Here is a 55529-nt window from a genome sequence, read left to right on the forward strand (position 1 = left end):
CACAGTGCGCAAGGTGAAGGAGTCCGGACCGTTGAGCGTCGTGGTCAAGATGGCATCGATCGCCTCAGAACTCTGCGGGCCGGGACCCTTGTCCCATTCGATCGTCACGGCGTCCGCCGCCTTGAAGGCGCGCCAGGTATTGTCGGCAATAACGCCGATGCCGTGGCCATAGGGGCTGTCGATCGCCACCACGGTGCGGATGCCCGGCATGGCCAGCGCTGCCGTGGCGTCGAAGCTCTTCATGCGCGCGCCGGGGCTGGGGTTCATGCGGACGGTGCCGTAGAGCATATCGGGCAGGTCGACGTCGACGCCGAAGATCGGCGCGCCTGTCACTTTGGCCAGCATGTCCTTGCGCGGCTGCGGCTTGCCCAGGATCTTCCATTTGGATGTGTCGCGAAGGACAATGGTGTCGGGCGGCGCCAGCTTCGCAGCTTCAAGGGCCAGTGCCCCATAGGTCAGACTTCTGCCGGATGCCGGATCGGTGACCGTGCCGGCTTCCGTCTTCAGCGACGAGGCCGGTACGCCGAACTGCCTTGCCGCTGCTGCCTTCAGGGTTTCGCGGGCGGCGGCACCCGCATGGCGCATCTTCTCGTAGCCATCGGCCATCGAACTGGAACCGCCGGTGAACTGCAGGGCGACGAATTTCGCAACCACGCCCATGGTGCCGCGAACGCTTTCCGCCAGAAGCCCGTCATCGAATTGCGGAAAGGGCGCCCCTTCGGTCAGCGCGGCGCGGTTGAAATAGGCGGGCGATGCAGGGCCGTGTTCGATACTGACCTGCTCCAGTGTCACATCGAGCTCTTCGGCGACCAGGGCGACAAGCGTCGTGTAGCTGCCCTGGCCCATCTCGGCACGCGGCGCGATGATGGTGATGCGGTTGTCGGTGCTGATCTTCACATAGGGGTTGAAGCTCACCTCGCCCTTTGCCAGTTCGCCCTCCAGCGGATTGGCGAAGGGTTTCTTGTAGGTGTAGTAGCCGAAGGCAACGCCGCCGGCGATGGCGGCCGAGCCGATCAGGAAGGTGCGTCGGGCGATTTTTGCAATGCCGGCCATGGTCGTCACGCTCCCGCCATGCCCGAGGCAGCGCGATGGATCGCGGCCCTGATCCTCGGATAGGTTCCGCATCGACAGAGATTGCCGGCCATGGCCTCGTCGATGTCCTGGTCGCTCGGCGAGGGATTTTGTTCCAGCAGGGCGACGGCATTCATGATCTGGCCGGCCTGGCAATAGCCGCACTGGGCAACCTGCTCTTCCATCCAGGCCTGCTGGACCGGATGAAGGGCACCGCCGGAGGCAAGTCCGTCAATGGTGCGCACCTCGCTCGTCACATCCGCAGCAGCCGTCTGGCAGGAGCGAACGGCCTCTCCATCGATGATCACGGTACAGGCGCCGCAGAGCCCCGCGCCGCAGCCGAATTTCGGCCCTTTGACATTGAGAATATCGCGAAGCACCCACAGCAGTGGCATGTCGGCTTCCACATCATCGAACGCATGGGACTTTCCGTTGACGATCAGGTTCACTTTCCAAGCCTCCTGGACTAGTTTTGCCGTGACGAAATATTTCTGACAAAATAACAAAATGTGTCATAATGTCAACAATGGACGATCCGAGAGCAGATCCAAAGCGCGCAGCCGTTCTCAGGGAGGCCTATGCCGCCTTCACGAGCTATGGCTACAAGCGCACGACGATGGATGACATCGCCCGTGCCTGTGGCATGTCGCGGCCGGCGCTTTACCTTCTCTACGACAACAAGGCCGACATCTTCCGCGCCTGCATGCAGGCGATGATGGCGGATATGCGCCTTGGGATCGTTGCCAGTTTCCGTGGTGACGCAAATGTGACGGACAAGGTCAAAGCCGCACTGTTTGAGGGCATTGTACGCCACTATCGCGACATTGCCGATACGCCGCATGGCGCGGAACTCTTCGATATCAAATACGACTTCGCGGCGGATCTGTTTCGCGACTGGGTGGCGGCGATGGAGGAGGAGATCGCCGCAGGCCTTGAAAACGCGGCCGCTCATGGTGCGGTCGACCTTGGCCGCTCCGGCCTTTCGGCAGAGCGGGTCGCGTCGCTTCTGGTCGACGGTGCCGAGGGAATGAAGATGCGGATGGCGACGGCGGATGACTTCACGGCCCGCCTGTCCGACCTCGTCGATCTGATAATCGGGCCACTTTCGACCTGAGCCCCCTTTGCCATGCTGTTGACAAGAGGGCATGTTTGATCCACCTGAAATGTCAGATTTCCGCGCTTCGAGAGCATGATTATGGCGCAAGCTGAAGACTTTGATCCCAAACCGCGCCGTGCATCGGTGGCTGTCGATGTCGGCGGCGTCATCATTGGCGGCGGGGCACCGGTCGTCGTGCAGTCGATGACCAATACCGATACGGCCGATGTGGATGCGACGGTGGCCCAGGTGGCGGCCCTTTACAAGGCCGGCTCCGAGATCGTGCGCATCACCGTCGACCGCGACGAGAGTGCCGCCGCCGTGCCGAAGATCCGCGAGCGCCTGCTGCGGCTCGGCATGGACGTGCCGTTGATCGGCGATTTCCATTATATCGGCCATCGGCTGCTGGCCGACCATCCGGCCTGTGCCGAAGCGCTGGCCAAATACCGAATCAATCCGGGCAATGTCGGCTTCAAGGACAAGAAGGACAAGCAGTTCGCCGATATCATCGAAATGGCGATCCGCTACGACAAACCGGTGCGCATCGGCGTCAACTGGGGTTCGCTCGATCAGGAACTGCTGACCACCCTGATGGACCGCAACCAGGCCAACGGCTTTCCGCTGTCGGCCCGGCAGGTGACCCGCGAGGCGATCGTGCAGTCGGCGCTGATTTCAGCGGAGCTGGCCGAAGAGATCGGCCTGCCGCGCAACCGCATCATCCTGTCGGCCAAGGTCAGCCAGGTGCAGGACCTGATCGCCGTCTATTCGATGATTGCGGCCCGCTCCGATCACGCTTTGCATCTGGGCCTCACCGAGGCCGGCATGGGCACCAAGGGCATCGTCGCCTCGTCGGCGGCCATGGGTTACGTGCTGCAGCACGGCATCGGCGATACGATCCGCGTTTCGCTCACACCGGAGCCGAATGGCGACCGCACCCGCGAGGTGCAGGTGGCGCAGGAGATCCTGCAGGTCATGGGCTTCCGGCAATTCGTGCCGGTGGTTGCCGCGTGTCCCGGCTGCGGGCGCACCACGTCGACGGTGTTCCAGGAACTGGCGCAGCGTATCCAGGACGATCTGCGCAAGAACATGCCGGTGTGGCGCGAGAAATATCCCGGCGTCGAAGGTCTGAACGTTGCGGTCATGGGCTGTATCGTCAACGGCCCCGGCGAGAGCAAGCATGCCGATATCGGCATCTCGCTGCCGGGCACCGGCGAAAATCCGGCGGCGCCTGTGTTCATCGATGGGGAAAAGGCGCTGACGCTGCGCGGTCCCAATATCGCCGGCGATTTCGAATCGCTGGTGATCGATTATATTGAAAAACGCTACGGCCATAGAACGGCTGCCGAATAGGCCGCCGGCCGTTTTCTTCATTCCGCCGCAATTGCTGTGTTGACGGTATCAGGACGCCATGGAGTGACTATCCGATGCTAAAGAAATTTATGATCCTCGCCCTTGCCGGCAGCTTCCTCAGCGCCTGCACCACGACCGACCCCTATACGGGCGAACAGAAGATGTCGAACACGGCAGGCGGTGCCATGCTCGGCGCCACCGTCGGCGCTCTCGGCGGCCTTGCCGTCGGCGGTTCCGCCACGGGCCGTCGTGATGCCGCCCTGGTCGGTGCCGGCATCGGCGCGCTCGCCGGTGGCGCGATCGGCAATTACATGGACAATCAGGAGGCCGAACTGCGCGCCCAGCTGCAGGGCACCGGCATTTCTGTCACCCGTGTCGGCGACCGCATCATCCTGAACATGCCGTCGAACATCACGTTTGCGACCGACCAGGACCAGGTCATGCCGCAGTTCTACGCGACGCTGAACTCGGTGGCGATCGTGCTGCGCAAGTTCAACAAGACGCTGATCGACGTCAACGGTCACACCGATTCGACGGGCAGTGCCGCCCACAACCAGGCGCTCTCCGAACGCCGTGCCTACTCGGTCGCCAATTATCTGAGCTCGCAGGGCGTCGATCAGCGACGCGTCTCTGCGCTCGGCTTCGGCCCCAGCCAGCCGGTGGCTTCCAATGCCACGCCGCCCGGCCGCGCCCAGAACCGTCGCGTCGAGATCCAGATCGCGCCGATCAAGGGTTGATCGGGCTTTCACGTCTGCCATCGCGGCGTCGCCTTCTGGCGGCGCCGTTTTCGTTTGGGTGTTTCAGAGCCGAGCGGTCAGCAGCTTTACCCCGGCAACGCCGAACAGCAGCGCCATCGTCCCGTCGATGCCGCGTCTGGCCCGGCGATAGACGGCAAGGGCGCCCGAGGTGGAAAACAACAGGGCATAGCCGGCAAAGACCGTGATGCCGGTCGCCAGGCATCCGCCGACGATGAATCCGACCGCCTCGATCGATGCGGGGGCCGGCAGGCCGATCGAGATGATCGCCAGCCAGGCAAAGATCGCCTTCGGATTGGTCAGATGGATGGCATAACCCAGCAGGAATGTCTGCGTCAGCGTTCTTGGCGCGGCCTTGCCGGTCTCCGGCAGCATCTCCTCCTTGCGCAACGCCGATCGCAGGGCCTTGTAGGCGAGATAGAGCAGGTAGAGACCGCCGGCGATCTTCAGGAGCTGCAGCAGCTGCGCATAGTGGGTGAGCAAAGCCGCCAGGCCGAACGATGCGGCCATGGCCCAGGTGAACGAGCCCGCGAAAACGCCGGCGGCCATAGTCAGTCCGGCCTGCCGCCCTTGCGCAATCGAGGTCGAAACGATTGCCATGATGGCCGGTCCGGGACTGATTACGGCGACCAGGTAGACGAGATAGGCCGCCATGATCTGCGGCAGGTTCTGGACAATATCGTTCATCGGATCTCCGGGCATGGCTGTTGCAGGCGGAGATCATACCCGAAAGAGCGATCGGAACACGTCAGTTGATTTGATCCAAACCCGAAATCGGGTGATGGATCGCACGGGCGGGAGAGATTTTACCGTCAGTTTTTCCGGTTGGCCACGAACCGGGCGGTTTCGATCAGCATGCCGGCCTTCGGGCCGTAGACGGTCAGAAGTTCCGTCGCTTCGGCCACGAGGCGGTCCAGCTCGGCCTCGGCCCAGGCCTGGCCGCGCACGGCCACCAGCGTGCCCTTGCCGCGGGCGGCATCTTTGCCGGTGGCCTTGCCCATGGTAGCGGCATCCGCCGTCAGGTCCAGCAGATCGTCGGCCAGCTGGAAGGCCCTGCCGATCCTCTCACCGAACTGTCTGAGGCGCTGACGGTCCGGCATGTCTGCGCCTGAGATGATGGCGCCCGACTCGCAGGCAAAGCGCAGCAGCGCGCCCGTTTTCATGGCTTGAAGGGTGACGATGCCGGCCTCGTCCGGCGTCTGCTTTTCGGCCGCCAGATCGAGCGCCTGTCCACCGGCCATGCCGCCGAGACCGGCCGCGCGGGCCAGCGCCAGCACCAGTTCGGTCTTGGCCCTGTCCGACACCTCGGTTTCCGGGGCGGCAATCACATCGAAAGCCAGCGTCAGCAGGCTGTCGCCGGCCAGGATGGCGGTCGCCTCGTCGAAGGCGATATGTACCGTCGGCTTGCCGCGCCGCAGGTCGTCGTCGTCCATGGCCGGCAGATCGTCGTGGACGAGGGAATAACAATGCAGGCATTCGAGCGCCGCGCCCACACGCATTGCGGCATCTCCATTGCCGCCGAACAGGGCTGCACTTTCCATCACCAAAAAAGGTCTCAGGCGTTTGCCGCCGTTCAGCACGCCGTGGCGCATGGCCTGAAGAAGCGTGTCCGGGCGACGGATTTCCTGCGGAAGGCTCTCGGAGCCCAGCAATTGCGACAAAAGCGCCTCCGTCCGCGAGGCGCTGTCGCGAAGGTGGCGGTCGAAAATGTCGGTCCCCTGTTCCATGGCGCGCTGTTTGCCATGGCGGACGGGGGTGGCGCAACGGGAATCTGTGGTGAGCGTCGGCTTCATGGGGCGGTTGATCTGGTCATGCCGGAGTTTGAACGGTATGAAAAATGGCGGCGTTGCAAATTCAGGCGGTTGGACATTGACGATTGATATCGAGCCGGAAGACAACGGCGATTTTCCGGAGACCCGGGAACAAGGTGGTCTGCGACGCATTTTGCGACGCGTTCTCCTGGTCCTGGTCATCCTCTGCCTCCTGCCCTTCGCTCTGATCCTCGTCTACCGGCTCGATTTTATCCGTCCGATTTCGACCCTGATGTTGACCGATCTGCTGCTGCTGCGCGGTTACGATCGCCAATGGGTGGAGTTTGAGGACATCTCGCCCAATCTGGTGCGGGCGGTGATGATGTCGGAGGACGGCCAGTTCTGCGCCCATAACGGCATCGACTGGGAGCAGATGCGGGCGGTCGTCGACGATGCGCTGTCCGGCGAGGCGACGCGCGGCGCCAGCACCATTCCGATGCAGACGGTGAAGAACCTGTTCCTGTGGAACAGCCGGTCCTTCCTGCGCAAGGGGGCGGAACTGCCGATCGCGCTTGCGGCGGATTTCATCTGGCCGAAGAAGCGCACCATGGAGCTCTATCTCAACATCGCCGAATGGGGACCGGGGATCTACGGCGCCGAGGCCGCCGCCCAGCATCATTTCAAGGTGCCGGCCTCCAAGCTCACGGCGCGCCAGGCTGCCCTCCTGGCCGTGTCGCTGCCCAATCCGATCGAGAGGGTGGCGGGCAAGCCGGGCAATGGCATGAAGCGGCTGGCCAATCTGGTGGATCGCCGGGCCAAGCGGTCCGGTGCATATATCAAATGTCTTTATGACTGAGTTCAGCAAATGGCGTTGGTCGCGGCGGCCAAAGCAGCCTAATTTGAGGCCAACGGCAGGCAGCGCAAGGGCCACATCATGAGCGATTTTCTTCTCTACATCGGCAACAAGAACTATTCCTCCTGGTCGTTTCGGCCGTGGATCGCGCTGACGGCGGCGGGCATCGACTTCGAAGAGCGGTTGATCCCCTTCGATTTTCCGGCCGACAATCCGCGCATCAAGGAAATCTCGCCGACCGGCCGCGTGCCGATCCTCTATCATGGCGATGTGCACGTCTGGGAATCGCTGGCGATCATCGAATATGCCGCCGAGGTCTATCCGGATGCGGGTCTTTGGCCTGCCGACCGAGGCGACAGGGCGGTGGCCCGTGCCATCTCGATGGAAATGCTGTCGGGCTTCCGGGCGTTGCGCAATGCCTGCCCGATGAACATGCGCCGGCCGGTCGGCACCATCGCCTTGCCCGACGGCGTGATGGGCGATGTCGCGCGCATCGAGGCGATCTGGCGGGAGCAGCGCGCTCGTTCGGGCGGCTCCTTCCTGTTCGGTGACTTCTGTGCGGCGGACGCAATGTTCGCGCCGGTCGTCAATCGGTTTGCGATCTACGACCTGACGCGCGATGCCGATACGCTGGATTACATGGCGGCCATGCAGGCGCATCCCGCCTGGATCAAGTGGCGCGATGCAGCGCTCGCCGAGATCTGGATCGTGCCGGAAGATGAGGCCTGAGCCCGGTTCGCTGGCGGAGGGCGCAAAAAATATGGCCGGGGGACTGGTCAAAGCCCGGTGCGGCATGTATAAGCGCGCAAAATTCCGAGATCGAGACGGATGCTGTTTGGCCTCATCTGGGCCGGGTTTTCTGTTTTGTCCGTCATGTGGAGTAGTTGAAATGGCTGTACCTAAAAGAAAAACAAGCCCGTCGAAGCGCGGTATGCGCCGCTCTGCTGACGGCCTCAAGGCCCCGACCTATGTCGAGGACAAGAACTCCGGCGAACTGCGTCGCCCGCACCATATCGATCTGAAGACCGGTATGTATCGCGGCCGTCAGGTTCTGACGCCGAAGGAAAGCGCATAAGACTTGCGCGCATCCTTGTTATGAAAAAAGGTCGGCTCGCGCCGGCCTTTTCTTTTTTCGTGACGTCATTCCTCCGCCGCAAATCTTGGGTTATGTAAGCAGAAGACAATATTGTTTTGTTTCTGCGAGGTTGAACTTCATGATTGCTGCATTTCCGCTGATGCTCGTTCCGTTTGTTCTCTACAATCTCGCCATGATGGGCTTGTTCGGACAGGGCGGTATTGCTGCGCTGGACCACCAGATCCTGTCGCTCTCCATGCTGTCGGGCGCCGTGTGGACCCTGTCGATGGGCGACCTGTTCATTCTGGTGGCGCTTGCCGTGCTGTTCGTGGAAATCCTCAAAGCCACCCGTCACGGATCGGGTTCGCTGATCAACCACATGCTGTCGATGCTGGTCTTCGTGGCGTTTCTGGTCGAGTTCCTGCTGCTGCAGGGCGCGGCCACACAGATCTTCTTCATCCTGATGATCATCACGTTCATCGACGTGGTCGGTGGCTTTGCCGTGTCGATCCGCACCGCCGGTCGCGACGTGTCGATCGGCCTTTGACGCAATCGGCTAATACCAAGTCCTGACCGATCGCCAGGAGAACGGCTCATGTGCCGGCCGTTCTCCCGGCGCTTTTCGTTTTAGAGATTGTCGAGCTTGGTCTGAAGGTTGCGAAGCTGTTCCTTTAACTCGTCGATATCCTTGGCCTCGGCCTTCTTGGTTTCCTTCGGCGGCTGCGGCGTCAGGAAAGGCGAGAACATCTGCATGGCCTGGTGGAACATGTCGGTGTTGCGCTTGACCTGTTCTTCCATCAGCTGGATGGGAGTCTGGATATTCTTCGACAGCGGTTCGCCGAAAGCCTTGGTCATCTGCTCGCGCATCTGCACCTGCTGTTCGGTAAACGCCTTCATGGAGTGTTCGAGAAAGCTCGGAACCACCATCTGCATCTGGTCGCCGTAATAGCTGATCAGCTGGCGCAGGAAGGAAATCGGCAGCAGCGTATTGCCCGTCTTGGATTCCTGCTCGAAAATGATCTGCGTTAGCACGGAATGGGTGATGTCCTCTCCCGACTTGGCGTCCTGTACCGTGAATTCCTCCCCCTTCTTCACCATTGTCGCCAGGTCTTCCAGCGTCACATAGGTGCTGGTACCCGTATTGTAGAGGCGTCGATTGGCATATTTCTTGATAACGATTTCGCCATCGGCTTTTGCCATTTTTGTCTCCTGACCCCACGTAATATAATTGTTTTTGCTCTTCCCGACCTAAGTGTAATCGCAAAGGGCGCGCTGTGACAATCTCTTTGTGCATTGCAGAAGTTGCGGTTGACGAATGTCACGTGTTTCGGTCGGCGCCACAACTAAGGAATGAAACCGGGCCGTGTCTTCCTGTTTGACTCTGGCCGAAAGCTTTGTCAGTTTCGGTGCAGAGCAAAAGAAAAGTGAGGAGACGTCCATGACCAATCCATCCATCGTGATCGCCAGTGCCGCGCGCACGGCTGTCGGGTCCTTCAACGGCGCATTTGCGAACGTGGCGGCCCATGATCTTGGCGCCGTAGCGATCAAGGCCGTGCTTGAGCGGGCCGGTGTCGAAGCGGGCGAAGTCGACGAAGTCATCCTCGGACAGATTCTGACGGCCGGCCAGGGCCAGAATCCGGCACGGCAGGCGGCCATGAAGGCCGGCATTCCGCAGGAAACCACCGCCTGGGGCATGAACCAGCTGTGCGGCTCCGGCCTGCGCGCCGTGGCGCTTGGCATGCAGCAGATCGCCACGGGCGATGCCAAGATCATCATCGCCGGCGGCCAGGAGTCGATGTCCCTGGCGCCCCATTGCGCGCATCTGCGCGGCGGCGTGAAGATGGGCGACATGAAGATGATCGACACCATGATCAAGGATGGCCTGACCGACGCCTTCTACGGCTATCACATGGGCGTTACCGCCGAGAATGTTGCCCGGCAATGGCAGTTGACGCGGGATGAGCAAGACGCCTTCGCGGTTGCCTCTCAGAACAAGGCCGAGGCAGCGCAGCTGGCCGGCCGTTTCAAGGACGAGATCGTTCCGGTCGTCGTTCCGGGACGCAAGGGCGACGTGACCGTCGATGCGGATGAATATATCCGGGCCGGCACGACGCTGGACAGCATGACCAAGCTGAAGCCCGCCTTCGACAAGGAAGGCACGGTCACGGCCGGCAATGCATCGGGGATCAATGACGGCGCTGCGGCCACGCTGCTGATGTCGGAGACGGAGGCCTCGCGCCGCGGCATCGTGCCGCTCGCCCGTATCGTCTCCTGGGCCACGGCCGGCGTCGATCCGAAGATCATGGGCACAGGTCCCATTCCGGCATCGCGCAAGGCGCTTGAAAAGGCCGGCTGGAGTGTCGGCGATCTGGATCTGGTCGAGGCCAACGAGGCCTTCGCGGCCCAGGCCTGCGCGGTCAACAAGGATCTCGGCTGGGATCCGTCGATCGTCAACGTTAACGGCGGCGCCATTGCCATCGGCCATCCGGTTGGCGCGTCCGGCGCGCGCATTCTCAACACGCTGCTGTTCGAGATGAAGCGGCGCGGCGCCAAGAAGGGCCTTGCCACCCTGTGCATTGGTGGCGGCATGGGCATCGCCTTGTGCGTGGAGGCGTTCTGAGCCCTCGCCGTTAGGGTCTTGGCAAGTGCGTTGCTGCCCGATGCTTCGGGTAGCGCGCTTGTCGGCCAGTTGTCGTTGAGATCATTCAAAACAACCGGGCAGAAGATCCGGATACCGTAAAAACTGAGCAAGGGAGGAATTGATATGAGCAGGGTAGCACTGGTTACGGGCGGAACGCGCGGTATTGGGGCGGCGATTTCGGTGGCGCTCAAGGCGGCCGGATATACGGTCGCGGCGAATTACGCGGGCAATGAAGAGAAGGCCAAGGCCTTCGAAGCGGAGACTGGTATTCCCACTTTCAAATGGGATGTTTCTGATTATGCCGCTTGCGTTGCTGGGATAGGCGCGGTCGAGGCGGCGCTTGGACCCGTGGAGGTCCTGGTCAACAATGCCGGCATCACCCGTGACGCGATGTTCCACAAGATGACGCCGCAGCAGTGGAACGAGGTGATCAGCACCAATCTTTCCGGCCTGTTCAACATGACTCATCCGATCTGGTCGGGCATGCGCGACCGCGGCTTCGGGCGCATCATCTCGATCTCCTCGATCAATGGCCAGAAGGGCCAGATGGGTCAGGTCAATTATTCCGCCGCCAAGGCCGGCGATCTCGGCTTCACCAAGGCGCTTGCCCAGGAAGGGGCCGCCAAGGGTATTACCGTCAACGCCGTCTGCCCCGGCTATATTGGCACGGAAATGGTGCGGGCAATCCCGGAAAAGGTTCTGAACGAGCGGATCATCCCGCAGATCCCGGTGGGTCGGCTTGGCGAGCCCGAGGAAATTGCCCGCTGCGTCGTGTTCCTGGCCTCGGACGATGCCGGCTTCATCACCGGCTCGACCATTTCGGCCAATGGCGGGCAGTTCTTCGTGTAGTTCCAAAATATCGCTTTTCGGATCAGCCGGCTCGTGAGGGCCGGCTGATCTTTTGATCTGGAGGCCCCATGACAGCACGATACGCCACGCCGGCGGATTTTGGCCGTTCGTTGGTCCAAGCCTGGTCGCTTGACTCCTCCTCAAGCTGGACGGCGGAGAATCCGGCCAAGGGCCAATGCAGCGTGACAAGCCTAGTTGCACAGGATGTGTTCGGTGGCGATATCCTGACAACGCGGACGCCGGGAGGCACGCATTTCTATAATTGCATCGATGGCGAGCGTTTCGACTTCACCATCAGCCAGTTTTCCGCGCCGATCAGCTTCGACGATATCGTCTCGTCGCGTGAAGAGGCTTTCCGCGATACCAGCCCTCTCCAGTATTCTGCCTTGCGCCGGCAGCTCGGCCTTACAGATTAACAGACGTCCCGTGGGCCAAGCGCCAAGGCTGCGTTTTCCACCGAATCATATGGTTAACCATTTGTTATTCCACACGATGTAGCGGTGAACAAACCGGGAAAACCCGCGTATCTATGATTCGTCGCTGATTCGTTCCGGCTTTGGCCAAAGCGTTAACGTGGCGCGACATGACAGCAAAAAGCCGCCGGGTTGCGGCGGCTTTTCGGGGTATTGTGTCGCTTGATCTTAGCGGCAACGGGCTTCATAGCGGCGGCCGTAACGGTCGCGATAGATGCAATAGCCCGCACGTTCCTGCGACTGGCCGATCAAGGCGCCGGCAACACCGCCGACGGCCGCGCCGACCGCTGCGCCACCCCAGGAATTCGTTGCCACGCCGCCGATCACGGCGCCGGACGCCGCACCGATCGATGCGCCTTTTTCGGTCTGCGTGCAGGAGGCCAGCGATGCGACGAGCGCCAGTCCAAGTACAATCTTCTTCATCATGAGGATGTTCCTTCCAAGCCGGTTGTCAGTGTTAAAGTCAGATTCTGCCCATCAGCAACAGAATGATCAGGATCAGGACGACAAGTCCGAGGCCGCCGGAAGGGCCGTAACCCCAGCTTCGGCTGTGACCCCAGTTCGGAAGAGCGCCAATCAAAAGCAGAATAACGATGACGACGAGAACTGTACCTAACATGGGATCCCTCTCCATTGTTTGTTATCAATTTGGATTTCGTTCCCTAAGAATGCGTGGCGTGGATATTTGTTCCATGGCCATGTAAATTCATATCGGCGCCGGCTTGAGAGTGCGGGGCGCCAGGTCTAGCGTGCGTTGAAAGGCCGGCGATGGCGACGTCCTTTTCGGACGTTCATTCCTTTACGTGCGAGCAACTGCTGCGGCCGGCCGGAGTTAACGTGGGCCTCCCTATAGCCTCCGGTCTATGGGCCGGCGGAGACGATTCCTCTAGATATAGTGGTGAACGGAGCCGGAACATGGTGGAGTCGGTGATTCGTCTCTGATTCGTTCCGGCTTTGATCGCACGGCGTCCTGCCGGGGTTGTTAACCGGTGTCGCGGGCGGATTCGCTGAGCGAAATTTATAAATATTAGCAAATAGTTAATCGAGCAACCGTCTTGCCGGGCGGGCCCGGCAACCGAGTGTTAACAGCGGGCTGCCGTTCAGCAATTCCGGTTGCAAGGCGGATTCAGGATGCAGTGGAAAAGTCGATTGCAGGGCACAAGATGTAGCCGTGAACAAAGGCTGAATCAGGCTGGGTCATCGATTCGTCGCTGATTCGTTCGGTGCCTGTTCCGAATCTTAAAGCAGCATTTTTATGAGGCACAATCTTAAGTGGAATCACGTGATCCGCGGGGGTGTTGGCGGTGCTTGCGCATTCCCGCCTTGCCTTTGCAGGCGATCATCGCCATGTGTTGGCCTGGTTGCCGGGCGTGTTTCTGGTCCGTCGCATCCGCCATTGCAGACTGGAGCGTGCCTTGACCTCGCAACCCATGATCCTCAGCGGCCGCAGCGTCATTGCCGTGCTGGGGCCGACCAATACGGGCAAGACCCACTATGCCATTGAGCGCATGGTCGCGCACGGATCCGGGATGATCGGTCTGCCGCTCCGCCTTCTGGCGCGTGAGGTCTACACCCGCGTGGTGGAGCGGGTCGGGGTTGCCAATGTCGCCCTGGTCACCGGCGAGGAGAAGATCTCGCCGCCCAAGGCGCGCTTTTCGGTCTGCACCGTGGAAGCCATGCCACGCGAGACCAAGGCCTCCTTCGTGGCGATCGACGAGATCCAGCTGGCGGGCGATCTGGAGCGCGGCCATATCTTCACCGACCGGCTGCTGCACTTGCGCGGCCGGGAAGAGACCCTGCTGCTCGGCTCGGCCACCATGAAGCCCATTCTCCAGCAGCTCTTGCCGGGCATTACCATTGTCGAGCGGCCGCGGCTATCGCAGCTCTTCTATGCCGGCCAGAAGAAGATTACCCGCCTGCCGCATCGAACGGCGATCGTCGCCTTCTCGGCCGACGAGGTCTATGCGATCGCCGAGCTGATCCGCCGGCAGCGGGGCGGAGCGGCCGTCGTGCTGGGGGCGCTGAGCCCGCGCACCCGCAATGCCCAGGTCGGCCTCTACCAGTCCGGCGATGTCGACTACCTCGTGGCGACCGATGCGATCGGCATGGGGCTCAATCTCGATGTCGACCACGTCGCCTTTGCTCAGGACCGCAAGTTCGACGGCTATCAGTTCCGAAACCTGAATTCTGGCGAACTGGGTCAGATCGCCGGCCGGGCCGGCCGCCACCTGAAAGACGGCACCTTTGGCGTCACCGGCCGGGTCGACCCGTTCGACGCGGAGCTTGTCGAGCGGCTGGAAAGCCACCAGTTCGATCCGGTCAAGGTCCTGCAATGGCGCACGGCCGCCTTCGATTTCTCGTCCATCGCGGCGCTCAGGCGCAGCCTGGACGATGCGCCGAAGATCGGCGGCCTGACGCGGGCCTTGCCGGCCATCGACCAGCAGGCGCTTGAATATCTGTCGCGCTATCCCGAGATTACCGATCTGGCCGACCGGCCGGAGCGGGTTGGCTTGTTGTGGGACGCCTGCGCTTTGCCGGATTATCGGCGCATTACGCCGGCCCAGCATGCGGATCTGATCTCCAGCCTCTTTTCAGATCTGGCAAGGCATGGCACCGTGAACGACGATTTTCTGGCCGAACAGGTGCGCCGCGCCGATCGGACCGATGGCGAAATTGATACGCTTTCGGCGCGAATCGCACAGATCAGGACTTGGACTTATGTGTCAAACCGACCCGGATGGCTTGCCGATCCGACACACTGGCAAGAAAAGACACGGGAAATCGAAGATCGATTGTCCGATGCGCTACATGAAAGGTTGACGAAACGCTTTGTTGATCGCAGGACATCTGTGCTCATGAAGCGCTTGAGAGAGAATGCGATGCTGGAAGCTGAGATCAGTGTAAATGGCGATGTCTTCGTCGAGGGACATCACATGGGGCAACTTGCCGGTTTCCGGTTCACGCCCATTTCCGGAACCGAGGGGCCGGATGCGAGGGCCGTGCAGACGGCTGCGCAGAAAGCGCTCGGACTGGAGTTCGAAGCACGGGCGGCACGCTTGCATGCGTCCGGCAACAGCGACCTGGCTTTAAGCTCGGACGGGCTGGTGCGCTGGGTCGGCGATCCGGTGGCGCGCCTGACCGGCAGCGACCACATGCTGCATCCGCGCGTCATTCTGCTGGCCGACGAACAGCTGACCGGCAACGCCCGCGAGCATGTCGTGGCGCGGATCGAGCGCTATGTGAACCACCATATCTCGACGGTCTTGAAGCCGCTGGACGATCTGTCCCGCGCCGAGGACCTGCAGGGCCTGGCCAAGGGTCTGGCCTTCCAGCTCGTTGAAAACCTCGGCGTGCTGTTCCGCCGCGATGTCTCCGACGACGTCAAGTCGCTCGATCAGGACGCCCGCGCCTCGATGCGCCGCTATGGCGTGCGTTTCGGCGCCTATCACATCTTCATGCCGGCGCTTTTGAAGCCGGCCCCGGCCGAACTCATCACCCTGCTCTGGGCGCTGAAGAACGACGGTCTCGACAAGCCCGGCTATGGCGATCTCATTCCCGTGCTGGCGGCTGGCCGTACCTCTGTCGTCACCGATCCGAGCTATGAGCGGATGTTCTACAAGCTGGCGGGCTTCCGGTTCCTCGGCAAGCGTGCGGTGCGCATCGATATCCTGGAGCGCCTGGCCGATCTGATCCGGCCGCTGCTGCAGTGGAAGCCCGGCCAGCCCTCGCGGCCGGACGGCGCCTATGACGGCCGCCGTTTCGTGACGACGACCTCGATGCTGTCCATTCTCGGTGCCACGCCGGACGACATGGAAGAAATCCTGAAGGGCCTCGGTTATCGGGCCGATAGCGTCAAGGCCGAAGAAGCACAGGCCTTCCTGGCCGGACAGGATGCGTCTGCCGCGCCGGCTTCGGTTGCAGTTCCATCGAGCGTCGAAACTGAGGCCGAAAACGCTGACCATGACGATGCCGATGCCAGCACCGAGACCGATGCTGCTCCGGCGGAGACGACATCTGCCGAAACCGTTGCCGAGCCGGTAGCAGAAGCGGCCGCGGAACCGGTTGTGGCTGAAGACGAGACGGTGGCTCTTGTTGCCACGGGCACCGAAGCCGAACCTGTGGCCGAACCCAAGCCGGTTCTGCTGTGGCGTCCCGGTGGGCGCGGCGACGGGCAACGTCCCGCCCGTCCGCATGGCGGCGACCGCCGCGGCAACCGCAATCCGAACCAGGGCGAAGCCGTCAAGAGCGAAGGCCAGCCGGAAGGCCGCCGTGACGATCGTCGTCGCGAGGGTCAGCCCGGCAAGCCGCGCGACAAGGACGGCGGTCGCGGCAAGCAGGGCGCCCGTTCGGACCGGCCCGAGCGGCAGGACCGGCCTGAGCGGTCGAATCGTCCGGACCGCGACGGAAAGTCGCAGCCACAGCGTTTCGAGGCCAAGCCGCCGCGCAAGGAGAAGCCGATTGATCCGGATTCGCCTTTCGCCAAGCTGGCCGCTCTCAAGGAGCAGATGAAGAAGTAGGCTATGGGCGAAAACCAATCATCCCCCGGTTCGCAGCAGCGCATCGACAAGTGGTTGTTTTTCGCGCGCCTGGCCAAATCCCGCACGCTGGCCCAGGGTCAGGTCGTCTCAGGCCTGATTTCGGTCAACGGACGCAAGATCAAGCAGCCCAGCCTGGCCATTCGGCCGGGCGACAGGCTCGAAATTACCAGGCCTCTTCGCAATCTTGTGGTGGTGGTCCGCCAGGCCGGCGAGCGGCGCGGACCCTACGAGGAAGCCCGGCTGCTTTATGACGACGTTTCGCCGCCGGTGATCGCAGGGTCAACGCCCTCGGCTTTCGAGCAGGCGGTGCGCATGCCGGGTGCGGGGCGGCCCACCAAACGGGAGCGCCGGGCCATCGATCGGTTGCGCTCCGATGATCCCTGGACCGAAGAATAGAAAACTCTGCCGTGACGCGGCTATTTTCAGGACGATTTATCCTTGCTATAGGCCTGCGAAAGCATTAGCTCACAGCCCTGTCGAACCACATCGCGCGGCGTTCCGATGCCGTGCGCCTTGTTGAAAGACCCGATCATCTTTTGGGCAGCCGGCGCCGGCGCTGTGTGTCCTTGGCAAGCGAAGATTTCTGGAGTGCCGCATGACGTATATTGTGACCGACAATTGTATCCGCTGCAAATATACAGATTGCGTCGAAGTCTGCCCGGTCGACTGTTTTTACGAGGGCGAGAATTTTCTTGTCATCCATCCCGATGAATGCATCGACTGTGGCGTCTGCGAACCGGAATGTCCCGCTGAGGCCATCAAGCCCGATACGGAGCCGGGCCTTGATAAGTGGCTGAAGATCAACGCCGAATATGCGCAGGTCTGGCCGAATATCACGACCAAGCGCGATGCCATGCCGGAGGCCAAGGAAATGGACGGCGAGGCTGGAAAGTTCGAAAAGTACTTTTCGCCCACGCCTGGCACCGGCGATTGAGCCGCCGGGCCGTTTCAGGTCCGGGCTTTTGACTGGCGATGACTGGAGACCGCGCCGCTTGTGTTGTGCGGCTGTGTTGCACTGCGGTGCCACTACAGTAAAATATTGATTTCCTCATATTTTTATGATAGCGTTTTCAGACTGTTCCACTTTGCGGGCATTTGCGTGCCCAAAACTATCACGAAAGCTCACAAATAACCGAACGCGGTATCCGTGACATATTCGACGATATGGTTCCGGGTCACCGAAGCGTCGAGGGGTTTTGTTTGCCTATTCGTGTTTGGACCAGAATGGAGTCACCCGACGGTGTCCCCCGTCTCATCCGGGCCTGACTGACCCGGTCTTGGCGTGATGCCAGGAGCGTAACAGGGAGTTTTTGAAACGAATGACGACCCAGCAGAAAAAATCTTCAATGCGTCAAGGCTTCAAGACCGGCGAAGCAATCGTATATCCGGCTCATGGCGTCGGCACAATCACTGCGATCGAAGAGCAGGAAGTTGCCGGCATGAAGCTGGAACTTTTTGTAATCGATTTCGAAAAGGACAAGATGCGCCTCAAGGTGCCGGTGGCCAAGGCCGTCAGCATCGGCATGCGCAAGCTGTCGGAGACCGATTTCGTCGAGCGTGCCCTGCGTGTCGTGCAAGGCAAGGCTCGCGTCAAGCGGACAATGTGGTCTCGTCGTGCGCAGGAGTATGATGCGAAGATCAATTCCGGCGATCTGATCTCGATCGCCGAAGTGGTTCGCGATCTGTATCGTGCCGAGCATCAGCCCGAGCAGTCCTATTCCGAGCGCCAGCTTTACGAAGCCGCTCTTGATCGCATGGCGCGCGAAATTGCGGCTGTGAACAAGATGTCGGAAACCGAAGCCGTTCGTCTGGTCGAAGTCAATCTTGCCAAGGGGCCCAAGCGGGGCAAGGCAGTTGACGAAGAGGATGCGCAGGAAGAAGCCGCATAGGCTACTGCGACGACCTGTTTTTGAAAAAGCCCGGCCTTGGCCGGGTTTTTTTGTGCCTTGCCGTCGGATGGCGTCCGGCGTGGGCGACTGTCATCTTCGACAATCTTTGTTTTCCGCTGCTGTCGCGTTCCTCGCCGCCGGGAACTTTTCCGATCCCTCGGCGTTTTAGAGATGCTGAAGGCTGAACAGTCAGATCCAGGTTCGTTGGATTGCCTCTATTGCCCGTAGCAGGCGTTACCGCCCGATCCTTCGGAAGAAATGTGACTCCCGTCGGTCTTCGCGGCAAATCCAGTCATTCGGATGATGCGTATTGCCATTTGTCATATCGTCGTAACTGCGAATTTTGATTGCCATATTGTTCGTTGCAATTGCCGAATGGAGGGATCGATGAAGTCCATGCAGGCCGACAGGCGATTGATCAAATTCGCCATGGCCGCCCCCTATCTTGCCCGTGAGGAAGAGCGCGACCTTGCCATCCGCTGGAAGGAGTGTCAGGACCAGCATGCGCGCAACCAGATCGCGCTGGCGCATATGCGGCTGGTCATTGCCATGGCATCGAAATTCCGCGGCTTCGGCCTCCCCTTGAGCGACCTGATCCAGGAAGGCTATGTGGGCCTGCTGGAGGCAGCCGCCCGCTTCGAGCCGGCGCGCGACGTTCGCTTCTCCACCTATGCCGGCTGGTGGATCCGCGCCTCCATGCAGGATTATATCCTGCGCAACTGGTCGATCGTGCGAGGCGGCACAAGTTCCTCCCAGAAGGCGCTGTTCTTCAACCTGCGCCGGCTGCGCGCCAAGCTGGCGCAAGGCGACAGCCAGTTGACCGAGCAGGCCATCCACCAGGAAATCGCCAGTGCGCTGGGCGTCAGCCTCAAGGATGTCCAGACCATGGATGCAAGGCTTGCCGGCAATGACAGTTCGTTGCAGGCGCCCCTCTCGGCGGGAAGCCCGGACGGTGGCGAAAAACTCGACATGCTGGCCAGCGAGGAGATGCCGCCGGACGAGCAGGTCAGCGGCATGATCGATGGCGAGCGCCGGCTGCAATGGCTGAACGGCGCCATGACCAAGCTCAACGAGCGCGAGGTGAAGATCATCCGCGCCCGCCGCCTGTCGGAGGATGGCGCAACCCTTGAAGAGCTCGGAACCCAGCTTGGCATTTCCAAGGAGCGCGTGCGGCAGATCGAGAGCCGAGCCCTCGAGAAGCTCAAATCAGCCTTGGTCACGGCCGATCCGCACATGGCCGGCTGACGCCCGATCGGATCTGCAAGATCTATTCGGAGATCAGCTTGACCCGTGTGCCCGGCGCCAGGGTCGAACCGGTCTGCAGGGCGTTGATCAGCTTGAATAGATCGAGCTTGCGCTCCGTGCCCATCATGCGGGCGGCCAGCGTGCCGATCGTTTCACCCGGCTTTACCGTTACCACCCGGATGCGCAAGGGCTTCAGCGACTGGGCTTCCTGCGGCGTGATGCGGCGGAAGGTGGCCCGGAGCGTATCGGCTGTCGGCTGCAGCAGCGGGCTTCCTTTCGGCACGGCTGTCAGGAAGCGGAAGATCTGCGAACCGATCCGGATGACGGTGATATCGAAATCCCAGCGTTCGGCCGAGGCGCGGGCGGTTGCCGCTTCCAGGCCGTTCACCGTGGTTTCCTGGATCGTCTCCGGCAGCAGGCCGGTCACCCATCCGCTGGAAATATAGTTCGTCAGGGTGCGCTTCTGGTTGTCGGCGACGCCATCGAAGCGAATGGCGACGTCGCCGGCGCCGGTCGCCAGGACGGCTTCCACCTTATTATCGATCTGGAAGCCGGCCGGCACTTCGAAGCGGATGCCAAGGCTGCCATGCAGGAAGGTCTGGCCGCGCACATAGCCTTCCTGCGGGCTGTCGCCGTAGAGCAGTCCGTCGATGCCGTTCAGGAAATAGTCGCGGCCGCTGTCGCCGTGCGTTCCCTCAGGCCCGAAGGCTCTGGCATGTCGGCGCGCCAGTTCGACGCGCTGCGGCGCGTTGGGGTGGCTCGACAGGAAGTCGAGGCTCTGGTCGGCATCCGGGTCGACGGAGGTGAAATGGCTGTAATTGGCCATGGAATCGAGGAATCGTGCGGCGGCATAGGGATCGTATCCCGCTTCGCCGAGCATGCGAACGCCGATGACGTCGGCCTGCAGTTCCTGTTGCCGGGAGAAGGCCGCGAGCCGCAGCTTGCCACGCGCCAGTGCCTGCTTGCCGGCCAGATCGCTCGACAGGACTTCGGCGACAACGCGGCTGGCAATCACTTCGGCCTCTTCGCGCCGCTGGCGCTCGATGCCGTGATTGGCGGTGACGTGGGCCATTTCGTGGCTAAGAACGGCTGCCACTTCCGAAGCGTCGTTGGCGAGCGCCAGAAGCCCGCGCGTCACATAGAGATAACCGCCCGGCAACGCGAAGGCGTTGATGGCCGGCGAGTTGAGAATGGTGATGCGATAGGACTGGTTGGGGTTTTCCGAAACGGCCGTCAACGCGCCGGCAATGCGGGCCACGAGCTTCTCGGTCTTTTCGTCGTGATATTCGCCGCCATAGCTTGCCACGATGCGCGGATGTTCGCGTGCGCCCATCTGGGCGCGCGGATCATTCTTTTGCACTTCATCGACGATCTGCGGATTGTTCGACGGCGAAACGTTCGGCTCGTAGGACTGGTCGAAAAGCGACTGGCAGCCGGACAGCAGGATGCTGGTCGCGACCAATACCGTCAGCGGCCGGGCAATGCCCGACAGCAGAAAGCGCCGCCACGAGTGCCTGACGGCATATGCGCTAGTAATGACCATGCCCCGCATCTTTTCGAATCATCATGCCCCTGTGATAGAATTCAACGGACCCGTTGCGGAGCTTGCTCCCCGCCGTATCTGGCCGACCGCCGAAGGTCTGCCGATCCCCCTTGAAACTTTTAACATCATTTACTGCATATGGATAAAACCGCATGTCGAACAAGATGGTCTTGTAGATAAGGAAGGTCTAACCCGTTGATTGAAGATGGGACAGTGGGTTTGCGCATGCCATTCGGCCGCGTCGAAAATAAGGCGCGTCGGTCGCGATGGCTGTTCGGTCGTCTCAATCCGATGTGCGATCGCGCCATGCCTTCCCGTTTTTCCCGAATCGATTGACCCACGGCGGCCACGCGCGGTCGGATTAGGGCGCGCCTTCGCCGCGAAATGCGTCGACCTCAGGATTGCCCGACATCGTGAAGAAATCCTTGCTCGATGCATCGACCGCGATGCGTCCATCGACGACGAACAGAACTTTCTGCGACAGGCGGGCAACCTCCTGCGGATCGTGACTGACGATCAGTACGGTGTTTCCCGTCTCCCGGTGCAGGTCGATCAGCAAGTCCGCCATTGTCGAGCGCAGGCCGGGATCAAGGGCGGCGAAGGGCTCGTCGAGCAGTAAAACCGGCTTGTGGCGCACCAGCGCCCTGGCAAAGGCGGCGCGCTGTCGCTCGCCGCCCGAAAGGGTAGCTGGCATGCGGCGCTCGTAGCCCGCCAGACCGACGCGGTCGAGCGCCGAGGAGACCGCGGCGCGATCCTGGGCAGTGAGCTTCAGCGACGGGTTGATGCCGAGCCCGACATTGGTGAAGAGGTCGAGATGGGCAAAGAGATTGTTGTCCTGGAAGACGATCGAAACCGGCCGTTCGGCCGGGTGGCGCCCGGTCACGTCGTCGCCACCGATCAGCACGCGGCCGCTTTCGGGCTGCTCGAAGCCGGCGACCAGATTGAGAAGGGTCGACTTTCCGGAGCCGGACGGTCCGGCCACCGAGGTGATCGTGCCCTCTGCCAGGCTGCAAGTGAAATGGAAGGCGCGCGATCCGAGCCGCAGGCCGACATTGTCCAGATGGACGGCAATGGTACGGCTCATTTCACTGTTTCTCCTGCGCTTGCGCATGGGCGCCGCTCGTTCCGGCGATCGTCAGCGCCAGGCAGACCACACCGAGCAGCAGGGCCAGTCCGTCGGCATCGTCACTGCGATAATTGCCCATGCGGCTGTAGATCAGCCAGGGCAGGGTGGTGAGATTTTCCGAACCGAACAAGGCGACGGCGCCGAGATCGCCGAGCGACAGGGCCATGGCAAAGGACAGGGCCGTTAGGAACGGCCGTTTCAGGGCCGGCCAGTCGACCAGCCGCCAGCGGTGAAATCCTGAAATGCCGAGGCTGGCGCAAAGCCTTGTCGTGCGCAGGCGATGGGTCTCCACGGCCGGCGCCAGCACGCGCATGGCGAAGGGCAGGGCCATCAGCATGTTGATGACGACCACGATGGCCGGCGCGAAACGGCCGATATCGCCGGCTGGCCTGAGCAGCAGGAACCAGCCGGTCGCCAGAACGATAGCCGGCACCAGAAAGACCAGAAAGGAGGCGGCCGCAATGGCGGTCGACAGGGACCTGGCCCAGACCGGAGCGCGTGGCCCCGCGCCAAGCGCTGCCCGGGCCTCGATGAAGGCCATGCTGACGGCCAGCGACAGCAGGGCGGCACTGAAGGCGATGGCCAGGCTGGTGCCGGCGGCTTTGAGAAATGCCGGCTGCGACACGAGTTTCGGCAGATCGGATTGCAGCCCGGACAGGGTGATGGTGGCCAGCGGCGCGGCAAGGAACAGAAAGGCCAAGCCCAGCATCATCGCATCGGCCAGCCGGATGGCGACCGGTTTGCCGTCGAAGCGTCGTGTCGGACGGCCTTCCGCCTGGGCCTGGTCTTGCGGATTCGGAAACAGCGCCATGGCGCCGAGAACAAGGGCCGTTACGGCGATATGCAACAGCGCCAGGGACACGGCGCGACCCGGATCGAAATCGAAGCGCAGGGCCTGATAGATCGCTACTTCGATGGTGGTCGCGGCCGGTCCGCCGCCCAGCACCAGAACCAGCGTGAAACTGGTCGCGCACAGCATGAAGACAAGGCCCGCTATGCCCGGCAGCAGCGGACGCAATGCCGGCCACTCGATGAAGCGGAATACCGAGAGGGGCCGCATGCCTAGGCTGGCGCTCATCTGCCAGTATTCTGCCGGAACCCGCTCCAGTCCCGCCAGCATCAGCCGGGCCGCCAGAGGCATGTTGAAGAATATATGGGCAAGCAGGATGCCACTGAGCCCGTAGATGCTGAAGGGCTCGCTGATGCCGACCCACCGAAGGCCATCGTTGACGATACCCTGCCGGCCCCAGACGCCGATCAGGCCGAGCGCGCCGATCAGCACCGGCAGCCCCATGGGCAAAGCGAGCAGGCGGACCAGCCAGCGGCGGCCAAAAAAATGCGGCTGGCGGGCCAGGGCGCGGGCCACCGGCAGGGCGAACAGCAGCGACAGCGCTGTCGAGAGCGCGGCCTGCAGCAGCGTGAAACGCAGGATCGACAGCACGACCGGGTCAAGGAACGCCGAATCGCTGGCAGTATCCGTCTTGATCTGCAACAGGGAGACGACGGCGGCGGCGATGAACAGCGAAAGGCCGGCGAGGCTCAAAACCCCGCCGGCAATCGCCGTCCAACGCTCGCGTTGCGTCAGCATCCGTGTCAGTTCAGCGTCATGGCGGCCTGCCATTCGTCGATCCAGGCCTTGCGGTTCCTGGCCACCTCTTCAGGGCTCATGAGGAAGGTCTTGGCCGGCGATACCAACTTGCCGAAGGCCTCCGGCAGCGGCTGCGAAGTCGGGGCGGCCGGCATCATCCAATTGTTGGTCGGAATTTCGTCCTGAAAGGCCGGGCTGATGGTGAATTTCAGGAAATCGCGGGCGAGATCCTTCTGTGGCGCATTCTTCAGCAGGCCTGCCACTTCGATCTGGATGTAATGGCCTTCCGAAAAGGCGGCCGCCTGATAGCGATCGGTGTTCTCGGCGATCATGTGATAGGCCGGCGAGGTGGTATAGGACAGCACCATCGGCACTTCGCCCTTAGTGAACAGGCCATAGGCTTCCGACCAGCCGGGGGTCACCGTCAGGATGCGGGTCTTGAGCTTGGCCCAGGCCTCGTCCGCCTTGTCGCCGTAGATCGATTTCACCCAGAGCAGCAGCCCGAGGCCCGGCGTCGAGGTGCGCGGATCCTCGATGACGATCTTCTGCGAGGGATCGCCTTCGACCAGGTCCTTCATGCTGGTGGGCGGCGTCTTCAGGGCCTGGCTGTCGTAGACGACGGCGAAGTGGCCGTAGTCGTAGGGAATGAAGGTGTCGTCGGCAAAGCCGCCGGGCACGGTGACGGCGGCGGTATCGACACCATGCGGTTCGAACAGGCCGGTCGCCTTGGCCTCTTCCACTAGGTTGGTATCGATGCCGAGCACGATATCGGCCTTGGTGCCCTCGCCCTCGAGCTTCAGCCGGGTCAGCAGCGCCACGCCATCGGCGACGCCGACGAAATCCACCGTGCAGCCGCAGGTTTCTTCAAAGGCCGCCTTGATCTTCGGCCCCGGACCCCATTCGGAGATGAAGCTCTCATAGGTGTAGACGGTCAGCACTTTGTCGGCCGCCTGGACGGCGGTGGTGGCAAGCAGAACGGCGGCAAAGCCGCAGATGGTCAGCACGGGTTTTAGTGTCGGCATGGTACGCCCTCCAAATGGTGTCAAATGTCGGGACAAGGGCGTCATTCATCATGCGCGTCTAATCCCTCCGCCGGTGTTAGCCGGATCAGGTTCCGCGGGTTAGCGTTCGACGCCTCTCAGCCAATGTCCGTTTGCAGACAGAAGCACCCCGTTAGAGCAAATTTAGTCATAGCGTGGCACCATGAGCCTTGCAAGGGTGGCAAGCCGCCCATGGACATGAACGGTCAGCATGCTTATCTGATTGGAAGCTTCTTGAGATTGCCTGATGTCGATATTTGCCACGGACGATACCACGCCACCGCCGATCCTTCCGCTGACAGCCGAACTGCCGTTGTCGCAGCAGTTGAAGATGGCCGCGCAGTCGTTCCGGGCATCGGCTGTGCGCTACAAGGTCATGCTGGTGGCCGCGGCGCTGCTGGCGATCATTCTCATGACGGTCTATGCCCAGGTCCTGCTCAATCAGTGGAATGCGCCCTTCTACAATTCGCTTGAACAGCGCAACCTCACGGAATTCCTGGCCCAGTTGAAGAATTTCGGCGTGATTGCCGGCTTTTTGCTGGTACTCAATGTTATCCAGACCTGGCTGAACCAGATGGCGGCGCTCTACATGCGGGAAGGGTTGTCGCGCGACATCGTCGATCAGTGGCTCAAGGGCCGCCGGGCTTACCGGCTGTCGGTCTCAAGCCCGTTCGGCGTCAATCCCGACCAGCGCCTGCACGAGGATGCCCGCAAGCTGTCGGAAATGACCACCACTCTGTCGATCGGTCTGGTGCAATCGACCATCCTGCTGGTCAGTTTCATCGGCGTTTTGTGGCAATTGTCGAGCGATTTCGTCTTTGAGATCGGTGGACGCAGCTTTGCCATCCCGGGCTATATGGTCTGGGGTGCGATCATCTATGCCGGGGCCGCGTCCATCAGCAGCAATCTGGTCGGATCGCGACTGGCCAATCTCAATGCGGAGCGCTACGGCCGTGAGGCCGATCTGCGCTCGTCGCTGATGCGCGCCAACGAGCATCTCGAAGCCATTGCCCTGGCGCGCAGCGAGGAGACCGAGCGCCGCCGCATCAACGGCAAGATCGACGGTGTGCTGGGAGTCATCCGTCACCTGGCGATCTCGCTCACCAACCTGACCTGGATTTCCGCCGGCTTCGGCTGGCTGGCGACCATCGTGCCGATCCTGATCGCGGCGCCGGCTTATTTCACCGGAACCATGAGCTTCGGCGGGCTGATGATGGCTGCGGCGGCCTTCAACCAGGTTTATTCGGCCCTGCGCTGGTATGTCGACAATTTCGGGGTGATCGCCGACTGGCGGGCCGCTCTGATGCGGGTCATGTCGCTGCGCGCCGCCCTGACGGAACAGGACACCGCCGAGCCGAACGGTCCGCAGATATCGCTGATGCCGGGGGCGTTTGGCGAGTTGAAGCTGATCGATCTGGTCATCTCCCCCGATATCGCTGATCCCGCGGCCAAGGGCAGGTTCGGCATCGAAGAGGAGCAACCGGTCATCCGCTTCAGTGAGCGGATCATGATCAATGGTGACCAGGGGGTGAACCGCAAGCTGCTGTTTCATGCGCTGGCAGGCCTGTGGCGCTCCGGCAGCGGCACGATCCTGATGCCCGAGGAAGACCAGGTTCTGTTCGTGCCGCAGTTGGGCTACCTGCCGGAGGGGCCGCTTCGCGAACTGTTGTGCTATCCGCTCGACCCGGCTGGTTACGGCGACGCCGCGCTGATCGACGCCTTGACGCGTGTCGGGCTCGAGCGATTGGCCGGCATGCTGGACGAGACGCCGCGCTGGGACCGCCTGCTCGACAAGGACGAGCAGATGGCACTGGCATTCGCCAACATCCTGTTGCGGCAGCCGCGCTGGATCGTCCTCAACGATGTGCTGGAAGGCCTGGAATCGGACACCAGCACCATACTATCCGACATTCTGTCGGGCCTCTCCGGCGCGACGCAGATCTATATCGGCCGCTCCAGCATCTACCTCGATGCCGTCAAGCCACGCCTGCTGCATCTGAGGCGGCTGGAGCCGGTCGTGGGATAAGGAGACCCTATCCCTCGATTGCCTCGCGCAGCATTTCCAGCTCCAGCCATTCCTCTTCCATGCGGGCGAGATCGGCACGCAGCTTTTCGGTCTCGGCGGCCAGCTTGTTGAAGGTCGCGGGGTCCTTGGTGAAGAGTTTTGGATCGGCCATCCTGGCCTCGTGGGCGGCGATCTCCGCTTCGGTCTTGGCCATCTCCTTCGGCAGATTTTCCAACGCAAATTTCTGCTTGAAGGAGAGTTTGGCCTTGCCCTTGTTGCTGCCATCGGAAGATTTGGCCGAACCATCCGACGTCTTGGCCTTTTCGGCCTTCTCCGCGCGCTTGCGGTCGTCTTCGGCGCCCTTGCGCTGCGCCAGCATGTCGGAATAGCCGCCGGCATATTCGATCCAGCGGCCGTCCGGCGCGTCGGGATCGGCAGGCGCGATGGTCGATGTCACGGTGCGGTCGAGGAAGTCGCGGTCATGGCTGACCAGAATGACCGTGCCGGGATAGCCGGCGACGATTTCCTGCAGCAGGTCGAGCGTTTCGATGTCGAGGTCGTTGGTCGGCTCGTCTAGGATCAACAGGTTGGAGGGCCGTGCCATGATGCGGGCCAGCATCAGCCGGGCGCGCTCGCCGCCGGACAGGTTGCGGATCGGCGTGCGGGCCTGTTCCGGCTGGAACAGGAAGTCCTTCATATAGCCCGTCACATGCTTCTGCTCGCCGTTGACGAGCAGGTTGTCGCCGCGGCCGTCGGTCAGGTAATGGGCCAGCGTATCCTCGAGGTTCAGGTCCTCGCGCTTCTGGTCGAGGACGGCGATCTCCAGATTGGTGCCGAGCTTGACCATGCCGCTGTCGGGTTTCATCTGGCCGGTCAGCATTTTCAGCAGCGTCGTCTTGCCGGCGCCGTTCGGGCCGATCAGGCCGATGCAATCGCCGCGATGCACGCGGATCGAAAACGGCGCGACGATGGTGCGGTCGCCATAGGTCTTGGTGATACGGTCCGCCTCGATCACCAGCTTGCCGGATTCACGGCCTTCGGTGACGGCAGCCGTGATGGTGCCCTGCGGACCCTTGTGGCCGCGATAATCGGCGCGCAGGCTCTGCAGATTGCCGAGACGCCGCATGTTGCGCTTGCGGCGCGCTGTCACGCCATAGCGCAGCCAATGCTCCTCGCGCTGGATTTCCTTGCCGAGCTTGTGCTGCTCGATCTCTTCCTCTTCCAGAACCTTGTCGCGCCATTCCTCGAAATGGCCAAAGCCGCGGCTGAGCCGCCGGGACAGGCCGCGGTCGAGCCAGACGGTGGCTGTCGAGACCTTTTCGAGGAAACGCCGGTCATGGGAGATCAGCACGAGCGCGCTGCGGGTCTTCTGCAGCTCGCTTTCCAGCCATTCGATGGTCGGCAGGTCGAGATGGTTGGTCGGCTCGTCGAGCATCAGGATATCGGGTTCGGGCGCCAGCACGCGGGCGAGTGCCGCCCGGCGGGCTTCGCCGCCCGACAGGCTTGCCGGGTCTTCCTGGCCGCTCAAGCCCAGATGCTCGAGCAGATAGGTGACGCGGTAGGGATCGTCGCCCGGCCCGAGACCCGCTTCGGCATAGGCCAGCACGGTCTTGAAGTCGCCGAAGTCCGGCGCCTGCTCCAGATAGCGGATGGTCGAGGAGGGATGTCTGAAGACTTCCCCCGACTGGGCTTCCACCAGGCCGGCGGCGATCTTCATCATGGTCGATTTGCCGGAGCCGTTGCGGCCGACAAGGCAGATCTTGTCGCCGGGCTCCACCTGCAGCGAAGCGCCGTTCAACAGCGGCGCGCCGCCGAAGGACAGGAAGATATCGTCGAGTTTCAAAATGGGAGGCGCCAAGGGCTCAAGCTCCTGAGAGATCATAAGGTCGGGCCAACAGCACCGCATCGCCGCTTTGCAGCGACAGGGCGATAGTGCCATTGGCGACATTGGAAATGGTGCGGGACGAGCCGAAAGGCAGCGTGAAATCCACAAGCGGATAACGCGCATTGCGGATCGACAGCCCGCGGAGATCGGTGAAGCCGAGAACGGAGAACAGGGACCCTTCGGGAAGGTCGAGGCTCATGTCGCCGGGCAGCAGCGGATAGGCTTCCTCTTCGCCCGAGGTCAGCATCAGCTTCAGCCCCTGCCTGGCAAATTCTACACCCTGCAGCAGATGCATCAGGGCGTGATCGGAGCGCTCGCCGCCCAGCGCGCCGGCCAGGATCAGCCGCGTTGCGCCACGCTTCAGCGCTTCGCCGATGGCAATGGCGCCATCGGTTTCGTTCTTGGCGGCCGGGTAGGGCATTTTTTCGACATCGGGGAAATTTTGCGCCAGGGTGTCGGATGTGCTGTCGAAATCGCCCACCCACAATTCCGGCGTCGCACCCAGCATGGCTGCATGCCGCATGCCGCCATCAGCCGCGATGAAACGACTGCCCGAGACTGCCGCCTTGAGGCGATCGGTCAGGGTCAGGTTGCCGCCCAGCAGGATGGTGAAGGTGTTCTGCGTCATGGGCCAAGCCCATAGCGCATCTGAGGGCAGAAGGGAAAGGGCGTTCCGCGGTGCAGGCTGCCGTGCGGAACGCCTCTGTCGAAATCAGCGTGCCGGAGCCGCTCCAAAGACCTTTTTCTTCGGGGCCGGCAGCAGGCCTTCGCGCTGCAATTGCTTGCGCGCCAGCTTGCGGGTCCGACGAATGGCTTCTGCCTTTTCGCGGGCGCGCTTTTCGGAAGGCTTCTCGTAGGCCGAACGGGCCTTCATTTCACGAAACAGCCCTTCGCGCTGCATCTTCTTCTTCAGAACCCGAAGGGCCTGTTCGACATTGTTGTCTCGGACTAGAACTTGCACTTTCTCTCCTTGGCGGGCCGTTGCCCAAACGCGAAAGCCGGACGAGGTCCGGCGGGCACATCGGCGGTTAAAAACAATAGAAGCGCTGAAATCAGCGCGGCTTACCATTCTTCGGGGTTTCTGCGTTTTTCATCTGCGTCTGAAAAGGGGAGGCTGCCGCGGAGGAAGGCTTTTCCTTGTCCTTCTTCGGCTTTCTCACTTCTTTGTTCGTACGCTGCTGGCCTTTAGCCATGTACCTGTTCCTTTAATGTTTGGCGACGGGGTGCTGCCTGTGGTCGGCGAGCGCCCGGAATCGATCTCGTCCTCGGCAATGCTGCGGTCGAAATTCTCCGTATCGAACCGGATCCTGTACCGTCGGCTGCCCTGAGATTCCGGCATGGCCGCCAGAATCCGGCAATCGCCCGAGGGTTTTGCGGTTCGCACCGGTCCATCCTTCAAGACGATATGGTCGCCGGCCTTGTACAGGTGCCTGCTCATCGGTCTTCTCCTTGGGCCCCTGGCTCCAAATGCTGCAGGCTGCCGATCGATTCGGCGCTCGTCTGCATCTCTCTGCCCTGCGCCCGGTGTCACCCTCCGCATCGCCAAACCTGGAAATTCAGCGAGATCGGTTGTTCGGCTATCGAAATTTAGAAAAAGGCGGCGCATCCGGACAATGCGCCAATCCCTCTTTTGCCCGCAAGGGCGCGCCCAGCGAATGGGTGAGCGTAATCACTTTTCACCCTGACAGGTTCACGCCGCAATACAAGGGCTAAATCGGAAAACTGTGCCGTGCCGCTACATTTAATCATGCTTGCACCCCCTCCAGGCAGCCATTAGTTTGCCCGCTGACGGACGAGACGAAAAGAGTGACGATGCAATTCCAGGGACAGTTCCGCGGAACCGACGACTATATCGCCGACAAGGATCTGATGGTGGCAGTCAATGCCGCAATCCGGCTGGAACGACCGCTGCTGGTCAAAGGAGAGCCCGGAACCGGCAAGACCGAACTGGCGCGCCAGGTGGCCAAATCGCTCGGCCTCGAGATGATCGAGTGGAACATCAAGTCGACGACCAAGGCCCAACAGGGGCTTTACGAATACGATGCCGTGTCGCGCCTCCGCGACAGCCAGCTCGGCGATCAGCGCGTCAACGATGTCGGCAATTACATCCGCCGCGGCAAGCTGTGGCAGGCGTTTGCGGCCGACAGAAAGGTCGTGCTTTTGATCGACGAGATCGACAAGGCCGATATCGAGTTCCCCAACGACTTGCTTCAGGAACTCGACCGCATGGAATTCCATGTCTACGAGACCGGCGAGACGGTGGCGGCCAAGGTCCGGCCGATCGTCATCATCACCTCCAACAACGAGAAGGAACTGCCGGACGCCTTCCTGCGCCGCTGCTTCTTCCACTATATCCGTTTCCCGGAAGCCGAAACGCTGGCGCAGATCGTCGAGGTTCATTATCCCGGCATCAAGCAGGCTCTGGTGCGTAGCGCGCTGTCGCGCTTTTACGAGATCCGCGAGACGCCGGGCCTGAAGAAACGGCCGTCGACGTCGGAGGCGCTCGACTGGATCCGGCTGCTGGTCGCCGACGATATCGATCCGGCCGATCTGCGCGCCGATGCCAGCCACGCCCTGCCCAAACTGCACGGCGCGCTGCTCAAGAACGAGCAGGACGTGCACCTGTTCGAACGCCTCGCCTTCATGGCACGCCGGGAGGGCCGGTAAGGGCATGACGGCCTTGCGGCGGCGGTGCAGCATGGTTTTTCATTGACCCGGCGTCGGCTCAGGCGTATGGAATTTTCCGTTGTGGTGATTTGGCCGGCCGGCTTGCAGCCACGTTAAAAAAATCGCTAAAGGGCCGAGGAAAGTCTGACTTCCCGAGGACCGGTTGCGATTTCGCCGCCGGTTTTTTTATTTTGCGGTACAGCCCGCAGACGCTGGAAATAAGACAGATGCCGATCAAGATTCCCGATACCTTGCCCGCCTTCGAGACCCTCGTGCATGAGGGCGTACGGGTGATGAGCGAAACGGCGGCAATCCGCCAGGATATCCGCCCCTTGCAGATCGGCCTGCTCAATCTCATGCCGAACAAGATCAAGACCGAAGTGCAGATGGCGCGCCTGGTCGGTGCCTCGCCGCTGCAGGTGGAATTCAGTCTCGTGCGGGTCGGCGGCCACAAGGCCAAGAACACTTCGGAAGACCATCTTCTGTCTTTCTACCAGACCTGGGACGAGGTGAAGGACCGCAAGTTCGACGGTTTCATCATCACGGGTGCGCCGGTCGAGACGCTGCCCTATGAAGACGTGACCTACTGGACCGAGATGCAGCAGATCTTCGACTGGACGGCGACCAATGTCCATTCGACGCTCAACGTCTGCTGGGGCGGCATGGCGGCCATCTATCATTTCCACAAGGTGCCCAAGCATGGCTTGAAGCAGAAGGCTTTCGGCGTCTATCGTCACCGCAACCTGAAGCCCTCCTCGGTCTATCTCAACGGCTTTTCCGACGATTTCCAGGTGCCGGTGTCGCGCTGGACCGAGGTGCGCCGCACTGACATCGAAAAGGTGCCGGGGCTGGAAATCCTGATGGAATCGGACGAAATGGGCGTCTGCCTGGTGCATGAAAAGGCCGGAAACCGGCTCTACATGTTCAACCACGTCGAATACGATTCGACCTCGCTGGCCGACGAATATTTCCGCGACGTCCAGGCCGGCGTCCCGATCAAGATGCCCCATGACTATTTCCCGCACAACGATCCCGAGCTTGCACCGCTGAACCGCTGGCGCAGCCATGCCCATCTGTTCTTCGGCAACTGGATCAACGAGATCTACCAGACGACGCCGTATGACATGGCTGCCATCGGCACGAAGCGGGAAGTGGAGGCGGGCTGAGTCCTGAGCGCCGATGTTCCTCCCCTTCTTCCTGAAGCTTAGACAGGCCAGGATCCCGGTGACGCTCCGGGAATTCCTGACCCTGCTTGAAGGCCTCAGCGAAGGGCTGGTGGATTTCGACGTCGAGGCCTTCTACTTCCTGGCGCGCGCGACGCTGATCAAGGACGAGCGCCATATCGACCGGTTCGATCAGGTGTTCGCCGAGAGCTTCAAGGGCCTTGAGGCCCTCGCCGGTGGCGAGGGCGATGGCATGGAGACGGTCGAGGTCCCCGAGGACTGGCTGCGCAAGCTGGCGGAAAAGCATTTGAGCGACGAGGACAAGGCGCTGATCGAAAGCCTTGGCGGCTTCGAAGCGCTGATGGAGACGCTGCGCCAGCGGCTCGAGGAGCAGAAGGGCCGCCACCAGGGCGGTTCGAAATGGATCGGCACGGCCGGCACCTCGCCGTTCGGCGCCTATGGTTACAATCCGGAGGGCGTGCGCATCGGCCAGGACGGATCGCGCCACCGCCGGGCGGTCAAGGTCTGGGACCGGCGCGATTTCCGCAATCTCGACGACACGGTCGAACTCGGCACCCGCAATATCAAGGTGGCGCTGCGCCGGCTGCGGCGCTTCATCCGCGAGGGGGCGGCCGACGAATTCGACCTGGCCGGCACGATCCGCTCGACCGCCGAGCACGGCTATCTCGACGTGCAGACCCGGCCGGAGCGCCGCAACGCGGTCAAGCTTTTGATGTTCTTCGATATCGGCGGATCGATGGACGATCACGTGCGCGGCGTCGAGGAGCTGTTTTCGGCGGCCCGCTCGGAATTCCGGCACATGGAGCATTTCTACTTCCACAACTGCCTCTACGAGCGGGTCTGGAAGGACAACCGGCGGCGCCATGGCGAGACCATCGCGACCGACGAGATCCTGCGCACCTATGGGGCGGATTATCGGGTGATCTTTGTCGGCGACGCCGCGATGAGCCCTTACGAGATCACCCAGGCCGGCGGCTCGGTGGAGCACTGGAACCCGGAGCCGGGCGCGGTCTGGCTGAACCGTGTCACGGCGCATTTTCGAAAAACCCTCTGGCTCAATCCGTTGAAACAGGAATACTGGGGCTACACCGCATCGGTGGGCCTGATCGCGCGGCTGATGGCCGGGCGCATGCATCCGCTGACGCTCGGCGGGCTCGAGGACGCGGCCCGGGAATTGTCCCGGTAATAACATCAGAGCCGGCATCGTTACGGGACCAATTGGCATCATGCCGTCGCGGGCGGCAGGCAAAACGAGGGATGAGACATTGAGCATGGAAAAAGAAGTCTTCGGACAGACCGCCGCGGGCGAAACGGTCTATCGGGTGCATCTGCAGGGCGGCGGGCTTTCGGCTAGCGTCATGACCTGGGGCGCCGTCATCCAGGACCTGCGCCTCGAAGGGCATGCCCCGCCGCTGACCCTCGGGTTCGAGCGTTTCGAGGATTATCCGCTTTATTCCTCCTATTTCGGGGCGACACCCGGGCGCTGCTCCAACCGCATCGCCGGCGGCAGGTTCACGCTCGACGGTGAGGACTACCAGCTCGAATGCAATGAGCGTGGCGTCAACCATCTGCATGGCGGCAAGGACGGAATTGCCAAGCGTAACTGGCAGATCGTCGATCTGGCGGAGGACCGGGTCGTGCTGCAGATCATCGATCCGGACGGCCGGGCCGGTTATCCCGGCAATTGCACGGTGACTGCCACCTACCAGCTGAAGGACGAGGGCGTGCTGTCGGTCACCTATCGCTCGACCACTGATCGTCCAACGCTCGCCAATATCTGCCAGCACACCTATTTCAATCTGGACGGCCGGCCCGATGCTCTGGAGCACGATCTGATGATCGCTGCCGATCATTATCTTCCGGTCGACGACGCGCTCATTCCGACCGGCGAGCAGCGGCCGGTCACCGGCACGCCGTTCGATTTCCGCCAGATGGCGCCGATGGCCCGCTTCGTCGAGGGTGAGCAGGTACTGTTCGACCACAATTTCTGCCTGTCGAACGAGCGCGTCGCCAAGCGCAGCGTGGCTCTGGCCCGCAGCATCAATTCCGGCGTGACGCTGGAAGTGCGCACCACCGAACCCGGCGTGCAATTTTATGCCGGCACCAAGCTCAATGTCGCCGTACCGGGCCTCGAAGGCCGTACCTATGGCAAATTTGCCGGCTTCTGCCTGGAAACCCAGGTCTGGCCGGACGCGATTAATCATCCGCGGTTCCCGAATGCGGTGCTGCGGCCCGGCGAGACGCTGGTCCAGGAAACGGATTACGTGTTTTCGAAGAGCTGAGCCGGCTCAACTTTCGCGGTTCAAGTGAGGTAAGTCCCCTCTCCCCGCTTGCGGGGAGAGGGCTAGGGTGAGGGGCGAAGCCGGCGAGTAGCTTGTAAAGCGGAAGCCTTATCACCCGATCGTCATCAGGTTGGCGTTGCCGCCGGCAGCTGTCGTGTTGATGCTGACCGAGCGTTCCTCGATCAGGCGCAGCAGCGGATAGTCGCCGCCGTGCGCCCGCGGATAGACCGGAACGATGGCGCCGTCGCGGGCAGCGGCGGCCCTGGCGGTTTCGGCAAGCGCCTGCGGCGTCCCGTCGAACAGCACGGCGGACAGGTCGGCTGCCTTGGTCCAGTCGGCAACCGTCTCGACAAGCGCAGCCAGTCCCGGCGGCAGGCCATTCAGGGCCGGGCGGGCCGGATTGCCCGTTTCAACCACGGCGGTGTTGCCGGTCGAAAGGATGGCGCCGATCTGGACCAGCAGTTCTGGAGGCTCAGTGGCAAGGGCTGCGATCCTGCCGCGGGCGCAGAGCGAATAGACATTGGTTTCGCCGACCGGACCGGCAAGCTCCGCCGAATAGCCGAGCACCGAAGCCGTGGCGAAGGCCGCGCAGCGCTCCGCAGCCGCCGTGTGGGGACCGGCCTGCAGCCAGGCGCTATAGCGCGCTACCTTCGGATCGGGCCGGACGTCGGACCCGGCTGCCAGCGCCGTGGCGACGTCGGTTCCGGCCAGCCGGCCGATATAGAGCGGTCCGCCGGCCTTGGGTCCGGTTCCCGACAGCCCGCGGCCGCCGAACGGCTGCACGCCGACCACCGCACCGATGATGTTGCGGTTGATGTAGATATTGCCGGCCTCGATCCGGTCGACGACACTGGCGATCGTCTCATCGATGCGGGTGTGGAGGCCGAAGGTCAGGCCGTAGCCGGTGGCGTTCAGCGCCGTGATCAGATGGTCGAGCTGTTCGCGCCTATAGCGCAGCACATGCAGCACGGGGCCGAACACCTCGCGGCCGAGTTCGGCGATCGAGCCGATCTCGATGATCGCGGGGGCTACGAAGGTGCCGCGCTCGGTTTCGGGCCCCAGCGGCAGGCGATCGACCGCATGGCCGCTCGCCGCCATCCGGGCGATATGGCTCTCGATCGTGTCCCGCGCCTCGGCGGTGATCACCGGGCCGACATCGACCGCCAGCCGCACGGGATTGCCGACCTCCAGCTCTGCCATGGCGCCGCGCAGCATGGCAAGCGTGCGGTCGGCGATGTCCTCCTGCAGGCAGAGAACGCGCAAGGCCGAGCAACGCTGGCCGGCGCTATCGAAGGCCGAGGCGATGACATCGCCGACCACCTGCTCCGGAAGCGCCGTGGAATCGACGACGAGGGCGTTCTGGCCGCCGGTCTCGGCAATCAGCGGTACCGGCTGGCCGGCCCGTGTCAGACGCCCGGCCAGCTGCCGCTGGATCAGGCGCGCCACTTCGGTGGAGCCCGTGAACATCACCGCCGTGGTGCGCGGATCGGCGACCAGCGCCGCACCGATCTGACCTTCACCCGGCACGAGATGCAGCACGTCCCTTGGTACACCGGCCTCATGCAGCAGGCGAACCGCTTCGGCGGCGATCAACGGCGTTTCCTCGGCGGGCTTGGCCAGCACCGGCCGGCCGGCGGCCAGCGCTGCGGCAATCTGGCCGGTAAAGATCGCCAGCGGAAAATTCCACGGGCTGATGCAGACCACCGACCCGCTCTCGGCGGGACTGCGGCCGCTGCCCAGCGTGCGGCGCGCCTCTGTTGCGTAATAGCGCAGGAAATCGACCGCCTCGCGCACTTCGGCCACGGCATTGGCATAGGACTTTCCGGCTTCGCGCACGATCAGGCCGAGCAGCACCGGCATGCGGGCCTCCATGGCATCGGCGGCAGCGGAAAGGTGCTCGGCGCGCTGTTCCGCCGGGCGTGCTGCCCAGGAGGCTGCGGCGGCATCGGCGGCCGTGAAAGCGGCCGCCAGCGCCTCGGTCGTTGCCATGCGGACCCGGCCGACGGTGTCCCGGTGGTCGGCCGGATTGCGCACCGGTTGCCACTCGTGGGCCAAGCCGCTGTCGGTGGTCGGCTCGGCTCTCCAGTCGGTTGCAGCGCTGTCCTGCAGGCCATGCGACAGCAGCGTCAGCGCGCTTTCGCTGGAAAGGTCCAGTCCCTTGGCATTGCGTCGCGCGCCGCCGTAGATGTCGAGCGGGTGGAGGATGGCGGGGTGCGGCGCGCCGACCGGCTGTTCTGCGCTGACGATATCGACCGGATTGGCGGTCAGTTCCTCGACCGGCACCGACGCATCGGCAATGCGGTTGACGAAGGAGGAATTCGCACCGTTTTCCAGCAGCCTTCGCACCAGATAGGCCAGCAGCGTCTCATGGGTGCCGACCGGCGCATAGATGCGGCAGGGGCGGTTGAGATGGGCCGGGCCGACGACCTGCTTGTAGAGCGGCTCGCCCATGCCATGCAGGCACTGGAACTCGTAGCGGCCGGGCGCGAAATCCGGTCCGGCTATGGTCATGATGGCCGCCAGGGAATGGGCATTGTGGGTGGCGAATTGCGGGAAGACGGCATCGGGTGCCGCCAGTAGCTTGCGGGCGCAGGCAAGATAGGAGACGTCGGTATGGACCTTGCGGGTATAGACCGGGTAGTCGGCCAGGCCATCGACCTGGGCGCGCTTGATCTCGCTGTCCCAATAGGCGCCCTTCACCAACCGGATCATCAGCCGCTGGCCGGACCGGCGGGCCAGATCGATGATCCAGTCGATGACGAAGGGGCAGCGCTTCTGGTAGGCTTGGATGACGAAGCCGAGCCCCTTCCAGCCGGAAAGTTCCGGATCGAAGGCGAGGGCTTCCAGAAGATCGAGCGACAGTTCCAGCCGGTCGGCTTCCTCGGCGTCGATATTGAGGCCGATATCGTAGCGCTTCGACATGATCGCCAGCGCCCGGACGCGCGGCAGCAGTTCGCTCATGACGCGGGCGCTCTTGGCGCGCGAATAGCGCGGGTGCAGGGCCGACAGCTTGATGGAAATGCCGGGCCCGTCATAAACGCCGCGGCCGGCCGAGGTCTTGCCGATCGCGTGAATGGCCGCCTCGTAATCCTTCAGGTAGCGGGCGGCGTCCTCGGCCGTGGTCGCGGCCTCGCCCAGCATGTCGTAGGAATAGCGGAACCCCCTGGCCTCGAGCGCGCGACTGTTCTTCAGCGCCTCCTCGATGGTCTGGCCGGTGACGAACTGCTCGCCCATCATGCGCATGGCAAGGTCGACGCCCCGGCGGATCACCGGTTCGCCGCCGCGGGCGATCAGGCGGGTCAGCGCCGAAGACAGGGTCGTTTCGCTGGCGGTCGAGGTCAGCTTGCCGGTGACGACAAGGCCCCAGGTGGCGGCGTTGACGAACAGCGAGGCGCTCTTGCCGAGATGGGAGCGCCAGTCGCCGCCCGATATCTTGTCGCGGATCAGCGCGTCGCGCGTCGCGGTATCGGGAACGCGCAGCAGGGCCTCGGCCAGGCACATCAGCGCGACGCCCTCCTGGCTCGACAGGGAATATTCATGCACCAGGCCTTGCACGCCGCCATGCGAGACATTGGCGCGCAGGCCCTCGACCAGCCGGCGGGCAAGCGCCGCCGTCGCATCGCTGTCCGCCTTGCTCATCGCGGCCATGTCCACCAGCGGCGGCACGCAGACCGTTTCGGGCAGGCGGCAGGCATCGGTGATCGCCTGGCGCAGACCGTCGCGATCGGGAAGGGTGGCGAATGTGGCAAAGGCCGCGCCGGCATCGATGGGGGGATTGGCCTGCATATGGTCCGTCATGGGGCGCCTTCGGCTTGGAGGGTCGGTGATGATCGCCGGCCGGCCCGGACAGCATGTCCTGCACCGCAACGATCAAACGTCATGGGCGAGCTGTATATCGCGACAAACGCCGCGTAAAAAGCGGCATTTCGGCGAAATATATGGAGGAAAAAACTAGATATAGGGAGATTCGACGTGTTTTCCTGGGCAAATTGCCAGCGATGTGGTCCGCGGGATCTCGACGCGGTACCGATGAACGTTGACCTCATGACCCGATCCCCGATTTCAAACGGATGATGCCGGGGCCTGTTCATGCTGGCAAGGGGTTTTGCAGGTGGTGGAGAAGGCGCGAAGTGCGGCGCGCCACAGGTTCGGCCGTCTGGATTGCGCGGGTGGCGCAAACGGCTCGACAACAGAGAGCCAGGTTTCCCCGGTCTGCAAGCCATTCAAATTTCTGAGAGAAATTGGAGCGGGTGAAGCGATTCGAACGCTCGACCCCAACCTTGGCAAGGTTGTGCTCTACCCCTGAGCTACACCCGCTCATCACCTCGGTCCGGGGGTATTCGGTGAACCGTGGGTCGCTGTCTTGCGGCGACGGGCGCTATATGGCCCAACCGAATTTCAAATGCAACAGGGAAATGACGACGGAACGAAGAAAAAATTGCCGGCCCGTTTCGCAATGGCGGCAAACCCTTGGTCCACAAGGTCTTTGGGCGGGCATGGCGATTGCCAATCCTTGAGCGCGGACGTATCACCGTGCCGACAAACCGGCATTCGCCGTTCCGTGATCGATGCAAAAGAGACCTGCCATGACTGCGACCGCTCCCAAGACCGCCGAAGACCTGTTCCGTTTTCTCGATGACCTTGGCATTCCCCACCAGACCAAGACCCATGCGCCGGTCTTTACCGTGGCCGAATCGGTGTCGCTGCGCGATGAGATTCCCGGCGGCCATACCAAGAACCTGTTCGTCAAGGACAAGAAGGACCAGTTCTTCCTGCTGACGGTTGAGGAAAATGCCATCGTCGACCTGAAGACCGTGCACACGCTGATCGGTGCGGCCAGCAAGGTATCGTTCGGCAAGCCGGAAAAGCTGATGGAGTATCTGGGCGTCATTCCCGGTGCGGTCACGACGCTCGGCGCCATCAACGACACCGGCCATAATGTCACCTTCGTGCTCGATGCGGACCTGATGGAGCATGACATCATCAACTGCCATCCGCTGTCCAACGACGCGACGACCTCGCTGGCGCGGGCCGATCTCATTCGCTTTCTTGAGGCGACCGGCCACACGCCGCTTGTCTTGAAAGTCACGGCCTGACATACGATCTAAGCAGCAGAACAAGGCCCGGCGCGGCAAGAAAAGGCGGGAGACCACGATGAGCGACACCAGCAATCCCTATGGCGGCTTCGGCGGCCAGATGACGGCGCAGGCCCATTTCGGCGAGGCGCCCGCCAAGGCTCTTGTCGGCGATACGACCACATCAGGCTTTGCCAAGGACGTGCTCGAGGAATCGCGGCGCCAGCCGGTGCTGGTCGATTTCTGGGCGCCCTGGTGCGGCCCGTGCAAGCAGCTCCAGCCGATGATTGAAAAGGTCGTCAACGAGGCCAATGGCCGCGTCAAGCTGGTCAAGCTCAATATCGACGATCATCCGGCCATCCCGGGCCAGCTCGGCATCCAGTCGATCCCGGCCGTCGTCGCCTTTGTCGACGGTCGCCCGGTCGATGGCTTCATGGGCGCCATCCCGGAGAGCCAGATCCGCCAGTTCATCGAGAAGCTGGGCGGTTCGAACGAGGCCGATGCGGCCGCCGAAATCGCTGCCGTTCTGGAAGAAGCCAAGGGCCTGCTGGCAGCCGGCGATTTCGAAGGGGCCGCACAGCTCTATGGCGCGGTGATGCAGGCCGCGCCCGACAATGCCGTGGCGGTGGCCGGCATCGCCGAATGCATGATCGCCTCCAACCAGCATGAACGCGCCCGCCAGCTTTTGGAGAGCATGCCGGCGGAGATGTCGGCGGCTGTCGAGATCCAGGCGGTGCTGAAGAAGCTCGACCAGATCGATGAGGCCCGCAAGCTCGGCGATCCGGTGGCGCTGGAGCATCAGCTGGCGCTCAATCCAGATGATCACGAAGCGCGCATGAAGCTTGCCAAGATTCGCAGCGTCCAGGGCAAGCGCGACGAGGCGGCCGACCATCTGCTGATGATCATGCGGCGCGACCGCACATTCGACGACGACGGCGCGCGGCGCCAGCTGCTGGAATTCTTCGATGTCTGGGGCGCCAAGGACCCGGCAACGATCCAGGCGCGCAGACGGTTGTCGTCGATCCTTTTTTCGTGACAGGCCGGCGCGCCCTTGAGTTTCGCTTCGGCTGCGCCAATTTGATAGGAAGAACCAAGGTGGGCGCGATTTCGCGCCGTAAGGCCTGGCGTGGGAGGCGTTCATGCAGGTCGGGAATGCCAGATATCTGACGGCAGGTGATGTTCCAGAGACATTGCCGATCTTTCCCTTAGCAGGGGCCCTGCTGCTGCCCGGCGGGCAATTGCCGCTCAACGTCTTTGAGCCGCGCTATCTGGCGATGTTCGATGCGGCACTGGCCGGCAATCGTCTGATCGGCATCGTGCAGCCGGCGCTCACGGAGCCGGAAGCCGCGCTCGACGCACAGGAAGCGCCGGCGCTTTGCCAGGTGGGCTGCATCGGCCGCATCACGTCATGGGCGGAAACGGGCGACGGGCGTTACATCGTGTCGCTCGGCGGCGTCTGTCGGTTCCGGGTGATCGATGAAATCGCCGGCCACAGGCCCTATCGCACGGTGCGCATCGCACCGTTCATCGCCGACCTGTCATCGGCGCAGGAAGAGAGCACGGTTGATCGGGACGGCCTGCTTTCGGCTTTCCGAGCCTATCTCGAAGCCAACAAACTGGAGGCGGACTGGGACAGCGTCAAGCGTGCCAGCAACCTGACCCTGGTCAATTCCCTGTCGATGATGTCGCCGTTCGGGCCGGCCGAAAAGCAGGCCCTGCTGGAGGCGCCGGATCTGAAGACCCGCGCCGAGACGCTGGTGGCGATCACGGAAATCCTGCTGGCACGCGATTTCGGCGATGTCGATACGATGCTGCAGTGAAGGAGCATGGCCTCGATGGATGAGAAGCTGAGCCGGGTCGATCCGAAACTGCTCGAACTGCTGGTCTGCCCGCTGACCCGCGGGCGGCTTGCCTATGATCGGGAGAATAACGAACTGGTGTCGGAAAAGGCGCGGCTCGCCTATCCCATCCGCGACGGTATTCCGATCATGCTGGTGTCCGAGGCCCGCAAGATCGACGCGTGAGCTTTGATTTGCCGTCCTTGATCCGGTTTCAAATCGCCTCGCCGGCCAGGAGTTTCGGCCCACCTTTGCCGGCGGTGCCGGCCGCCTGCGAGATGAAGAAGGATTTCAGCTTCGGCAGGCGGTCGACCAGACCGAGGCCGAAATCGCGGACCACTCGGATCGGCGCGACATCGTTGGAAAACAGCCGGTTCAGCACATCCGTCGTCACGCCCATACGGAACGTGTCGAAGCGCCGCCAGGTCTGGTAGCGCTCCAGGACGTTGAGGTCGCCGATGTCGAGACCGAGGCGGTCAGCCTCGACGATGGTTTCGGCAAGGGCTGCCACATCCTTGAAGCCGAGATTGAGGCCCTGGCCGGAGATCGGGTGAATACCGTGGGCCGCATCGCCGGCCAGCGCCAGGCGCGGCGCGACGAAGGCGCGGGCGAGCGTCAGGCCAAGCGGAAAGGCGCGGCGGTCGCCGGTGGCCTTCAGGGCGCCGAGCTTGTGGCCGAAGCGCCGCTCCAGTTCCTCCTCGAAGACCAGGTCATCGGCGGCCACCAGCCGGTCGGCATCGGCCGTGCGCTCGGTCCAGACCAGCGACGAACGGTTGCCTTTCAGCGGCAGGATGGCGAAGGGGCCGGCTGGCAGGAAATGCTCCTCGGCGCAGCCCTCGTGCGGACGCTCGTGCTCGACCGTCGTGACGATGCCGGATTGTCCGTAATCCCAGGTCACCGTCTTGATGCCGGCCAGATCGCGCAGCTTCGATTTCACCCCGTCGCAGGCGACCACCAGCCGGGCGTTGAGCATCGCGCCGTCCGACAGCGTCAGTTCGGCCGCCGGGCCGCTGTTGTTGAAGCCGGTTGCCCCGGCGCCGTGGCGAATGGCGATGCCGGCCTTGGCCGCGGCGTCGCGCAGCGCTGCCACCATGCTGACATTGGGGATCATGTAGGCGAAAGGCCGGCCGTTTTCGACGGTGCCGTCGAAGGTCAGGAAAACCGGGCGCACCGGATCGCCGGTCTTCGAATCAGTGACGATCATCCGGGTGATCGGCTCGGCGTCGGGCGCGATCCTATCCCAGATGCCGAAGACCTCGAGCATGCGGGTCGCAGCCGCGATGATGGCCGATGCCCTGAGGTCCTTCTGCCATTGGCCTTCGGGCGCCGCTTCGACAACCTCGACCGACAGGTGAGGGGCCGCCTGCTTGACTGCGAGGGCGACCGACAGGCCCACATACCCACCGCCGACGACAATCAGATCCAACATGGCGCGCTCCCTTGCTGCTTGTATCCGTGTTCTGTCCTATATAGATCAGCCTTGAACATCTTCCTACAACCGGGGTCGTCAAAAATGTCGCAGGAGCGTGAAAACCAGACCGCCATGGATCAGCTGATCCGGACGCTCGACCTGGAAAACCTCGAGGTCAACCTCTTTCGCGGCAGCAGCCCGCAGGTCGGTTGGCAGCGGGTGTTCGGTGGCCAGGTGATCGCCCAGGCCCTGATGGCGGCGCAGCGCTGCGTGGAGGCCGACCGCTTCGTCCATTCCCTGCATGCCTATTTCATGCGGCCCGGCGATCCGGCCGTGCCGATCATCTACCAGGTCGAGCGCATTCGCGACGGCTCGAGCTTTGCCACAAGGCGCGTGGTCGCCATCCAGCACGGCAAGGCAATCTTCTCGATGTCGGCATCCTTCCAGCAGGAGGAGGAAGGGTTCGACCACCAGGTCGCCATGCCGGATGTCAAGCAGCCGGAAGAGCTGATGGGCGAGACCGAATTCCGCGAGGTTTTCCTGTCCCAGGCGCCTGAAAACGTTCGCAAATATTGGGGTCGCGAGCGGCCGGTGGAAATCCGCCCGGTATCGCTCGTCCACTATCTCACCAAGGACAAGCTGGAACCGGAAGCGCATATCTGGGTGCGGCCGACCGGTGCCGTCCCTGATGACCGGCACTACCAGGCGGCGGTGCTCGCCTATCTTTCCGACATGACGCTGCTCGACACCTCGCTCTATGCCCATGGCCGATCGATCTTCGACCCTAGCCTGCAGGTCGCCAGCCTCGATCATGCCATGTGGTTCCATCGTCCCTCGGCGCTCGACGACTGGCTGCTCTACACCCAGGACAGCCCGAGTGCCTTTGGAGCGCGCGGAATGACCCGGGGCAGCCTCTACAGTCGGACGGGGTCTTTGATCGCCTCGGTGGCGCAGGAAGGCCTGATTCGGAAAAAGGCAAATGATTAATTATTGAGCATTTTTTGAAAAGTGCACAAGATTTGCCCGCCCAACGGCCATTCAACTGCCTGTTTCTTAGCTGATTATCTTATAGTCTTTAGAATTCAATAACTTATTCCCCGGCCTCCAATCTGGCACATACTTTGAATGTCACAAGCCAGTCGCTGCTTAATTGATCTTGCCAGCGGCAAGGAGAGTCGGCTCCGCGCCGAAGGACAAACATAAGGATGGGAAACCAGATGAAGATTGTGATGGCCATTATCAAGCCGTTCAAGCTCGATGAGGTCCGCGAGGCTCTGACCGCTGTTGGCATTCAGGGCCTGACCGTGACCGAGGTCAAGGGATACGGACGTCAGAAGGGACACACCGAAATCTATCGCGGAACGGAATATGCCGTTAGCTTTCTGCCGAAGTTGAAGGTCGAGATCGCGGTCGCGTCCGATATCGCGGACAAGGCTGTCGAGGCTATCGCCTCTGCCGCCAAGACCGGGCAGATCGGCGATGGAAAGATTTTCGTCTACTCGATCGATCAGGCCGTGCGCATTCGTACCGGCGAAACCAATACCGAAGCGTTGTAAGAACGGCTGTAAGGGGAGTTGTTTCTGATGTCATTTTCCAAATTTCCATCTTCTATCGCGCGCTTGAGCGCCGCCACGGCCGCCTTGCTGGCGCCGGCGATCGCCTTTGCGCAGGACGCGGCCGCTCCGGCCGTTGCCGAAGCAGCAGCGGCTGCTCCGGCCATGACCGTTGACAAGGGCGACACCACCTGGATGTTGATCTCGTCGGCGCTGGTTCTTCTGATGACCGTGCCGGGCCTGGCCCTGTTCTACGGTGGTCTCGTGCGCACCAAGAACATGCTTTCGGTGGCCATGCAGGTTCTGATGATCGCCGCAGTCGCGATGCTCGTCTGGGTCGCCTACGGCTATTCGCTGGCGTTTACCGACGGCGGTTCGCTGAACAGCTTTGTCGGTGGTTTCTCCAAGATGTTCCTGGCCGGCGTCGACGTCACGACGGTGGCGGAAAGCTTCTCCAAGGGCGTCGCCATTCCGGAGTTGACCTTCGTCGTCTTCCAGATGACCTTTGCCGCCATCACGCCCGGCCTGATCATCGGTGCCTTCGCCGAACGCATCAAGTTCTCCGCCGTCATCCTCTTCACCATCCTGTGGCTCACCTTCATCTACTTCCCGATGGCCCACATGGTCTGGTTCTGGGGCGGCCCGAGCGCCTATGACGGCCCGACCGGCCTGATCTTCGGCTTCGGCGCCATCGACTTCGCCGGCGGCACCGTCGTCCACATCAATGCCGGCATCGCTGGTCTCGTCGGCGCCATCATGGTCGGCAAGCGCACCGGTTACGGCAAGGACATGATGGCACCCCATTCCATGACGCTCACCATGGTCGGCGCTTCGCTGCTGTGGGTCGGTTGGTTCGGCTTCAACGCCGGTTCCAACCTGGAATCGAACGCCTATGCCGCGCTTGCCATGATCAACACCTTCGTTGCCACCGCCGCCGCCATCGTCTCCTGGGCGATCGTCGAAACCTTCAGCCGCGGCAAGGCCTCGATGCTGGGTGCAGCGTCCGGTGCCGTTGCCGGTCTCGTCGTGATCACGCCTGCCGCCGGCTTTGCCGGCCCGATGGGCGCCATCGTCATGGGCCTCGTGGTCTCGCCGATCTGCTACTTCTTCGTCTCTACCGTGAAGAACAAGTTCGGCTATGACGACACCGCAGACGTCTTCGGCGTTCACTGCATCGGCGGCATCATCGGTGCCCTGTTGACCGGCGTCTTCGTCAACCCGGCTCTCGGCGGCGCTGGCATCGTCGATTATTCGACGGCCGATTTCGCTGCAGGTTATGCCGGCACGGTGACCCAGGTCTGGGCACAGTTCAAGGGCGTCATCGTCACCGTTCTGTGGTCGGGCATTGGCTCGGCGATCCTGTTCAAGATCGTTGATGTCATCGTCGGCCTGCGCGTTCCGGTGGAAGCCGAGCGCGAAGGTCTCGACCTCGCCTCCCACGGCGAAGCAGCCTATCACTCTTAAGTGCGACGCGGCGCCGGTCTCCGGCGCCGCGTTTCCTCCCGTCGCGGCTTTCCTGAAAGACGCGTTTGGCCCGGACAGCAATGTCCGGGCTATTTTTTTGTCCTCCGCACGGCCCTGCTGTCGCCGCTTGCGATAAAGGTCTGTGCCTTTTGCCCAACAAGGGCCGCGAAACCTCTCCATGGTTAAAGGGGTGTTAACCGACCCGTTGATACTCTGCCACAGAGCGGGGCATGCGTGGTTCGAGTGAACTTCTCTTGCCGCAGCGGCAAGTCACGGACCTATCAAGAACGGCAGGCGGAAAATTATGAGCAGAAGCACGTCAGCGTCGATGGAGGAGCGCTCCGGCCGTTTGGCCATCACCGCATTCGTGGTGCGACAGATCCTGGCGTTGGCCGGATTCGGGCTTTTCCTGTTCCTGGTGCTGGCCGTCGCTGCCCTTGCCACATGGAATGTCGCCGATCCGAGCTTCTCCTACGCCACCGGCAATCAGCCGACCAATATCCTCGGCTATGCCGGTGCTGCCTTTGCCGATCTGATGATGCAGTTTCTCGGCCTGTCCAGCGTCATTGCCCTGTTGCCGGTGCTCGCCTGGTCGCTGGCGCTGATTTCCGGCCGGACGATCAATCGCATCCCCGCGCGCATCGCCACCTGGCTGGTCGGCGCGCTGGTAGCCTCTGCCGTCATCGGCTGCTTCCCGCCGCCGTTGACCTGGCCGATCCCCAACGGTATCGGCGGCGTGCTCGGCGACATGATCCTGCGGTTCCCGGCACTGTTCATCGGCGCCTATCCGACCGGCAATTTCGCCATGGTGGTCGGCGGCATCTTTTCTGTTCCGGCGATCTGGCTGCTGCTCTTTGCCGCCGGCATCATCGGCCGCGAGATGGTCGAGCCGGATGAGGACGAGGCGCCGATCAAGCCGGTCAAGGCGCGTCCTGCCAAACCGGTCGTCGAGGACGACGAGGACGATAGCGCCGGTCCCTTTGCGCTGGCTTTCGGTGCCATGGCCCATGGCTGGTACATGACGCAGACCCGTATCCGCCGGCTGTTCGGCGTCAAGCCGCGCCGCCGCGACCGGTCGCAGTTCGAACAGCCCTATGATTTCAACGATGACGAATTCGGTGCGCTGAACGAGCCGGTGCGACCGAAGGTCATGGGCGACGGCATGCGGGCCGAGCCGCCGATGGACATGCCGGCGGAACGGCGGCGGGTGGTTGCCGCCCCGCCGATTTCCAGCCATGACGATGACGGCGATTTCGACATGGACGCCTCTCCCCGGCGACCGGTCGGCATCCTGCCGGATGACGACGAGGATGTGGATTACGGATGGGTCGCCCCACCGGAGGCCCGTCCCGCTGCATCCGCTGCCCCACCGCGGGCCTCGGCACGGGTTGCCGCGCCGCCGCCGCGGCCCAAGCCCGGCGCCCGCATCGAGAAGGAGGCGCAGACCTCGTTCATCCGTCCGGACGGCTTCCAGCTTCCGCCGATCCATCTTCTGGCCGAACCCAAGGCCATTGCGCGCGATGCCACGCTGTCGGCCGAAGCGCTGGAGCAGAATGCCCGCATGCTGGAAGGCGTGCTGGAGGATTTCGGCGTCAAGGGCGAGATCATCCATGTGCGCCCCGGTCCGGTCGTCACGCTCTATGAACTGGAGCCGGCGCCCGGCATCAAGTCGTCGCGCGTCATCGGCCTTGCCGATGATATCGCCCGCTCGATGAGCGCGATCGCCGCGCGTGTCGCCGTGGTGCCCGGCCGCAACGCCATCGGCATCGAATTGCCGAACCAGCGCCGCGAGACCGTCTACCTGCGCGAGATGATCGGCTCCAGAGATTTCGAGCAGAGCAAGGCCAAGCTTGCCATGGCGCTCGGCAAGACGATCGGCGGCGAGCCGGTTATCGTCGACATCGCCAAGATGCCGCATCTGCTGGTCGCCGGAACCACCGGCTCGGGCAAGTCGGTGGCGATCAACACGATGATCCTGTCGCTGGTCTATCGCATGACGCCGGAGAAGTGCCGGTTGATCATGATCGATCCGAAAATGCTCGAACTCTCCGTCTATGACGGCATTCCCCATCTGCTGTCGCCTGTCGTCACCGATCCGAAGAAGGCCGTCGTGGCGCTGAAATGGACGGTGCGCGAGATGGAAGAGCGCTACAAGAAGATGTCGAAGATCGGCGTGCGCAATATCGACGGCTTCAACAGTCGCGTCGAGCAGGCGATCGAAAAGGGCGAGGTGCTGACCCGCACCGTGCAGACCGGCTTCGACCGCCAGACCGGCGAGGCGATCTACGAGACGGAAGAATTCGACCTGCAGCCGATCCCCTATATCGTCGTCATCATCGACGAAATGGCCGACCTGATGATGGTGGCCGGCAAGGATATCGAAGGCGCCGTGCAGCGGCTGGCCCAGATGGCGCGCGCCGCCGGCATCCATGTGATCATGGCGACGCAGCGTCCTTCGGTCGATGTCATCACCGGCACGATCAAGGCCAATTTCCCGACCCGTATCTCCTTCCAGGTGACGTCGAAGATCGACAGCCGCACCATCCTGGGTGAACAGGGTGCCGAGCAGCTGCTGGGCATGGGCGACATGCTCTACATGGCCGGCGGCGGCCGCATCCAGCGCGTGCATGGTCCCTTCGTGTCCGACACCGAAGTCGAGGAGATCGTCGCTTACCTCAAGACGCAAGGCTCGCCGCAATATCTCGACGCGATCACCATCGACGACGATGACGACGAAGGCGGCAGCGGTCCGGCCGGTGCGGCCAACCTGGCCGATTCGGACGACCCTTACGACCAGGCCGTGGCCATCGTGCTGCGCGATGGCAAGGCCTCCACCTCCTATATCCAACGGCGCCTCGGTATCGGCTACAACCGGGCCGCCTCGCTGATCGAGCGCATGGAGAAGGAGGGCCTGATCGGGGCTGCCAACCACGCTGGCAAGCGCGAGATTCTGGTGCCGACGGAAGCCGATATCATCGAACGCTAGAACCGTTCCGGAGCGCTTCTGCGGTCCGGACATCGCCACCTGCCGGCGCCTGCCGGTCATCGTCATGATGACGCCGTGTTTTTCGGCGAGGGAAGGCGCATTGAAGGAGATTGAAATGTCTGACATCAAAGCCGATCTTTCGCCAACCCATCTGTCGCGTTCCGTTCTGACGCGCCGCCGGTTGATCGCCGGTGCCGCGGGTCTTGGCACTGCGGTGTGGCTGTTCGGGCCATCGGCCTTTGCCGCCGCCGACGAAAATGCGGCGCAGAAAGTGGCCGACCATTTTTCGTCGGTGAAGACCATGACTGGCGAGTTCGTGCAGTTCGGACCGCGCGGCGAACAGACGGCCGGCAAGTTTTTCATCGAACGTCCGGGCAAGCTGCGCTTCAACTATGAGGCGCCGTCGCCGATGCGGGTGATCTCGGATGGCCGCAATGTCGTCATCGGCAATGTCAAGCTGAAGACCTGGGACATCTACCCGCTGTCGAAGACACCGCTCAGCCTGCTTTTGTCCGACAAGATCGATCTTGGTCATCAGATGGTGCGCGACGTGAAGCAGGAGGCGGATCTGACGACGATCGTGCTCGGCGACAAGTCGATCTTCGGCGATTCGACCATCACGCTGATGTTCGATCCGAAGACCTACGATCTGCGCCAGTGGACGATCACCGATGCGCAGGCCAAGGACACCTCGGTGATGATCTTCAACGTCCAGAACGGCCTGGCCTTCGACCCCAAGGTTTTCGAAGTGCCTTACGAGGATGTGCGCAATCGCGGCGTCAACAAGGACTGAGCGGGCTCGGTGTGAGCAATGTGGAAAAGGCGCCGCAGGCCCCAGGGGTCGGCGCCTTTTGACTGTTCAAGGCCGTCCTGATTGCCTAAACCTCGTTGAGCGCCATGGGCGGCGCGACGAGGGCAGGGACAGGACCGCATGGCATTTTCGATCACCACCTGGAACATCAATTCCGTCCGCCTGCGTCTGCCGATCGTCGAGCGCCTGCTCTCCGAGGTCCAGCCCGACATTCTCTGCCTGCAGGAAATCAAGTGCCAGAACGACCAGTTCCCGACCGAGCCCCTGCAGGCGCTGGGCTACAAGCATATCATCCTGCATGGCCAGAAGGGCTATCACGGCGTGGCCATCGCCTCAAAATTTCCGCTAACCGAAGATCATCGCCAGGACTATTGCGGGGTGGGCGATAGCCGGCACATCTCGGCGATCTTCGAACAGGGCGGCCGCCGCATCCGCATCCATAATTTCTACGTGCCGGCCGGCGGCGACGAGCCGAACCGCGACGTGAACCCGAAATTCGGCCACAAGCTCGATTTCATCGAGGAGATGAAGGCGCTGAATGCCGAAGCCGAGCCCGGAGTCTCGGCCATTCTCGTTGGCGATCTCAACATCGCGCCGCTTGAAAACGATGTCTGGTCGCACAAGCAGATGCTGAAGATCGTCAGCCATACGCCTGTTGAGACCGACGGGCTGCTGGACGTCATGCAAAAGGGGCGCTGGGTGGACCTGATGCGCCAGGTCGTCGACCCGGCCGACAAACTCTACACCTGGTGGAGCTACCGGGCCAAGGACTGGGATGCCGCCGACAAGGGCCGCCGCCTCGACCATATCTGGTCTTCGGCCGATCTCGGGCCGCTGCTGCAGCGCATCGACATCCTGCGGGACGCCCGCGGCTGGGACCGGCCGTCCGACCACGTGCCGGTCACCGCGCATTTTTCTCTCTGAAGAGGCGCCTGCGCCGATGCCGGTCTCACGATCAGGTGAACCGATATCCGAGCGAGGCCGCCTGGGTGGCAAGCGCTGCGATATTCTGGCGGATGCGGTTCTGCAGGATTTCGGCCATCTCGGGATATTCCTCGAGCAGCCGGTGGAACAGGGCGCGGGTGATGCGGATGACGTTGGAATCCTCGAGCGCGATGGCGGTGTATTTGCGCTCCACCATGGTGGCCAGCGCCAGTTCCGACAGCATGGTGCCGGGCTCGGCAATGGCCTCGACCTTCGGCTTGCCGCCACGCCCGAGCGTCGACAGTTCGAAACGGCCGCGGGCGATGACATAGGCGCATTCGGCCGGTGATTTTTCCCGAAACAGCGCCTGGCCGGCACTGATCGGCCGGTGCTCGGCGCCGAAAGCGATCAGCCGCAGCTGGTCCTTGTCCAGATCCTGGAACAGCGGAACGGCCGAAAGCAGTTCCATGTCATCGCTAAGCGCCATGCCGGTTCCTTTTCCTTACGGAATGATCTTGTAGCCGCCGTTCTCCGTGACCAGGATTTCCGCGGTGGAAGGATCCCGTTCTATCTTCTGGCGCAGGCGATAGACATGGGTTTCCAGCGTGTGGGTGGTCACGCCGGAATTGTATCCCCAGACTTCTTCGAGCAGCACGTCGCGGGTCACGACCTTCTGGCCGGCGCGATAGAGATAGCGGATGATCGCCGCTTCCTTTTCGGTGAGGCGGATCTTCTTGCCATCGTCGGTGGTGAGCAGCTTCTGGCTCGGCTTGAACAGGTAGGGACCGACCGTAAACGTGGCATCCTCGCTCTGCTCGTGCTGGCGCAGCTGGGCGCGGATGCGGGCCAGCAGCACGGCAAAGCGGAACGGCTTGGTCACATAGTCGTTGGCGCCGGCTTCCAGGCCCAGAATGGTGTCACTGTCGGTATCGTGGCCTGTCAGCATGATCACCGGCGCCTTGAAGCCGCCCTTGCGCAGCAGCTTCACCGCCTCGCGCCCGTCCATATCCGGCAGGCCGACATCCATGATCAGCAGGTCGATCTGACCGCCCCGCGCCGCCTGCATGCCCTTGGTGGCGTTCGATTCCTGCTGCAACACGAACTCTTCGTAGAGCGACAGCTGCTCCACCAGGGTGTCGCGCAGGTCGTCGTCATCATCGACCAGAAGAATGGTGCGTGCCGTCATGAAGTTCGGTCTCCCATATCGCTGCAATGCATGCCGTCACAGGCCTTGCTCCGGTCCCTTTGGCGAAACCAGAGCGCAGTTGTCTTTGCCAGCCCGCTATGAATACAATTGAAATCACAGGCAAAGCAAAAACTTGTGAGCATAATGCGTCGGGCCAGCGAAAAAGCGAAGATAAAAAAGCCGGATATCATCGTCCGCGTCAGCCCGCGCGACAGGACCAAGGCGACCGTACGCGTCGGGCCGGTCGTCATGCGGGCGGCCCTTGGCCGTTCCGGCCGGACGGTGATGAAGCGCGAAGGCGACGGCGCCACGCCGATTGCCGCGATGACGTTGCTTTCCGGCTTCGTGCGGCGCGACCGGTTCCGGGCACCGATCAGCCCCTTACCTCTGAAGTCGATTGTCGGCGGCATGCTGTGGTGCGATGCGCCCGGCCATGCGGCCTATAACCGGCCGGTCAGGGCGCCCTTTGCCGCCAACCATGAGGACTTGCTGAGGGCCGATCATCTCTACGATGTCTGCCTCGTCATGGACTGGAACATGTCGCAGCGGCGGCGCGGCTGCGGTTCGGCGATCTTCTTCCATCTGGCCAAATCAGGATATGCGCCGACCGAGGGCTGCATCGCCGTCAGCCCGACCGATATGCGCCGCCTTCTGCCACTGTTGCACAAAGGCCGGGTGGTCCGCGTCATTTGAGGCCGGATCGGTAAAGATTGTCCGTCCGGCCTTAAAATGTCGCCGGCAGAACCTATCTAGGACAGGCACCCCGTTACATAGGGGCTCGCACGGTGACCTTCGCCTGTCATCAGCCAGGACAGCCCCTCAGGCCCCGTCCGTTTCATTTGCCAATTCATGGGAGATATCCATTTGATCGACCAACCCCATATTACCCTCAACGATGGCGCCCGGATTCCGCAGGTCGGGCTCGGCGTCTGGCAGACGCCGAATGACCAAGCCGTCCCGGCGGTCAAGGCGGCGCTTGATGCGGGCTATCGCCATGTCGATACGGCCGCCATCTATGACAACGAAGACGGCGTCGGCCAGGGCATCCGGGAGTCCGGCCTTGCCCGCGGCGAGATCTACCTCACCACCAAGCTGTGGAACAGCGAGCAGGGTTTCGATTCGACGCTCAAGGCCTTCGACGCCAGTCTGAAGCGGCTCGGCACCGACTATGTCGATCTCTACCTGATTCACTGGCCGTCGCCGCATCGCGGCCTGTTCGTCGATACCTGGAAGGCGTTCATCCGGCTGAAGGAAGAAGGCCGGGCGAAATTGATCGGGGTGTCGAATTTTGATCCCGAGCACCTGGACAGGATCATCGCCGAGACCGGTGTGGTGCCGGCGATCAACCAGATCGAACTGCATCCGGATTTCCAGCAGAAGGCCCATCGCGCCTTCCACGAGCAGCATGGCATCGTCACACAATCCTGGAGCCCGCTCGGCCAGGGCAAGCTGCTCAGCCATCCGGTGATCGGCCGGATTGCCGAAAGCCATGGCCGCACGCCGGCCCAGGTGATCATCCGCTGGCATATCGACAACGGCCTCGTCGTCATCCCCAAATCGGTGACGCCGTCGCGCATCGTCGAGAATTTTAAAGTGTTCGACTTTAAACTGACAGCCGACGATCTGGGCGAGCTTGACAAGCTCGACAGCGGTTCGGCCCGTATGGGCCCGGATCCGAAAACGGCGACGTTCTGATCGCCCGCGCAATGCCTGAATAACGACACAAGACCCGCATCGCTCCGGCGTTGTGGGTCTTGTTTTGTGGCGCTAAGGTCGCGAGAGACACGTCATTCATGGGTCGCTGCAGCGGAAGGGGCATGGCATGCGGATACTCTCATTGAACGCATGGGGCGGCACTCTGCACGCGCCGCTGATGGACTATCTGGCCGCCGCGGACCCCGACATCCTGTGCCTGCAGGAGGTGGTGAGCAGCGCCGTTGCCGCGGCCGACTGGCTGGCCTACCGGGATCGCGATGTCGAACTGCCGCAGCGGCCCCATCTGTTCGATGAGATCCGGGCGGTACTTCCCGGGCATGACGGGTCCTTCCATCCGACCTCCCGTGGCGACCTCTTCGACGGCGACAAGGCTGTGCCCTGCGAGTTCGGGCTGGCAACCTTCGTGCGCCGGGGCTATCCGGTGATCGGCCAGGCTGTCGGCTTCGTGCACCGGGCATTCTCGCCCGATGGCTGGGGACCGCATCCGCGGGCCCGCAATGCCCATTGCCTGCGCGTCTTCAGCTATGACGGGGGTTTTTCCGTCACCGTGGCGCAGATGCACGGCTTGCGCGACGTGGCCGGCAAGGGCGACATGCCGGAGCGCGATGCCCAGGCCCAGGCGCTCGCCGCCCTGATCAGGCAGGTCTGGCCCGGCGATGAAAGGCTTGTCGTGTGCGGCGATTTCAACGTGCTGCCCGGCAGCCGGACGTTCGAGACGCTGGCGGGGCTGGGCTTGACCGATCTTGTCACGACGCGCGGCTTTGTCGATACGCGCACATCGTTTTATCGCAAGCCGGGACGCTTCGCCGACTACATGTTGGTCACGCCTGAGGTCGAGGTGGTGCGGTTCGACGTGGTCGAGCAGCCGGAGGTTTCCGACCACAGGGCCTTGCTGCTGGAGCTACGATAGATCACGGCCATCGGCCGCAGCGCCCTCATGTGTGGTGCTGCGGCCGAGCGTCTATGGATACCGGTTTATTTCCACTCGCGGATATCGACGAAGTGGCCGGCGATCGCGGCGGCGGCGGCCATGGCCGGCGACACCAGATGGGTGCGGCCCTTGAAGCCCTGGCGGCCTTCGAAATTGCGGTTCGAGGTCGAGGCGCAGCGCTCGCCCGGCTTCAGGCGGTCGTCGTTCATGGCCAGGCACATCGAGCAGCCCGGCTCGCGCCAGTCGAAGCCGGCCGCCTTGAAGATCGTGTCGAGGCCTTCGGCCTCGGCCTGTTCCTTGACCAGCCCCGAGCCCGGCACGATCATCGCCGAGACGGTTGGGGCCACGGTGCGGCCTTCGACGACCTTGGCCACTTCGCGCAGGTCCTCGATGCGGCCATTGGTGCAGGAGCCGATGAACACCCGGTCGATGGCGATATCGGTGATCTTGGTGTCCGGCTTCAGGCCCATATAGTCGAGCGCCCGCCATTTCGAGGTGCGCTTGTTCTCGTCTTCGATCAGGTCGGGGTTCGGCACCACGCCCTGGACGGACACGACATCCTCCGGCGAGGAGCCCCAGGAGACGATCGGCGGCAGGTCGGCGGCGTTCAGCACGACGACGCGGTCGTAATGGGCGCCTTCGTCGGTCTGCAGGGTCTTCCAGTATGCGATCGCCTGTTCCAGCTCTTCGCCCTTCGGGGCGCGCGGCTTGCCTTTGATGTATTCGAA

54 protein-coding genes, 1 tRNA gene and 2 riboswitches (2 of these 57 cut by a window edge) are annotated in these 55529 nt (G+C 62.6%); of the genes, 34 read left to right on the top strand and 21 right to left on the bottom strand.

All coding sequences use genetic code 11. From position 1 onward, the window contains the following. Both HFC70_RS10880 and HFC70_RS10885 read right to left on the bottom strand, forming a co-directional pair. Positions 1 to 1053: the start of a xanthine dehydrogenase family protein molybdopterin-binding subunit gene (locus HFC70_RS10880; protein ID WP_168473265.1), read on the bottom strand. It extends 1224 nt beyond the left edge of the window; 1053 of the gene's 2277 nt are visible here — the first part of the coding sequence; its start codon is at positions 1051 to 1053; the stop codon falls past the left edge of the window. A gap of 5 nt (positions 1054 to 1058) precedes the next feature. After that, entirely contained in the window at positions 1059 to 1520 is a 462-nt protein-coding gene (locus HFC70_RS10885) for a (2Fe-2S)-binding protein (RefSeq protein ID WP_168473266.1), read from the bottom strand. A 77-nt stretch (positions 1521 to 1597) separates the two neighbouring features. Here HFC70_RS10885 and HFC70_RS10890 point away from each other — a divergent pair, with 77 nt between their 5' ends. The 3 genes from HFC70_RS10890 to HFC70_RS10900 all read left to right on the top strand — a co-directional run bounded on the left by HFC70_RS10890 (position 1598) and on the right by HFC70_RS10900 (position 4254). Beyond that, entirely contained in the window at positions 1598 to 2185 is a 588-nt protein-coding gene (locus HFC70_RS10890) for a TetR/AcrR family transcriptional regulator (RefSeq protein ID WP_168473267.1), read from the top strand. Positions 2186 to 2266: 81 nt separating this feature from the next. Beyond that, a complete protein-coding gene (gene ispG / locus HFC70_RS10895; RefSeq protein WP_168473268.1) occupies positions 2267 to 3517 on the top strand; it encodes a flavodoxin-dependent (E)-4-hydroxy-3-methylbut-2-enyl-diphosphate synthase in 1251 nt (416 codons plus the stop codon). A gap of 74 nt (positions 3518 to 3591) precedes the next feature. Beyond that, positions 3592 to 4254 carry an OmpA family protein gene (locus HFC70_RS10900; protein ID WP_168473269.1) on the top strand — a complete coding sequence of 221 codons (663 nt, stop codon included), beginning with the start codon at positions 3592 to 3594 and terminating at the stop codon, positions 4252 to 4254. Between the two features lie 63 nt (positions 4255 to 4317). On the opposite strand, the gene HFC70_RS10905 is transcribed toward HFC70_RS10900, so the two are convergent. Beyond that, positions 4318 to 4959, bottom strand: a complete 642-nt coding sequence (locus HFC70_RS10905; protein WP_168473270.1) for a LysE family translocator — start codon at positions 4957 to 4959, stop codon at positions 4318 to 4320. Positions 4960 to 5084: 125 nt separating this feature from the next. Beyond that, positions 5085 to 5999: a polyprenyl synthetase family protein gene (locus HFC70_RS10910; protein ID WP_246735734.1), complete on the bottom strand. Its 915-nt coding sequence runs from the start codon at positions 5997 to 5999 to the stop codon at positions 5085 to 5087. A 148-nt stretch (positions 6000 to 6147) separates the two neighbouring features. Between HFC70_RS10910 and mtgA the strand changes: the two genes are divergently transcribed. From mtgA to HFC70_RS10930, 4 genes are all read left to right on the top strand, one after another. Further along, positions 6148 to 6879 carry a monofunctional biosynthetic peptidoglycan transglycosylase gene (gene mtgA, locus HFC70_RS10915; protein ID WP_368669627.1) on the top strand — a complete coding sequence of 244 codons (732 nt, stop codon included), beginning with the start codon at positions 6148 to 6150 and terminating at the stop codon, positions 6877 to 6879. Between the two features lie 78 nt (positions 6880 to 6957). Then, entirely contained in the window at positions 6958 to 7605 is a 648-nt protein-coding gene (locus HFC70_RS10920; RefSeq protein ID WP_168473273.1) for a glutathione S-transferase family protein, read from the top strand. Positions 7606 to 7765: 160 nt separating this feature from the next. Next, complete coding sequence (gene rpmF, locus HFC70_RS10925; protein WP_007604390.1) at positions 7766 to 7951, top strand: 50S ribosomal protein L32; 186 nt, start codon at positions 7766 to 7768, stop codon at positions 7949 to 7951. Positions 7952 to 8090: 139 nt separating this feature from the next. Further along, complete coding sequence (locus tag HFC70_RS10930) at positions 8091 to 8498, top strand: hypothetical protein (protein WP_168473274.1); 408 nt, start codon at positions 8091 to 8093, stop codon at positions 8496 to 8498. A gap of 80 nt (positions 8499 to 8578) precedes the next feature. Here HFC70_RS10930 and phaR read toward each other — a convergent pair whose 3' ends face one another. Then, complete coding sequence (gene phaR, locus HFC70_RS10935; protein WP_168473275.1) at positions 8579 to 9151, bottom strand: polyhydroxyalkanoate synthesis repressor PhaR; 573 nt, start codon at positions 9149 to 9151, stop codon at positions 8579 to 8581. A 238-nt stretch (positions 9152 to 9389) separates the two neighbouring features. Here phaR and HFC70_RS10940 point away from each other — a divergent pair, with 238 nt between their 5' ends. The 3 genes from HFC70_RS10940 to HFC70_RS10950 all read left to right on the top strand — a co-directional run bounded on the left by HFC70_RS10940 (position 9390) and on the right by HFC70_RS10950 (position 11857). Then, a complete protein-coding gene (locus HFC70_RS10940; RefSeq protein WP_168473276.1) occupies positions 9390 to 10571 on the top strand; it encodes an acetyl-CoA C-acetyltransferase in 1182 nt (393 codons plus the stop codon). Between the two features lie 144 nt (positions 10572 to 10715). Beyond that, on the top strand, positions 10716 to 11441 hold the full coding sequence (locus HFC70_RS10945) for a beta-ketoacyl-ACP reductase (RefSeq protein ID WP_168473277.1): 726 nt from the start codon (positions 10716 to 10718) through the stop codon (positions 11439 to 11441). A gap of 68 nt (positions 11442 to 11509) precedes the next feature. Beyond that, the gene (locus HFC70_RS10950) at positions 11510 to 11857 is read left to right on the top strand and encodes a hypothetical protein (RefSeq protein WP_168473278.1); all 348 of its coding nucleotides are present in this window, start codon (positions 11510 to 11512) and stop codon (positions 11855 to 11857) included. A 225-nt stretch (positions 11858 to 12082) separates the two neighbouring features. On the opposite strand, the gene HFC70_RS10955 is transcribed toward HFC70_RS10950, so the two are convergent. Both HFC70_RS10955 and HFC70_RS10960 read right to left on the bottom strand, forming a co-directional pair. Next, positions 12083 to 12340, bottom strand: a complete 258-nt coding sequence (locus tag HFC70_RS10955; protein ID WP_210259229.1) for a YMGG-like glycine zipper-containing protein — start codon at positions 12338 to 12340, stop codon at positions 12083 to 12085. Between the two features lie 37 nt (positions 12341 to 12377). Then, entirely contained in the window at positions 12378 to 12533 is a 156-nt protein-coding gene (locus tag HFC70_RS10960) for a DUF3309 family protein (protein ID WP_168473279.1), read from the bottom strand. Between the two features lie 811 nt (positions 12534 to 13344). Between HFC70_RS10960 and HFC70_RS10965 the strand changes: the two genes are divergently transcribed. From HFC70_RS10965 to HFC70_RS10985, 5 genes are all read left to right on the top strand, one after another. Next, positions 13345 to 16431, top strand: a complete 3087-nt coding sequence (locus HFC70_RS10965; protein ID WP_168473517.1) for a helicase-related protein — start codon at positions 13345 to 13347, stop codon at positions 16429 to 16431. Between the two features lie 3 nt (positions 16432 to 16434). Next, the gene (locus tag HFC70_RS10970) at positions 16435 to 16848 is read left to right on the top strand and encodes an RNA-binding S4 domain-containing protein (protein ID WP_168473280.1); all 414 of its coding nucleotides are present in this window, start codon (positions 16435 to 16437) and stop codon (positions 16846 to 16848) included. A 199-nt stretch (positions 16849 to 17047) separates the two neighbouring features. Then, positions 17048 to 17386 carry a ferredoxin FdxA gene (gene fdxA / locus HFC70_RS10975; RefSeq protein WP_168473281.1) on the top strand — a complete coding sequence of 113 codons (339 nt, stop codon included), beginning with the start codon at positions 17048 to 17050 and terminating at the stop codon, positions 17384 to 17386. Between the two features lie 385 nt (positions 17387 to 17771). Continuing rightward, positions 17772 to 18341 carry a CarD family transcriptional regulator gene (locus HFC70_RS10980; RefSeq protein WP_168473282.1) on the top strand — a complete coding sequence of 190 codons (570 nt, stop codon included), beginning with the start codon at positions 17772 to 17774 and terminating at the stop codon, positions 18339 to 18341. Between the two features lie 387 nt (positions 18342 to 18728). Next, positions 18729 to 19586 (top strand): RNA polymerase factor sigma-32, encoded by an 858-nt coding sequence (locus tag HFC70_RS10985; RefSeq protein WP_168473283.1) that lies wholly within the window; start codon positions 18729 to 18731, stop codon positions 19584 to 19586. 22 nt (positions 19587 to 19608) lie between these two features. On the opposite strand, the gene HFC70_RS10990 is transcribed toward HFC70_RS10985, so the two are convergent. From HFC70_RS10990 to thiB, 4 genes are all read right to left on the bottom strand, one after another. Then, positions 19609 to 21138: a M48 family metalloprotease gene (locus tag HFC70_RS10990; protein ID WP_168473284.1), complete on the bottom strand. Its 1530-nt coding sequence runs from the start codon at positions 21136 to 21138 to the stop codon at positions 19609 to 19611. A 352-nt stretch (positions 21139 to 21490) separates the two neighbouring features. Beyond that, positions 21491 to 22213 (bottom strand): ATP-binding cassette domain-containing protein, encoded by a 723-nt coding sequence (locus HFC70_RS10995; protein ID WP_210259230.1) that lies wholly within the window; start codon positions 22211 to 22213, stop codon positions 21491 to 21493. A gap of 1 nt (position 22214) precedes the next feature. Beyond that, positions 22215 to 23876, bottom strand: coding sequence for a thiamine/thiamine pyrophosphate ABC transporter permease ThiP (gene thiP, locus HFC70_RS11000; protein WP_246735735.1), 1662 nt, complete (start codon positions 23874 to 23876; stop codon positions 22215 to 22217). Further along, positions 23849 to 24865, bottom strand: coding sequence for a thiamine ABC transporter substrate binding subunit (gene thiB, locus HFC70_RS11005; protein ID WP_168473286.1), 1017 nt, complete (start codon positions 24863 to 24865; stop codon positions 23849 to 23851). The genes thiP and thiB overlap by 28 nt, the downstream gene beginning before the upstream one ends. A 45-nt stretch (positions 24866 to 24910) precedes the next feature. Next, positions 24911 to 25026, bottom strand: a riboswitch (TPP riboswitch). Positions 25027 to 25130: 104 nt separating this feature from the next. Between thiB and HFC70_RS11010 the strand changes: the two genes are divergently transcribed. Next, positions 25131 to 26909 carry an ABC transporter ATP-binding protein/permease gene (locus HFC70_RS11010; RefSeq protein WP_168473287.1) on the top strand — a complete coding sequence of 593 codons (1779 nt, stop codon included), beginning with the start codon at positions 25131 to 25133 and terminating at the stop codon, positions 26907 to 26909. A 7-nt stretch (positions 26910 to 26916) separates the two neighbouring features. Here HFC70_RS11010 and HFC70_RS11015 read toward each other — a convergent pair whose 3' ends face one another. From HFC70_RS11015 to HFC70_RS11030, 4 genes are all read right to left on the bottom strand, one after another. Then, positions 26917 to 28746: an ABC-F family ATP-binding cassette domain-containing protein gene (locus tag HFC70_RS11015; RefSeq protein ID WP_168473288.1), complete on the bottom strand. Its 1830-nt coding sequence runs from the start codon at positions 28744 to 28746 to the stop codon at positions 26917 to 26919. A 4-nt stretch (positions 28747 to 28750) separates the two neighbouring features. After that, positions 28751 to 29401 (bottom strand): thiamine diphosphokinase, encoded by a 651-nt coding sequence (locus HFC70_RS11020; RefSeq protein ID WP_168473289.1) that lies wholly within the window; start codon positions 29399 to 29401, stop codon positions 28751 to 28753. An 84-nt stretch (positions 29402 to 29485) separates the two neighbouring features. Further along, positions 29486 to 29734, bottom strand: coding sequence for a 30S ribosomal protein S21 (rpsU, locus tag HFC70_RS11025; RefSeq protein ID WP_168473290.1), 249 nt, complete (start codon positions 29732 to 29734; stop codon positions 29486 to 29488). 195 nt (positions 29735 to 29929) lie between these two features. After that, positions 29930 to 30211 (bottom strand): cold-shock protein, encoded by a 282-nt coding sequence (locus tag HFC70_RS11030; protein ID WP_168473291.1) that lies wholly within the window; start codon positions 30209 to 30211, stop codon positions 29930 to 29932. A 29-nt stretch (positions 30212 to 30240) separates the two neighbouring features. On the opposite strand from HFC70_RS11030, the gene HFC70_RS11035 reads away from it, so the two are divergent. The 5 genes from HFC70_RS11035 to HFC70_RS11055 all read left to right on the top strand — a co-directional run bounded on the left by HFC70_RS11035 (position 30241) and on the right by HFC70_RS11055 (position 34906). Next, positions 30241 to 30486, top strand: a complete 246-nt coding sequence (locus HFC70_RS11035) for a hypothetical protein (protein ID WP_168473292.1) — start codon at positions 30241 to 30243, stop codon at positions 30484 to 30486. Between the two features lie 99 nt (positions 30487 to 30585). Next, entirely contained in the window at positions 30586 to 31440 is an 855-nt protein-coding gene (locus tag HFC70_RS11040; RefSeq protein ID WP_168473519.1) for a MoxR family ATPase, read from the top strand. A 71-nt stretch (positions 31441 to 31511) separates the two neighbouring features. Next, positions 31512 to 31589, top strand: a riboswitch (SAM riboswitch). Positions 31590 to 31667: 78 nt separating this feature from the next. Continuing rightward, positions 31668 to 32606, top strand: coding sequence for a homoserine O-succinyltransferase (gene metA, locus HFC70_RS11045; protein WP_168473293.1), 939 nt, complete (start codon positions 31668 to 31670; stop codon positions 32604 to 32606). Between the two features lie 13 nt (positions 32607 to 32619). Next, entirely contained in the window at positions 32620 to 33810 is a 1191-nt protein-coding gene (locus HFC70_RS11050; RefSeq protein ID WP_168473294.1) for a VWA domain-containing protein, read from the top strand. 85 nt (positions 33811 to 33895) lie between these two features. Beyond that, positions 33896 to 34906, top strand: coding sequence for an aldose epimerase family protein (locus tag HFC70_RS11055; RefSeq protein ID WP_168473295.1), 1011 nt, complete (start codon positions 33896 to 33898; stop codon positions 34904 to 34906). Between the two features lie 111 nt (positions 34907 to 35017). Here the strand turns inward: HFC70_RS11055 and putA are convergent, their stop codons facing one another. Together putA and HFC70_RS11065 are read right to left on the bottom strand one after the other, a co-directional pair. Continuing rightward, entirely contained in the window at positions 35018 to 38704 is a 3687-nt protein-coding gene (gene putA / locus HFC70_RS11060) for a trifunctional transcriptional regulator/proline dehydrogenase/L-glutamate gamma-semialdehyde dehydrogenase (protein ID WP_168473296.1), read from the bottom strand. 444 nt (positions 38705 to 39148) lie between these two features. Further along, positions 39149 to 39223, bottom strand: a tRNA-Gly gene (locus HFC70_RS11065). Positions 39224 to 39492: 269 nt separating this feature from the next. On the opposite strand from HFC70_RS11065, the gene HFC70_RS11070 reads away from it, so the two are divergent. The 4 genes from HFC70_RS11070 to HFC70_RS11085 all read left to right on the top strand — a co-directional run bounded on the left by HFC70_RS11070 (position 39493) and on the right by HFC70_RS11085 (position 42005). Further along, the gene (locus HFC70_RS11070) at positions 39493 to 40002 is read left to right on the top strand and encodes a prolyl-tRNA synthetase associated domain-containing protein (RefSeq protein ID WP_168473297.1); all 510 of its coding nucleotides are present in this window, start codon (positions 39493 to 39495) and stop codon (positions 40000 to 40002) included. A gap of 58 nt (positions 40003 to 40060) precedes the next feature. Continuing rightward, positions 40061 to 41017, top strand: coding sequence for a thioredoxin (gene trxA, locus HFC70_RS11075; RefSeq protein ID WP_168473298.1), 957 nt, complete (start codon positions 40061 to 40063; stop codon positions 41015 to 41017). A 103-nt stretch (positions 41018 to 41120) separates the two neighbouring features. After that, positions 41121 to 41801, top strand: a complete 681-nt coding sequence (locus HFC70_RS11080; RefSeq protein ID WP_168473299.1) for an LON peptidase substrate-binding domain-containing protein — start codon at positions 41121 to 41123, stop codon at positions 41799 to 41801. A 15-nt stretch (positions 41802 to 41816) separates the two neighbouring features. After that, complete coding sequence (locus tag HFC70_RS11085; RefSeq protein ID WP_168473300.1) at positions 41817 to 42005, top strand: Trm112 family protein; 189 nt, start codon at positions 41817 to 41819, stop codon at positions 42003 to 42005. A gap of 28 nt (positions 42006 to 42033) precedes the next feature. Here the strand turns inward: HFC70_RS11085 and HFC70_RS11090 are convergent, their stop codons facing one another. Then, positions 42034 to 43272 (bottom strand): ubiquinone biosynthesis hydroxylase, encoded by a 1239-nt coding sequence (locus HFC70_RS11090; protein WP_368669628.1) that lies wholly within the window; start codon positions 43270 to 43272, stop codon positions 42034 to 42036. Positions 43273 to 43332: 60 nt separating this feature from the next. Between HFC70_RS11090 and tesB the strand changes: the two genes are divergently transcribed. From tesB to HFC70_RS11120, 6 genes are all read left to right on the top strand, one after another. Beyond that, positions 43333 to 44217 carry an acyl-CoA thioesterase II gene (tesB, locus tag HFC70_RS11095; protein ID WP_168473302.1) on the top strand — a complete coding sequence of 295 codons (885 nt, stop codon included), beginning with the start codon at positions 43333 to 43335 and terminating at the stop codon, positions 44215 to 44217. Between the two features lie 218 nt (positions 44218 to 44435). Further along, positions 44436 to 44786: a P-II family nitrogen regulator gene (locus HFC70_RS11100; protein ID WP_168473303.1), complete on the top strand. Its 351-nt coding sequence runs from the start codon at positions 44436 to 44438 to the stop codon at positions 44784 to 44786. A 27-nt stretch (positions 44787 to 44813) separates the two neighbouring features. Beyond that, positions 44814 to 46247, top strand: coding sequence for an ammonium transporter (locus HFC70_RS11105; protein WP_168473304.1), 1434 nt, complete (start codon positions 44814 to 44816; stop codon positions 46245 to 46247). A gap of 304 nt (positions 46248 to 46551) precedes the next feature. After that, positions 46552 to 49233 carry a DNA translocase FtsK gene (locus HFC70_RS11110; protein WP_168473305.1) on the top strand — a complete coding sequence of 894 codons (2682 nt, stop codon included), beginning with the start codon at positions 46552 to 46554 and terminating at the stop codon, positions 49231 to 49233. A 115-nt stretch (positions 49234 to 49348) separates the two neighbouring features. Continuing rightward, on the top strand, positions 49349 to 50026 hold the full coding sequence (locus tag HFC70_RS11115; protein ID WP_168473306.1) for an outer membrane lipoprotein carrier protein LolA: 678 nt from the start codon (positions 49349 to 49351) through the stop codon (positions 50024 to 50026). Positions 50027 to 50164: 138 nt separating this feature from the next. Continuing rightward, a complete protein-coding gene (locus HFC70_RS11120; protein ID WP_168473307.1) occupies positions 50165 to 50968 on the top strand; it encodes an exodeoxyribonuclease III in 804 nt (267 codons plus the stop codon). Between the two features lie 31 nt (positions 50969 to 50999). Here the strand turns inward: HFC70_RS11120 and HFC70_RS11125 are convergent, their stop codons facing one another. Both HFC70_RS11125 and HFC70_RS11130 read right to left on the bottom strand, forming a co-directional pair. After that, the gene (locus HFC70_RS11125; RefSeq protein ID WP_168473308.1) at positions 51000 to 51455 is read right to left on the bottom strand and encodes a cyclic nucleotide-binding domain-containing protein; all 456 of its coding nucleotides are present in this window, start codon (positions 51453 to 51455) and stop codon (positions 51000 to 51002) included. Between the two features lie 15 nt (positions 51456 to 51470). Beyond that, on the bottom strand, positions 51471 to 52154 hold the full coding sequence (locus tag HFC70_RS11130; RefSeq protein ID WP_168473309.1) for a response regulator transcription factor: 684 nt from the start codon (positions 52152 to 52154) through the stop codon (positions 51471 to 51473). A 144-nt stretch (positions 52155 to 52298) separates the two neighbouring features. On the opposite strand from HFC70_RS11130, the gene HFC70_RS11135 reads away from it, so the two are divergent. The 3 genes from HFC70_RS11135 to HFC70_RS11145 all read left to right on the top strand — a co-directional run bounded on the left by HFC70_RS11135 (position 52299) and on the right by HFC70_RS11145 (position 54780). Next, a complete protein-coding gene (locus HFC70_RS11135) occupies positions 52299 to 52847 on the top strand; it encodes a L,D-transpeptidase (protein WP_168473520.1) in 549 nt (182 codons plus the stop codon). Between the two features lie 171 nt (positions 52848 to 53018). After that, positions 53019 to 53849: an aldo/keto reductase gene (locus HFC70_RS11140; RefSeq protein ID WP_168473310.1), complete on the top strand. Its 831-nt coding sequence runs from the start codon at positions 53019 to 53021 to the stop codon at positions 53847 to 53849. Between the two features lie 127 nt (positions 53850 to 53976). Beyond that, positions 53977 to 54780 (top strand): endonuclease/exonuclease/phosphatase family protein, encoded by an 804-nt coding sequence (locus HFC70_RS11145; protein ID WP_168473311.1) that lies wholly within the window; start codon positions 53977 to 53979, stop codon positions 54778 to 54780. Positions 54781 to 54845: 65 nt separating this feature from the next. Here the strand turns inward: HFC70_RS11145 and leuC are convergent, their stop codons facing one another. Further along, positions 54846 to 55529, bottom strand: the end of a protein-coding gene (leuC, locus tag HFC70_RS11150) for a 3-isopropylmalate dehydratase large subunit (RefSeq protein ID WP_168473312.1). The gene runs 726 nt beyond the window's last position; the window shows 684 of its 1410 coding nt (coding positions 727-1410); its start codon lies beyond the right edge, outside the window; the stop codon is at positions 54846 to 54848.

It is taken from the genome of Agrobacterium sp. a22-2, assembly GCF_012276985.1.
Classification (GTDB): Bacteria; Pseudomonadota; Alphaproteobacteria; order Rhizobiales; family Rhizobiaceae; genus Allorhizobium.

Coding starts and splice junctions, on each gene's coding strand:
- HFC70_RS10965 (WP_168473517.1), top strand. CDS start 13,345: ATGATCCTCAGCGGCCGCAGCGTCATTGCCGTGCTGGGGCCGACCAAT.
- HFC70_RS10930 (WP_168473274.1), top strand. CDS start 8,091: ATGATTGCTGCATTTCCGCTGATGCTCGTTCCGTTTGTTCTCTACAAT.
- HFC70_RS10980 (WP_168473282.1), top strand. CDS start 17,772: ATGACGACCCAGCAGAAAAAATCTTCAATGCGTCAAGGCTTCAAGACC.
- HFC70_RS11085 (WP_168473300.1), top strand. CDS start 41,817: ATGGATGAGAAGCTGAGCCGGGTCGATCCGAAACTGCTCGAACTGCTG.
- HFC70_RS11010 (WP_168473287.1), top strand. CDS start 25,131: ATGTCGATATTTGCCACGGACGATACCACGCCACCGCCGATCCTTCCG.
- HFC70_RS10955 (WP_210259229.1), bottom strand. CDS start 12,340: ATGATGAAGAAGATTGTACTTGGACTGGCGCTCGTCGCATCGCTGGCC.
- HFC70_RS11135 (WP_168473520.1), top strand. CDS start 52,299: ATGCGTCGGGCCAGCGAAAAAGCGAAGATAAAAAAGCCGGATATCATC.
- HFC70_RS10950 (WP_168473278.1), top strand. CDS start 11,510: ATGACAGCACGATACGCCACGCCGGCGGATTTTGGCCGTTCGTTGGTC.
- HFC70_RS11145 (WP_168473311.1), top strand. CDS start 53,977: ATGCGGATACTCTCATTGAACGCATGGGGCGGCACTCTGCACGCGCCG.
- HFC70_RS11130 (WP_168473309.1), bottom strand. CDS start 52,154: ATGACGGCACGCACCATTCTTCTGGTCGATGATGACGACGACCTGCGC.
- HFC70_RS11030 (WP_168473291.1), bottom strand. CDS start 30,211: ATGAGCAGGCACCTGTACAAGGCCGGCGACCATATCGTCTTGAAGGAT.
- HFC70_RS10990 (WP_168473284.1), bottom strand. CDS start 21,138: ATGCGGGGCATGGTCATTACTAGCGCATATGCCGTCAGGCACTCGTGG.
- HFC70_RS11035 (WP_168473292.1), top strand. CDS start 30,241: ATGCTGCAGGCTGCCGATCGATTCGGCGCTCGTCTGCATCTCTCTGCC.
- HFC70_RS11125 (WP_168473308.1), bottom strand. CDS start 51,455: ATGGCGCTTAGCGATGACATGGAACTGCTTTCGGCCGTTCCGCTGTTC.
- HFC70_RS10890 (WP_168473267.1), top strand. CDS start 1,598: ATGGACGATCCGAGAGCAGATCCAAAGCGCGCAGCCGTTCTCAGGGAG.
- thiP (WP_246735735.1), bottom strand. CDS start 23,876: ATGGCAGGCCGCCATGACGCTGAACTGACACGGATGCTGACGCAACGC.
- HFC70_RS11040 (WP_168473519.1), top strand. CDS start 30,586: ATGCAATTCCAGGGACAGTTCCGCGGAACCGACGACTATATCGCCGAC.
- HFC70_RS10905 (WP_168473270.1), bottom strand. CDS start 4,959: ATGAACGATATTGTCCAGAACCTGCCGCAGATCATGGCGGCCTATCTC.
- tesB (WP_168473302.1), top strand. CDS start 43,333: ATGTCGCAGGAGCGTGAAAACCAGACCGCCATGGATCAGCTGATCCGG.
- HFC70_RS10985 (WP_168473283.1), top strand. CDS start 18,729: ATGAAGTCCATGCAGGCCGACAGGCGATTGATCAAATTCGCCATGGCC.
- fdxA (WP_168473281.1), top strand. CDS start 17,048: ATGACGTATATTGTGACCGACAATTGTATCCGCTGCAAATATACAGAT.
- HFC70_RS10900 (WP_168473269.1), top strand. CDS start 3,592: ATGCTAAAGAAATTTATGATCCTCGCCCTTGCCGGCAGCTTCCTCAGC.
- metA (WP_168473293.1), top strand. CDS start 31,668: ATGCCGATCAAGATTCCCGATACCTTGCCCGCCTTCGAGACCCTCGTG.
- HFC70_RS10970 (WP_168473280.1), top strand. CDS start 16,435: ATGGGCGAAAACCAATCATCCCCCGGTTCGCAGCAGCGCATCGACAAG.
- HFC70_RS10940 (WP_168473276.1), top strand. CDS start 9,390: ATGACCAATCCATCCATCGTGATCGCCAGTGCCGCGCGCACGGCTGTC.
- ispG (WP_168473268.1), top strand. CDS start 2,267: ATGGCGCAAGCTGAAGACTTTGATCCCAAACCGCGCCGTGCATCGGTG.
- HFC70_RS10960 (WP_168473279.1), bottom strand. CDS start 12,533: ATGTTAGGTACAGTTCTCGTCGTCATCGTTATTCTGCTTTTGATTGGC.
- trxA (WP_168473298.1), top strand. CDS start 40,061: ATGAGCGACACCAGCAATCCCTATGGCGGCTTCGGCGGCCAGATGACG.
- HFC70_RS11080 (WP_168473299.1), top strand. CDS start 41,121: ATGCAGGTCGGGAATGCCAGATATCTGACGGCAGGTGATGTTCCAGAG.
- HFC70_RS10995 (WP_210259230.1), bottom strand. CDS start 22,213: ATGAGCCGTACCATTGCCGTCCATCTGGACAATGTCGGCCTGCGGCTC.
- HFC70_RS10920 (WP_168473273.1), top strand. CDS start 6,958: ATGAGCGATTTTCTTCTCTACATCGGCAACAAGAACTATTCCTCCTGG.
- HFC70_RS11115 (WP_168473306.1), top strand. CDS start 49,349: ATGTCTGACATCAAAGCCGATCTTTCGCCAACCCATCTGTCGCGTTCC.
- HFC70_RS11020 (WP_168473289.1), bottom strand. CDS start 29,401: ATGACGCAGAACACCTTCACCATCCTGCTGGGCGGCAACCTGACCCTG.
- HFC70_RS11100 (WP_168473303.1), top strand. CDS start 44,436: ATGGGAAACCAGATGAAGATTGTGATGGCCATTATCAAGCCGTTCAAG.
- HFC70_RS10945 (WP_168473277.1), top strand. CDS start 10,716: ATGAGCAGGGTAGCACTGGTTACGGGCGGAACGCGCGGTATTGGGGCG.
- HFC70_RS11120 (WP_168473307.1), top strand. CDS start 50,165: ATGGCATTTTCGATCACCACCTGGAACATCAATTCCGTCCGCCTGCGT.
- HFC70_RS11050 (WP_168473294.1), top strand. CDS start 32,620: ATGTTCCTCCCCTTCTTCCTGAAGCTTAGACAGGCCAGGATCCCGGTG.
- thiB (WP_168473286.1), bottom strand. CDS start 24,865: ATGCCGACACTAAAACCCGTGCTGACCATCTGCGGCTTTGCCGCCGTT.
- rpmF (WP_007604390.1), top strand. CDS start 7,766: ATGGCTGTACCTAAAAGAAAAACAAGCCCGTCGAAGCGCGGTATGCGC.
- HFC70_RS11110 (WP_168473305.1), top strand. CDS start 46,552: ATGAGCAGAAGCACGTCAGCGTCGATGGAGGAGCGCTCCGGCCGTTTG.
- HFC70_RS11070 (WP_168473297.1), top strand. CDS start 39,493: ATGACTGCGACCGCTCCCAAGACCGCCGAAGACCTGTTCCGTTTTCTC.
- HFC70_RS10910 (WP_246735734.1), bottom strand. CDS start 5,999: ATGGAACAGGGGACCGACATTTTCGACCGCCACCTTCGCGACAGCGCC.
- phaR (WP_168473275.1), bottom strand. CDS start 9,151: ATGGCAAAAGCCGATGGCGAAATCGTTATCAAGAAATATGCCAATCGA.
- HFC70_RS11055 (WP_168473295.1), top strand. CDS start 33,896: ATGGAAAAAGAAGTCTTCGGACAGACCGCCGCGGGCGAAACGGTCTAT.
- HFC70_RS11105 (WP_168473304.1), top strand. CDS start 44,814: ATGTCATTTTCCAAATTTCCATCTTCTATCGCGCGCTTGAGCGCCGCC.
- putA (WP_168473296.1), bottom strand. CDS start 38,704: ATGACGGACCATATGCAGGCCAATCCCCCCATCGATGCCGGCGCGGCC.